We start from the raw sequence: 56,673 nt of genomic DNA on the forward strand, positions 1-56,673 counted from the left end.
GCCGCGCCTCACGCACGGCCAGGCCGACGCAGCACCACACCTGATACGCGCCGTCATCCCAGCCGCACACTCGGAAACGTACCTACAAGTGGATGACTTGTCTACACATCAAAACGACACACCCGCTTGGCACTTGGTAAGACAAGTGCCAGGTACGGTGACCAGGTGCCCACCCCGCACTACGGACAGCCCCGCTACCGGGCCATCGCCGACGAGTTACGAGAGCGCATCCAGAGCGGCGTAATTCCACCTGGCGCCCTACTGCCGACCGAAAGCACACTTTGCGCCGAGTTCAGGGCAAGCCGTGGCACCATTCGTCATGCACTCGCCGCCCTTCGCGAGGAAGGGTTAGCCGTCACCGATCACGGCAGGGGAACTTACGCATCCATACATGTCTGGGGATCTTCAGGGCAGTCTCGAACAGCGCTGCGGACGGTCCTAGCCGATTCACGTCTAGCCGCGCTCCTAGGGGTGACTCTCGGAGAGCAGGTTACCGAACAAGAGACCGCCATAGAGGAAAATGGACGCGTTTCGTCAGTCGTTCGAGTGTATCGAAAGCCTGTTCGAAGTGCGGACAAGCAGAGCAAATAATTCCAAGAGACACCCAACCGCAAACACAACCCATAAGCGCCTTAACTGAGCGCTAGAAAGATTGATTACCGGATGTTGCAAGACCACCTAAAGGCATGATATGCGCCAGCCTCCCCACCAACATCCGCCCGAGTGTTGCATTTCTCAATAACGCTCCACTAGACAGCCACCGCACCAAGCGCATCAACTACCGATTCCAGGAAGTCAAGGCTGTCACTGACAAGCTGATCGTTAATCGGGTAGCGCGTCGGAGGAATGGTGGGGTCCGTATCAGCCTCGTGAACTATCTTATTTCTGCGATCTACGATTAGCTTTAATCGCCGCTTCACGCTATCAGGCGACTCCCCGAGATGCTTGGCAACCTCCTGCCAAATCGGCACATCGCTAATCAGCTTGTAGACTTCCGCGATCTTGTCCGGATTCTGGAAGGATAGGTACCCATGCTGCTCGCGAATCTCAGCATCAAGCCAAGAAATGCCGGGCTGCGACAGAGCAATTCTGACTGAAGACATCCGGACGCGGAATCGCTCATAGCCCTTCGCCGGGGCATGCAATTCCTGCTCCGTCAACAACATTCTTGCACGCACCTCCTCGTGCACGAAGTGGTCAAGCGCACTGACGCCTTGCACGAGGGCTGACCGCAGCAAATCGTCCGTGTTAATTGCAGCAGTAAGCTGAGCCGAGAGCGCAATCGCCGTTGACACTAAATCTCGCGCATAGCTAAGGTTCTTTTTAAAGAGTGCCAGTTCGGCAGCCGGCATCCCTACTTGACACCCTCATCCTCAGTCATCGCGATGACTCGATTCGCAAATGCCTCGAAATCCGCATAGAATCGATCGCGAGACGCCTCGGTGTTCTCAAGCACGGCACCTCCGGATTTTAGTTGGGGTGCTGTCAGGGCGAAGATTGGCGTCAGGAATTCTTGAGATCGAGAAATTAGGCCATTAAAATCACCTATTGTTGCCAAGTTTAGGCTAGCGTCAACGCCTGCTGCCGCGTAAGTCTGGTCATCAAGAAGCATATGCTCGGCTGCCATCGCCGGCTTGAGTCTTTTCCCGACCGCTTCGCCTACCTCATCAATCCACTTTTGGAAGGCTTTTGCCGGCTTGCCGCTACGTGGGCGGAACTTCTGCACCACCGTTCCCAGAATCTTTAGTCTGGGCGGAGGAAAAGGGTAAGCTGCCTGCTGAAGCACTGGGAGCCGTGATGCTTGATCCGCCCACTTCTTCCAACGTGGCAGAACCCGAGCCAGAGAATCAATTGCCATTACAGAGAAGACATCCGGCGAGGTAGGAAGAATCAAGTAGTCGCTGGTGACTACCAAGTTTTGATTAATCGACCCAAGACCAGGGCTCATATCAATCAAAACATAGTCGGCAGAAATAGCGGAAGCCGTCTTGTCAATCAAAAACGAGAGACTTCCTGGAAGATTCTGAAGCGCTCCAATTGCGGCCGAAAGTTCTTGTGCCAGCCCGAGAGTGACCTCGAACTCTGATAGCCGAAGATCCCCTGCGAGCAAGTGCAATCCTGGGCGTCCCGCGACTTCTACGGTCTTCACCGCCTGAATTTCCTTCGGCTGCGCTTCGAAGGCAGGCACCAGACCAGAACGGAACGTGTTTTGTCCCTGCTTCTCGTAAAACTCCTCTAGTTCATCAGCGCCTTTGAAACCGAGAACCATCCCCGTCAAGTTGCACTGCGGGTCGGAATCCACCATCAGGACCCGATGTCCAAGGTTGGCCAACATCCAGCCAAGGTTAAAGACCGTAGTCGTCTTACTAACTCCACCCTTGTGGTTAAATAGGGCGATCTTCCGCAATCTGGTCTCCCTGGTCGTGGCAGTTTCGAAGGCAGCCTTACCAGCAGGGTACTGCCGAATAGCTCTGTATGGGATCAAGGCACCGCGCTCCGCGCGGTGCGGGACGGCAAGCCCGGCCGGCGGCAAGCCGCCCCGGCCGCCTACGGCGCCGGGGCGGTGAGCCACCGACAGCCGCCGGGACACCGCCTGACGAGGTGCGGTATCAGAATTGCCAGGCGACCAGGAAGCCTGAACCATCCACCGGGTGGACATCGTCGCTCAGTGGGTCCGCGTCTCCTGGACCAAGCAGTCACGCGGAGGCCACCACGCTGCCCGCCGCAACGCCCTACCTACTGCGTTCGCGCTGCCGCAGCACTCCGCGCCCCTCACCCACGAGGTCACGATGCACGAGCGCGACGAGTTCCAACCAGTCATCTCCCTGCGCAACGGTGCACCGTCCTGTGACGCCGTCCAACTCCGCTACGCCGAGGACCAGGTCCGCGTCGAGCTGATTCCGACGGCTTGGGGCATGCCCCGCCGACACCGCCGCCCGCCAGCCGTACGCCTCCCCCATGGCCAGTGGCTGCGTTGGCGGATCAACTACCGCTTCACCGACCACTGCACCGGAGACTGGCTCTACCGCCTTGACACGCTGAACATCGCCCACGGCCCGGTGCCTGTCGATGTCTTCCTGACCGAACCACACCAGAGCATCGATGAACGGGCCTACCTGCGCTGAACGCGGTCGATGCACGGCGGTACGGAAGCCGGCGGGGCTGCTCTGGTCGCGTGGTCGGGGCTTCCGGCTGCCGCGCCAGTCCAACCCCGGGACTGGCTTGCCACTGGCTCATCTCGTCGCGGCACGCAGCTCCACGGCCAGGACGTACCCGACCTCCCCCGCAGCCGCCGGCCCCTACCCGGAACCCCACGGGCCGGCCCGCATAGGCTCCACGATGGCGCAGCCGGCCCGGCCCGAAGCATGGTCAACTGAGCCCGCGCTCAGGGCGTCTCCAGGGCGTCAGGGCGTCGTCAGGGCGTCAAACGCCGGCCAAAGTTGACCAAGAACGACCATCGACACCCGGACACAGGACCAGCTCAGAGCCTTGATCGAGGCTCTGAGCTGGTGGGCGACGGACGAGTCGACCTGTACGCCGGATTCTGTGCGCGGCGCGTACCCCTTGCGGGGTTCGCACCGGCGGCGGCCATCCATCTCGGCCTGCCGTCGCCGACAGGCTCGTGCGGCCTACCCGCAGACATCGGGCGGGCCGCCCTCAAGCGTCTGCGCAGGTCGTCATCTTGCGGTGACGGCCCTACTTGGCCTTGCTCCGGGTGGGGTTTACCGAGCCACCCCGGTCACCCGGGGTGCTGGTGGGCTCTTACCCCACCGTTTCACCCTTACCGTCCCCGTTGGGGGTCGGCGGTCTGTTTTCTGTGGCACTGTCCCGCGGGTCGCCCCGGGTTGCCGTTAACAACCACCCTGCCCTGTGGAGTCCGGACGTTCCTCGGCGACGGGCCGCAGCCCGCCGACGCGACCGCCCGGTCGACTCGTCCGTCGCACGCTCATCCTAACGACACCGGGTCGCCGCCTATTGCGCCGGCAGGACCGCACGCCGGGTCGTTTCGGGGGTACGCATAATGGGCCGATGACGACGCTGCCGCCGTTTCCCGAGCCTACGGTCCCGGCCGAGGGGCGGGCCGAGGTGTTCCTGCGCTATCTCGACTATTTCCGGGAGAGCGTGCTGGCCAAGGTGTCGGCGCTGCCCGAGGCGGAGGCGCGGGCGAGCCGGTTGCCGTCGGGCTGGACTCCGGTGGAGTTGCTGCGGCACCTGCGCTTCGTCGAGTTGCGCTGGATCGAGTGGGGCTTCCAGGGGCAACCGGTGCCGGAGCCGTGGGGCGACTGGCGCGACGGTCGCTGGCACGTACCCCCGGAGCTGAGTGTGGCGGAGCTGGCGGACGAGCTGCGCGCACAGGGCACCCACACCCGCAGCGTGGTGCAGAGCGCCGACCTGGCCACCGTCGGCGCCCCCGGCCCCCGCTGGAACGGCGCAGACCCGGCCTCCCTGGAGCGGGTGCTGTTCCACCTGGTCCAGGAGTACGCCCGCCACCTGGGCCACCTGGACATCGTCACCGAACTAGCCAACGGCCCCCTCGGCGAGTAGCACCCCCACCACCCGTACCCCCTGTGGTTGATCAAGAGGTTTGGTGGTGATTCACCGGCGAACGGTGACCCAAAGCTCTTGATCAACCGCGCGGGCCGGCCCCGGGCCGGGCCTACGGGAGGTAGGGGGTTTCGTTGATGGAGCGGACGGCTATGCCGCCGTCGGGCCAGCGGTCGAGGATGGAGATGCCGGCGGCGTCGAGGAAGAGGCGGTGCAGGAAGGCGTCGGTGGCGGCGAGCGCGTCGCGCAGCATCAGCTTGATCGGCGAGACGTGCGAGACCACCACCACGGTCTGACCGGGGTACGCGGCGAGCAGCCGCTCCACCACCCGCGTGCAGCGTCGGGCGACCTCGTCGAAGGACTCGCCGTCGGGTGGGGCGATCCGGGGCGAGGCGAGCCAGGCGTCGAGTTCACCGCCCCACTGTTCGCGTACCTCGGCGAAGGTCCGGCCCTCCCAGGCACCGAAGTCGCACTCGATCAGCTCGTCGTCGCGGCGTACCGGGATGTCGCCGACGGCGGCGGCGATGGCCTCGGCGGTCGCCGTACACCGGGACAGCGGTGAGCTGACCACGGCGGCGGTGTCGGGGGCGAGCGCGGCGACCCGGGCGGCGGTGGCCCGCACCTGGTCCTTGCCCTTCGCGGAGAGCGGGATGTCGCCGCGTCCGGAGTAGCGGCCCTGTTCGGTGTACTCGGTCTCGCCGTGCCGGACCAGGATCAGCCGGGTGGCGGTGAAGCTGGGGCGCGGCTCCCAGGAGACCGGGGCGCTGCTCGGATCGGTGCCGGGCGACTCGTCGGCGCGGGCGGCGACCTGGGTCGCGCCGCCGCCGGCCGGTTCCGGGCCGCCGAGGCGGCGCGGTGACTCGACGGTACGCGGTGGCGTGACGACCGGTGTGGCGGTGCCCGACGTGGCGGCGGCGTCCATCGCGGCGTTGGCCAGCCGGTCGGCGTGCGTGTTGCGGTCCCGGGGGATCCAGGTGAAGCGGACCGCGTCGAATCGGCTGACGATCTGGGCGGCCTGGGCGGCGAGCGGACGCAGCCCGGGGTGCTTGATCTGCCAGCGGCCGGACATCTGCTCGACGACCAGCTTGGAGTCCATCCGGATCTCGACCTCGCTGGCGCCCAGTTCGGCGGCGGCGGTCAGACCGGCGATCATGCCCTGGTACTCGGCGACGTTGTTGGTGGCGGTGCCGATCGACTCGCTGCGTTCGGCCAGCACCTCGCCGGTCGCCTGGTCACGGACGACCGCGCCGTAGCCGGCCGGGCCGGGGTTGCCCCGGGAGCCCCCGTCGGCCTCGACCAGCACGGTACGCGGCGCCACCGGCTACAGCCCGGACTCGTTGGTGCGGACCATGATCCGGCGACAGTCCTCGCAGCGGACCACCTCGTCGGGATCGGTCTTGCGGATCCGGGCCAGGTCGGCACCGGAGAGGTCCAGGCGGCACCCGCCGCAGCGGCCGGCGGTCAGCAGCGCGGCGCCCAGGCCGGTGTCGGCACGGATCTTGTCGTAGAGCTGCACCAGGTCGCCGGGGAGGTCACCGGCGAGCGGCTGCCGGGCGGAGCGCTTGAACTCCTCCTCGCGGCCGATCTCGGCCAGGGCCTCGTCGCGGCGCTGCTCGGTGGCGGCCCGCCGCTCGCGCACCTCGGTCAGCCGCTGCTCCACCCCGTCGAGCGTCGACTGGGCGGTCTCCCGCTGCTCCATCAACTCCAGCTCGGCGTCCTCCAGGTCGCTCTGCCGGCGGTTCAACGAGACCAGCTCGTGCTGGAGCGCCTCCAGCTCACGGGCCGGACCGCCACCGGCGGCGAGGCGGTCCTCGTCCTTCTTCTTGCGGGCGCGTACCTGGTCGACGTCCTTCTCCAGCCGGGCGATGTCCCGGTCCAGGTCGTCCACGGCCACCTGGGCGCGGACCCGCTCGTCCTCCAGCGACGACAGCTCGCGGGCGAGAGCCTCCAGTTCGGCGCGCTCGGGCAGCGCCCGGCGGCGGTGGGCGAGCTTGGCGAGAGCGGTGTCGATCGCCTGGAGGTCGAGCAGGCGGCGCTGGACCTGGGGGTCAGCCTTCACGGTCGGGGCTCCTTGTCGTCCGCTGCGGATCGCTCCGGGGCGGCGGGTGAGGCGGCGTGCACGGTCCACGGGTCGGTGTCCAGGTCGGACACCAGGGTCTCGACGCCCGGCAGCGTGGCGCGCAACCCGGTGGCCACATCGTCGAGCCAGGGCCGTTCGGTGGCCCAGTGGGTGGCGTCGAGCAGCGCCGGTCCACCGGTGGCGAGGTGTTCGCCGGTCGGGTGGTGACGCAGGTCTGCGGTGAGGTACGCGTCCACCCCGGCGGCGGTCGCGTCGGCCAGGAAACTGTCCCCCGCACCGCCGCAGACTGCCAGCGTACGCACCATGCGGTCCGGATCGCCCGCGGCGCGTACGCCGATGGCGGTGGTGGGCAGCACGGCGGCGGCGTGCCGGGCCAACTCGGCCAGGGTCAGTGGCTGCGGCAGCTCGCCGATGCGCCCGGCACCCCGGCCCTCACCGGCGGCGGGCGTGCCCGGCCGGGACGGTTGCAGCGGACGCAGGTCGGTCAGGCCGAGCCGGTGGGCGAGGGCGTCGGAGACCCCGGGTACGGCGACGTCGGCGTTGGTGTGGGCGACGTAGAGCGCGACGTCGGCCTTGATCAGTTGGTGGATGATGCGACCCTTGTACGTCGTCGGCGCCACCGACGAGACGCCCCGCAGCAGCAGCGGGTGGTGCGCGATGATCATGTCGGCGTGGGCGGCGAGGGCCTCGGCGACGGTCTCGGGGACCACGTCGACGACGCAGAGGATCCGGCGGACCGGGGCACCGGGCTCGCCGAGCACCAGCCCGACCTTGTCCCACTCCTCGGCCCAGGTGGGCGGATAGCGCCGCTCCAGCTCGGCCACGACGTCGGCGACGGTCGGCACGGCTGCGGTTGTGCTCACGGCGCGCCAGCTTACCGGCGTCGGTGCCACTCCGGGACGTCACCCGGGCCGTGGCGGTGGCCACGGCCCGGGCTGCGGATTGCGGCATCCGGTGTCGGGGTGATTGCAGGGGACCCCTGTACTACCGGAGGCGTTAATAAGGTGCCCTTCCTTTCACGTCACCCGGTCCGGCAGAGCTGGTCGCGCAGGGCGGTCAGCGGCAGGGCCCAGGGGAAGGCGTGCTGGTGGCGTTCTCCGGTCCCGGGCGGGTGCAGGGGGAAGACGTCGTCGCCGAAGAGCACGGTCACCCCCCACTCCGCCAGGCGGGCGATCCCGGTCTGGAAGGCCGGATGGGCGGCCATCGCCGCGTTGGTGTACGGCACGGCGACCAGCGGTACGCCCCGTCCCTGCGCCTCCACCAGCAACCCGAGGGCGAGGGTGTCGGCGATGCCGGCCACCCATTTGTTCACCGTGTTGACGGTGGCCGGGCAGACGATGATGGCGTCGGCCGACGGCAGGACGTCCGGGTCCCCCGGGTTCTTGTAGTGCGTACGCACCGGGTGGCCGGTCGTGCGGGCTAGCGCGGTGCGGTCGACGAACTTGGCGCCGTCCGGCGTGGTGATCACGCAGACGTCCCAGCCGTCCTGTTGGGCCAGCTCGACGAGCCGGCCCACGTCTCGGGCCAACGGCGAACCGCAGGCGATGATGTAGAGCACCTCTTGGTGCCCGTCGTGGCGGTGCGAACCGGTCATGCCGGCTCCGAGTTCATACTCCTACTCCCATGTGCTCAGCCAACTCCGCGATCGGAGAAGGCGGCGCACCCCGTGTGCGACGCAGGACCTCGGACATGACCTCGTGGGCGATCGGGCGGCAGCGGATCTCCGACGGCGCCAGCCGGTCGCCGCGCAGCAGCATCTCCCCGGCGTTGGCCATGTCGCCGATCTGGGAGTAGGCGCGGGCCTGGTCGAGCAGGTGGTGGGCGCGACGTTCGGGCAGCATGGCGTCGAACGGCAGGTTGACGATCCGGGTGCGGTGGATCTCCACGGCCCGCCCGCCGTCGCCCAGTTCGACGGCGGCCGCCGCGCGGTGCAGTTCGACGTTGGTCGGCCCGAACGACGTCCAGTAGTGGTTCTGGTCACTGCCGAGTTCGCGGGCGGCGTCGCGGGCGCCGTCGAGCAGGTCCGCGACGGTGGAGGTGTCGCCGGTACGCGCGGCGGCCATCGCGCCCTGCAACAGCAGCATCCCGTAGACCGAGAGCCGGTCGGCTCTGCTGTCGTTGCCGCCGCCCGGTGCGATCCGGTCGGCGATGCGGACGTTCAGTTCCAGCGCGGAGCGGGGGCGTCCCATGGCGAGCAGGGCGTTGCAGACACGGGTGGTGGCGATCCCGGCGAGCAGTTGGTCGTCGGCGCGCTGGGCGACCGCGATGGAGCGGTCGGCGGCCAGCCAGGACAGGTCACACTCCCCCAGCTTGCGCAGCACCGAGGAGGCGATCTGGTAGACCTGCCCGAGCAGGTTCGCGGCGCGTCGGGCCTGTTCACCGCCGTACGCGGCGTCGGCCGCCTGGGCGTCGCGCAGCAGCTTGGGCAGCGCCCGGGTCAGCATGCCGTACCGGCCGTACTGGTAGGTGAGCCAGGCGTGGGTGACGGCCTTGCCCATGTCGACCAGTGGCGGCGGTTCCGGCTTCGCGTCGAAGTAGGCGCTGATCGAGTCGTACCGCTCCAGGGCGGCCCGGATCTCCTCGACCTCGACCTGGTCGATGCAGTTCATGGTGTCGGTGCGCCGCTCCGGGTCCTTGCCGAGCAGCAGCTGCACGTCGATCTGGAGGATGTCGGCGATCTCGTAGAGCACCGAGAACTTGTCCAGCCGCCGTACGCCGCGCTCGATCTTGTCGACCCAGCTCTTGGACTTACCCAGTCGGTCGGCGAAGACCTGTTGCGACATCTTGCGTCGCCCGCGCCAGTAGGCCACCCGCCGCCCGATGGGCAGTTCGTCCATGTCCCCGGTCCTCCCCTTGCTGCTGGAGCCCTGGCCAGGAGCCGGGGGCTGATCCGCAGGTGCGGCCATCCGTCCGTACGTCAGGTTTCCGCTGGTCGCACTGCTTGTGCGTCAGCCGTACGGCCGATCCTCGTACTTTCGTGCAAGTTGCATAGGCCACTTTGTCAAACAAACGATCGCAGGCCACGGCAGTGACGCTGTTCGACGTATGTGCTGGTGCCGGTCGGTTCCGGCGAGGGGAGATGGCACCAATGTGGGGGAATGTCGCACCGAGCGTGGCACGTCTGTCGCCGTTGGAGCGGGTGCGGCTGCGCCGCGTCGCGGTGCGGTACGCGCTGCACGGCTGGGAGGTGACCCCCGGCGCCTGCCTCGCGCGCAGCCGCTTCGTCTGCGGCCGGGCCGGGTGCCCGACGGTCGGCTGCCACCCCGCGCTGGAGGACTGGGAGCACGCGGCCAGCGCCGACCCGGCCCGGGTGGCCACCTGGTGGCGGTCCCGCCCGCACGGCATCCTGCTGCCCACCGGCCGCGCGTTCGACGTGCTGGAGGTCGCCGCCCACCTGGGCCGACGGATGCTCGACGCGATCCGGTCGCACCCGGTCGGCCCCGGCGTACGCGGACCGGTGCTGGTCACCCCGACCGGTCGCTGGATGTTCCTGGTCCGCCCCGGTGATCCGCTCCGCCCCGAGCTGGAGCACTGCTTCCACGTGGTGCGGCACGGTCCCGGCTCGTGGGTGCCGGCACCGCCCACCCGGCTGCCCGAGGGGCCGGTGCGCTGGGCGGTCGCGCCGGAGCAGGCCCGCTGGCAGCTCCCCGACTCGTACCTGGTGCAGAACACCCTGGTCGCCGAGTTGCGGGCCAGCGGCGTCACGCTGACCCCCGCGCTGGTCCCCGGCCACCTGCCGCTGCCCCGACGCGGTCGCTGAGCCACCGCTGCGGCTCCGACGCGGTCGCAGAGCCGACCGCTGCTGCCCCGACGCGGTCGCTGAGCCGGGCCGGGGAGTCCGTGCGGTACCCGACAGCGACGCCCGACGGGCGGTGCTCGTTGAGCATCACGACGGCGCGCCCGCGCCGGGAGCGGGGATCCGATGTCCACCGACCACACGGAGCAGCACCAGGGCGGGGCCGAACCGCCTCGCCGGCACCGGCCCGGACGACGCTGGGCGGCCACCCGACCACCGGGTTCACGCCCCGGACGTCCCCGGCCGCTCGGCTCCCGACCGGCGATCCTGCACCGGCCGGCCCGCTGGCCCTGATCGTCTGCCGCACCGGTCAGTCGGCCAGCGGCAGGTCGGTGGAGCGCAGGCAGCGGGCGTCCTCGGTGACCACCGCGTGCCGGTGCCCCGGCAGCCGGTCCACCCAGCCGATGCCGGTCACGCCCATGGCCAGGGCGGCAGTCGAGTACGCGTCGGCCAGCCCCAGGTCGTGTCCGACCACGGTCACCGACCGCAGGCCCTTCGCCGGTGCGCCCCGCCGGGGGTCACGCACGTGGTGGCCGCGCTCGTAGACCCCCGAGGTGGCCACCGCCAGGTCGGTGCCGGTCAGCACCAGGCAGACCGCCGACGGGTCCCACGGATGCCGCACCCCGATCCGCCACGGTCGTCCGGTCGACGAGTGGCCGCGTACCCGCACGTCCCCACCGGCGTTCACGCAGTGGTTGACGGCACCGGCGGCGAGCAGCCGGTCCGAGGCCACCTGGGCGGCCCAGCCCTTGACGTACCCGGACGGGTCGAGCCCGCCGGTGGCGTACGCGTCGAAGAACCCATCGGTGTCGCCCCACAGGTCGGCGCAGCGTTCCAGCACCCGGCGCAGGTCCGCCGACGCCTCGGAGAGCAGCAGCTCACCCCGGTCGAAGCGGCACACCTCGCTGTCCGGGAGGTACGTGCTGAATCGCGCGTCCACCTCGCGCAGCCAGCCGAACACCTCGTCGGCGAGGTGGGTCAGCTCGGCGGCGGGCAGGTCGTCGGCGATGTCCAGGCTGATCGGCGTACCCATGACGTGTTCGACCCGGCGCAGGCCGGGGCGGGTCGCGGTGCCGGCCGCCATCAGCGGGCCCGGTCGATCGCGGCCTGCAGGGACTGCCGGTAGGACTGGCTCGTCGCGGTCGCCCCGGAGACGGTGTCCAGGTCGGCGCTCTGCCGCGCGACGACCAGCCCCGCGACGCCGCTGTACCGGCTGTCGACGAGGTCGCTGCGCTGCTCGGACTGGGCGGTCCGCTCCGGCAGTTCCAGCGCGACCGCGTCGGTGATGCGGCTGCCGGTGAGAGTGATGCGCACCTGCACGTTGCCGTACTCGTTGCCGACCACCGGGCCGGTGACGGTCCGGGTGGCGGGCCGGGGCGCGGCGGTGGTGGTGCGGGGTGCCGAGGGGGTCCGGGGTGCCTCGGACGAGTCCGTGCGGCGCGCCGGGGCCTCGGTGCTGCGCGCGGGTTTCGGTGACCGGGTGGCGCGGGGTTCGCGGCTCGCCGACGGCGACTCCTCGGTGTCCACCGGCGGCGTCGGCCCGTCCGTCGTCGGTGCCGTGCCGGGGGGTGGCTCCTGGGCGACCTGACCGGTGCCCGGGGCGGCCTTGAGCACCACCATCGCGGTGGTGCTGGCGGCCAGGCCGGTGATCGCGAACAGCGCGCGACGCATCGGGGCGGTACTCCTCTGCTAGAGCTCGAAGGTGCCGACGTGGATCTGCCGGCGGGGCACGCCGATCCGGCGCAGCAGCCGTCGGCTCTGCTCGACCAGGCCCGGCGGGCCGCAGAGGTAGACGTCGCGCCGGGCCACGTCCGGCACGAGCCGGCGCAACCCGTCCGGCGACATCACCTGGCGTGGGCCGGGGTCGTTCCGGGAGCCGACGACATACCAGATCCGTACGCCCCGGGCCTGCGCCAGCCAGTCCAGCTCCCGGTGCAGCAGCACGTCGGCCGGGGTACGGGCCCGGTAGATCAGCGCCGCGCCGGGCGGCAACTCCTCCAGCATCGCCCGCAGCGGGGTGATGCCGCTGCCACCGGCGATCAGCAGCGCGCGGTCGCGGACCCGGTGCGCGGCGGTGAAGGTGCCCGACGGTCCCACCGCCCAGACCCGTACGCCGGGTTCGAGGTCGCGCAGGTCCCCGGTGTACGCGCCGACCACCTTGACGGTGAGCCGCAGCCAGCGGCCGTTGGCGGCGGCGGAGACCGAGAACGGGTGCGACTGCCACCAGCAGCCCCGGGTCAGGAAACGCCAACGGAAGAACTGGCCGCCGAGCAGGGCCAGCCGGTCCAGCCGCACGCCGGTCAGATAGATCGAGACGGTGTCCGGGCTCTCCGCCACCACGTCGGCGACCCGCAGCCGGTGCCGCAGGTTGACCGTCAGCGGCCCGACCAGCCGCCCCCACACCAGGGCGGCGACCACCAGTCCGTAGCAGACGATCCAGCCGGTGCGGACCGGGCCGGGACGGAACAACTGGGTGCCGTTGCTGAACTGGTGCGCGAAGCCGAGCAGCAGGACCGCGTACCCGGCCAGGTGGGTGGCGTGCCACAGCTCGTAGGGCAACGCCCGGCGTACCGCCCGGACGCTGGTCAACCCGACCAGCACCAGCAGACCGGCGGCGGCGAACGCGGAGACCAAGTCCTGGTATTCGCGCAGCATCACCCCGGCCTGGTCCCACGGCGAGCGGCCGGTCAGGCCGCCGTAGCCGACCAGGATGAAGGCGGTGTGCGCGAGCACCGCGACCAGCAGGGTGACCCCGAGGTCCCGGTGCCACGCCGCGATCCGCTCGCCGCCGACCACCCGTTCCAGCACCGGCAACCGGCTCATCATCAGCACCTGCACGAGCAGCAGGTAACCGGCGAGCAGGCCGGTGATCTGGCCGGCGGCGGTGGTCGTCGCGGTGGCGTCGGTGAGCGAGCCGGCCGGGGTGTCGAGCCACCAGGGCAGCACGCTGGCGACCAGGCCGACCAGGAACAACCCGGTCAGCAACCGCCGGCCGGCGGGCCCGCGCCGGGCCGCCACGGGCAGCGGAGGAGGCGCGGGCGGACGACCGTCGGCGTGGGTCCGCGACCCGGACCGACGGTCGGCGTACGCGTGGTGGGTCACGCGTACAGCTTCATCGGGGCGTACTTCATCCGGGGGAAGATCTTGTCCACCTCCGCGTTGGTGAGCCCGAACCGGCCCTGGGCCACCGAGCCGTAGACGTTGAACATGTTGTTGTACTCGGGGACGTCTCCGGAGTCGAGGGCGTTCAATCCGTTCCAGGTGCCGAGCAGCGGACCGGCGAGTGTGCGGCCGGACAGGATGGTCACCACGCCGCCGTGGCCGTGGTCGGTGCCGCCGCTGTTGGAGGCGACCCGCCGCCCGAACTCGCTGGACACCATGACGGTCACGTCGTCGGCGGCGGCACCGAGGTCGGTGAAGAACGCGGCCAGCGCGGCGGCCAGTTCGTTGAGCCGCCGATAGAGCTGCCCGCCCTCGCCGGTGCCCTGGTTCTCGTGGGTGTCGTACCCGCCCATGCCGACGGTGGCCACCCGGACGTTCGCGCCGCCCTTGATGAGCTGCGCGAGCTGCTGGAAGGCGAAGCCGACGCCCCGGTACTCCACCCCCTCGGCCGGCCGGTAGGGCTCGGCGGAGAGCCGGCGCGCGGTGGACAGCGCGCCCAGCCCGGAGCGCACCGCCTCCTCGACCGGGTGGTTGATGCCGGTGAACAGGCCCCGGATCGCCTTCTCGGTGGCCTCCCGGTATCGCTCGTCACCGGCGAGGCGCAACGAGCCGACACTGTTGAGCGAGATGGCGCCGTTGTTGCCGACCAGCGACCGGGGCAGCGTGCTGCCGACACCGACGCTGCGGAACGCGGTGCCCTTGCCGAGCGCGTCGACCAGGCTGTCCAGCCAGCCCCGGCCGCCGGTCTCACCGGGCAGTCCGCCGAGGTTGCAGGCGTCGGCGGCCTGGAAGTGGCTGCGGGACAGGCGCTCGTCGGAGACGCCCGGGACGAAACCGAGCTTCCCGGCGCGCAACCACGGCTCCAGCGGCCGGAACGCGCTGGTCAGCTTGAAGCCCCGGCCGAGCGCCAACGAGTCGTCGGGCAGCAGCAGGTCCGGGCGGGCCCGGTCGAGCACCGGATCGTCGTTCGGCGCGACCAGGCTGAGCCCGTCCAGGCCGCCGTAGAGGAAGACGTGCACCAGCGTGCCGGTCTTGGTGGCCGCGAAGGACGCCGAGGTGGTGACGAACTGGGCGGTGGCCAGGGCGGTGGCGGTGGCGGCGGCACCGGCGACGAAGGTCCGCCGGGTCACCCCGCGCCCGTCCTGCTGGGCCTCCTCCAACTCCTCCAGCCGCCGGTAGCGGTCCGCCTCGGCGGCGTTCTCGGCGGCCACCACGTCGGCCTCGGCCCGCAGCAGGGCCTCGGCCGGGTTGTCGGCGAGTCGCCGCACGTCGGGGCATTCCGGGTGCAGGTGGTACGAGTACACGGGCTCCTCCATCGGGGCCTCAGCGGAGGTGGTGCTGGGGGGAGGCGAGGATCGCCCGCGCGACGGCGGTGATCGCCCCGTCGAAGTTCGCGTCGACCCTCGTGCCGGCGGAGACCCCGGCCACGTCGAGGATCAGCGCCCGTTCCCGGTCGGACAGCTTCTGCCGGACCAGCCGTCGGGCCAGCGCGTCCACGTACGCCCCGGCGGTGGCGGGCGGGTCGGTCACCAGCTTCTCCGGCCGGGTGTAGGTGAACACGGTACGGTTGGCGGCGAGCAGTTCGTTCGCCTCGTTCCAGCCGTTGACCATCGTGCCCGCCGACGTCCAGGCCACGTAGACGTCCGGGTAGCCGTCCGGGGTGGGCTGACCCATCGGGTGGTGGCCCAGCTCGCGCAGCTTGTCGGAGATCTGCCGCAGACCTCGCGCGTACGGGGTGCGGCGGTTGTCGCCGTTGTCGTGGCGCGGTGCCGCGTCCGGGGAGACGCCGAGGGTGCGGTAGGTGGCGACCAGGTACTCCAGTGGGCGGCGCACCTTCTGCCCCACCGCCGCCCAGAACTCCGAGGAGCTGAAGAGCGTCATCAGCACCGGCTTGATCTGGCCCTTGTTCGCGCTGTACGTCTTGGCCAGCCGGTCCACCAGGGACTTCGGCGGGGTGTCCGAGACGAACCGGACGGCCAGGTTCTGTGCCACGTACTTCGCGGTGGACGGGTGCAACGCGATGTGGGTGAGGTACGCGTCGATCGCCGCCTCGGCCCGCTTCGGGTCCGCCGAGTCGTTGGCGTGCCGGAAACCAAGGATCTTGACCTTGCCGACGTAGTGGCGGTCGGGACGGAAGACGTACGCGCCGTCCTGGACGCCCCGGCCGGTCTGGAGCAGCGCGGCCTGGCGGACGTCGGCCTCGGTGTAGCCGCCGTCGACACCGACCGAGTACAGCTCCAGGTTCTCCCGGGCCAGGTTCTCGTTGACCGCGTCCGCCCGGGAGTCCACCTGGTTGAGATAGAGCAGCAGGGCCGGGTGCCGGTTGGCGGCCAGCAGCATCTGCGGGTAGCTGCCCAGCGCGTGCTTGCGGACCACGTCCCGGTCGAACGAGTTGCGGTACACCTCGCCGCCGTCGAACTCGGCCGCGACGTGCAGGAAGTCGTTCCAGAAGTCGACCATCACCTCGAAGAGCTGGCGGTCCGACCAGATCTGCCGGGCGACGGTGGCGTCCACCATCTCCCGCTCCGGTTGGGCGCCCCGCTCGTTGAGCTGGTCCCGCTGCTCGCGCAGTTCCTTGACGGAGAGGTTCAGGGTGGGCAGTTCGGCGAGCTTGAGTTCCGCCCGGGTCGGGGCGATTTTCTCCGGCTCCAACTGCCAGCGCACCCAGCCGTCGATGCCGCGCTGCTTGATCTCGGCGAGCACGGCGGCGGTCGGTCCGAAGGTCAGCCGGCGGGCCAGGTGCACCGCCGGGTCCTTGCTGAGCACCGTCTTGACGGTCACCTTGGTCTCCGCCGCGGCCTGCGCCGGGCCGGAGTGGACCCGACCACCCTTGGGGGCGTTCTTCTTGAGCACCTCACCGGCGCGGGAGCCCATGTAGCTCTCGTTCTGCTCGGTGTAGGTGCGGACCGTACTCGGCCGCTGCCCGCTGGGACGTGCCGGCGTACCGTCGGTCGTGGTGGTCCCGGTGGCGTCGCCGGCCACCGCTGCGCCGCCGCCGAAGAGGCCACGCACCTGCGGCGTCATCGCCAGGGCCGCGCCACCGGCGACCACGGCGGCGGTACCGCCCAGCGCCGCGAGCGCCCGACGGCGACCGACGCGGCGACCGCCGTCGTCGTCACCGTCCAGATCGGGCGGTCCGCCCACCGGCATCGGCGGTACCCCGTGCCCGTCCGGCCCGATCCACTGCGGGCGGCCGTCGTGCGGGTAGGGCTCGACCGGGTGCGGCTGAGGTCGGGGGTACGGGGTGGCCTGGTGTGGGTTGGGCGGGTGTGGGTGTGGGGTGGTCTGGTGTGGGTGTGGTCGAGAGTGCGGGTGGGGCTGCCGGGAACGGGGGTACGGACGGGGGTCCTGTCCGCGCTCGTCGCGGCGGGGTGGCACATGCTGGTCGGCCATACACCGTTCCCGTTTCTACCCAGCGTCGCGCTCACGGCCGAGCGGGGGTGGTGAGGTGCGACGACTGCTGCCGGAGGGGGTTGCCCCGGCAAGGTAGTCAGCGGCATCTGACCCGACAAGACGGGCCGTCCCGCCCGCCCGGGGCGACTTAAGGCAACGCTCAACGCGAGCGGAGGTCGCCTACCGCACCGGTCACCCGGGTACGCACCACGCGAGCAGCGCGGACGACACGAGCCGCCTACCGTAGGTGACAATCCCACCCGCCCGGTCGACGGCGGACCGGTTCGACCCCACAGGCAGATTTAAGGCGTGCGTAAGGCAGTGCTCAGGCGTCCGGTCGCGCTCCCGCCGCCGTCCGGCCCTGCTGCTGGCGCTCTCCGGCCGCGCTGGCGGCGCTGTCCGGCCGCACTCCCGGTCGGTGCGGACGGGCGACCGGCCAAAGTAGGACCAGCAGGAGAGCGTGAGCCGTCGCCGCAGGGGTAATCCGCCGCGCCGTTGCTGAACGCGTGAGGGGAAGGCACATGCTCAGCAAAGAGGACCAGCGCCGTTTCGAGCAGATCACCCGCAATCTCCGGGAGAGCGATCCGGCGTTCTTCGCCCGGCTCGACAACCGATCCCGGATGCGACGCGGCCGGATGCTGCTGTTGATGACCATCGTGTTGTGGGCGGCCCTGCCGGCCACGACCGTACTCGCCGGCCGGCTGGCCGGGGCGGTGTACGCCGTCCTGCTGGTCGTCAACACCGCCCTGATGTGGCGGTACCGCCACCGCTGGGTCTGACCACCGGTCCACTCACTCGCCGAGCTGCCGGTACGCCTGGCGCAGACGCTCGGCCAGACCCGGTCCGCCGATCGCCGGCGCGGGCGCTCCGAGCTGCCGCAACAGCAGGTCGGGGCGGCTCGCCAGGCTCGGTGGGCGGTCCGGCAGCGGCACCGGTGGCAACCAGAACCGGTCGACCGTCTCGGCGAGCGGCGGAGCCGGCAGGTCGGTGAGGACACGTGCCGCACCGGCCGCCGGAAGAGCCACGTCGCCGCCGGACGACCGGTCGGCAGCACCGTCCGGCGACGACGGACCGGGTGCTGTCGGGTCGCCTGCTCGTGGGGCGGCGCCGGTCGCCACGGCCGGATCACCGACGTGGACGTTCGGGGTGCCGTGCACCTCGCGCCCGCTCGGTGGACTGCGCAGCTCCCGCCCGTTCGGGGTGCCGCGCAGCTCGCGTAGTCGGGCGAGCAGGTCGGACCGGCTGCGGCCCCGCCAGTGCAGCAGGGCGAACGGATCCGCGTCGAACGCCTCGGCCAGCAGATAGAACGTGGCCGCGAGGTGTTTGCAGGGCACCGCCGCGTCCGGGCAGGAGCAGTGCTGCTCGAGGTCGGTCACCGTGGCGGGGAACAGCGGTGCGCCGAGCGTGGCGAGCAGTTCCTCCAACTCGGCCGGCAGGTCACCGGCGAGCAGCCGGGCGCTGAAGAACGCCTGGGCGGCCAGCTCCGTCTCGATCCGTGTCCAGAGGTCGGCCGGGAACGGTGGCAACGCGACCCGGACCTGGTACGGCCGGGGTCGTGAACCCTGCACCACCGCGTCCACGCGTCCGGGGTGGACGTCGAGGCGTACCACCTGGCCGGCGCGCGCGTACGCCCGGCCCCGGGTCAGCCGGGTGCCGAGCGCGAACGACTCCAGCACCTCCACGAACCGCCGCGACCACCAGGACACCCCGATGGCACCCCGGGTGCTGCGGGCACGCAGCCCGCCGTCGACCCGGCGCGGCGGACCGTACTCGGCGAACCGGCCCTCGGTCACTCGGCCACCGCCCCGGCCTCCAGCGCGAACAGCTCCCGCAACTGGGTGGTGGAGAGCTCGGTGATCCACTGCTCGCCGGTGCCGACGACCGACGCGGCCAGGCCGCGCTTCTCGGCGATCAGCGCGGCGACCTTCTCCTCCACCGTGCCGGCGCAGACGAACTTACGGACCTGGACCCGGCGGCGCTGCCCGATCCGGAACGCCCGGTCGGTGGCCTGGTCCTCCACCGCCGGATTCCACCACCGGTCGACGTGCACCACGTGGTTGGCGGCGGTCAGCGTCAGTCCCGTCCCACCGGCCTTGAGGGAGAGCACGAACAGCGCGGGCCCGTCGTCGGACTGGAAGCGGGCCACCATCTCGTCCCGGTCGGCCTTGCCGACCCCGCCGTGCAGGAACAGCACCTCCCGGCCGAACCGGGCCGCCAGGTGGCCGCGCAGCATCCCGCCGAACTCGGCGTACTGGGTGAACAGCAGCGCCTTCTCCCCCGCCGCCAGGACCTCGTCGAGGATCTCCGTCAACCGGGCCAGCTTGCCGGAGCGTCCGTCCAACGGGGAACCGTCGCGCAGCAACTGCGCCGGATGGTTGCAGACCTGCTTGAGCCGGGTCATCGTGGCCAGCACCAGCCCCCGCCGCTCGATGCCCTCGGAGGACTCGATCCGGGCCAGCATGTCGTCGACCACCACCCGATAGAGCGCCGCCTGCTCGGCGGTGAGGTTGCAGACGACCTCCATCTCCAGCTTCTCCGGCAGGTCCGAGATGATCGAGGCGTCGGTCTTGAGTCGGCGCAGCACGAACGGGCCGGTGATCCGGCGCAGCCGCTCGGCGGTGTCGGCGTCGCCGTGCCGCTCGATCGGCTCGGCGAACCGCTTCCGGAAGGTCGCGGCCGGGCCGAGCAGCCCCGGATTGGCGAACTGCATGATGGACCAGAGGTCGGCCAGCCGGTTCTCCACCGGCGTACCGGTGACCGCCAGCCGGTGCCGGGCGGGCAGCAACCGCACCGCCTCGGCCTGCCGGGTGGCGGCGTTCTTGATCGCCTGCGCCTCGTCCAGCACCACCCGGTGCCAGTCCACCCCGGCCAGGTCCACCGCGTCCCGCGCCGCCACCGAGTACGTGGTGAGCACCAGGTCGGCCTCCTGCGCGGCGGCACCGACGTCGTCGCCCCGGGCCCGCTGCGCGCCGTGGTGCACGTGGACGCGCAGCTCCGGGGCGAACCGGGCGGCCTCCCGCTGCCAGTTGCCGACCAGCGACATCGGACAGACCAGCAGCGTCGGCCCGGACCCGGCCGGATCACCGGCCAGCAGCGCCAGCAACTGCACCGTCTTGCCCAGCCCCATGTCGTCGGCGAGCACCCCGCCCAGCCCGAGCGACTGGAGGAACGCCAGCCAGGCCAGCCCCCGCCGCTGGTACGGCCGCAGCGTGCCGTGGAACGACGGCGGCGGGTCCAGTGGCGTGAGCCGACGCTCCACCGACCCGGCGAGCAGGTCACCCAACGCCCCGTCGGCGGTCACCTCCAGCACCGGCAGGGCGTCCGGTTGCGTACCGTCGGCGAGCCCCAGCCGCAGCAGGTCGGCGACGGTCAGTTCGCCGGTGGACCGCAACAGGCGCAGACCGGCGGCGAGCCGCTTCGGATCCAGCTCGACCCACTGGCCGCGCAACCGCACCAGCGGCGTCTTCACCTCGGCCAGCCGGGCCAACTCCTCCTCGGTCAGCGGCTGGTCCCCGAGCGCCACCTCCCAGCGGTAGTCCACCAGGGCGTCCAACCCGACCCGGTCGGTCGGGCCGCTGACCGTGCCGGGCGCGGCCCGCGACCCGGCCCGCAGGCGGGCGCCCAGCCGCGACGCCGGGCGCTGCCACCAGGACGGCAGCAGCACCGTGAAACCGGCGGCGTGCAGCATCGGCGCGCCCTCGCGCAGGAACCGGTGCGCCCCGTCGGCGTCCAGTTCCAGCGCCTCCGGGGTGGCGGTCCGCAACGCCGTGTCCAGCTCCGGCCAGAGGCGGCTGGCCCGGCCCAGCTCGGCCAGCATCGTCTCCTGCGGATGCGCCCCGGCGACGGTGCCGCCCTCGCCGCGCCACACCTGACCGGCGTCGACGTGCAGACCCGACTCGTCGGCCGCCCGCAGACCGAACTCCACCCGCCACCTGCCCGGGTCCCCCACCGCCGCGTCCAGGTCGAGCGGCACCACCGTCACCGGGCCAGGCACCTCCTCGGTCGACGGCTCCACCAGCCGGAAGCTCGCCCGTACCGCCCCGCCCGCCGCGTCCCGCTGCCAGGCGTCCAGCTCGGACCGGAGAACGTCCAGCGCTGCCGCGTCGGCCGTGAACTCGCGGTGCGGCCCGGTCAGCGCGCCGAGCCAGGACGCCACCGCCGCGCCGGGGCGTACGCCTCGGGCCAGTGCGGTCTCCGGCAGGGCCGCGCGCACCGCCGCATCGGTCAGCACATCCAGCGCGTCCCCCACCACCCCACCCGGATGTAAGGCCGGATGTAAGGAAGGGCCCCCTGATAACGCCTCCGGTAGAGCAGGGGACCCCTCTTCACTTCCACGCCGGGTGGTGCGCGCCGATCCGCCCGGCCGGCGTGCGGTGCGACGGACGGCGCTGCCGGGCGCCGGAAGGGCGGGCAGGTCCGCCTCGACCACCGCGCGGGCGACCGGCGGCAGCGCCAACGCCAACGACCGCGCCCAGGCCGCGTCGGTACCGGTCAGCAGCGGACGCCACACCGCACGCGCGGGTACGCCGTCCTCCGGTCGCCCGCCACCGACCGCCGTCGACCCGGTCCGGGCGGTGGACCGTCGTCGGGTCTGCTGGGGCTGGTGGGCCTGGTCGGGCTGGTCGGGCTGGTGGGCTTGCCGGTGCTGGTGCGGCATCCGGTGGGCCTGGCTGTTCGGGTGGAGGGCCTGCGGGGCGGCGGACGTCGGGGCGGCGAGGCCGGGCAGGACCCGGCCCCGACCGGCCAGGTCGACGGCGAAGGCGGCCACCTCGGCCAGGTGTCGCAGGGCGGCACCCGGTACGGCGGACACGCGGTCGATGCCGCGCAGCAGCGCCAGCGTGGCGTCCGGGCCGTACGCGAGGACCGGCACCCGCCATCCGGCCAGGGCGACCCGGCCCCGGGGCGGTGCCACGACGGTGGTCCGGACCAGTTCCGGCGAGTCCATCGGCGAGCCGCCCCGGGTGGGCAGGCTCAACAGCACCGTGCCGAGGTCGGCCGGCTCGGCGGCCTCGCCCATGACGGTGGTCAACGCGGCGTGGTCGGCGGCGAACGGGTGCGGCCGGTCGCGGGGTGCCCGCCCCGGTCGGCGCGGCGCCTCCGGCTCTCGGGTGCTGTCCTCGGCCCAGACGGCGAAGCCGCGACCGGGCAGCCACACCCCGTGCACGACCAGCACGCACGCCCCCTCGCCGAGTAAGGAGGGGTCCCCTGCTAACGCCTCCGGTAGAGCAAGGGTCCCCTGCTAACAACCGGGACAGCTTAGGCGCCACCCGACGTCTACCGTCGACGCCATGTACGACCTTCTGGTGATCGGTGGACTCGGTGTCGACGTACGGGTGCGGGTGCCCGGATTGCCGCTGCCGGTGGTCGACTCGGTCACCGTCGACCCGATCGACCTGCGGATCGGCAACACGGGTGCCGGGGTGCTGCTCGCCGCCCACGCGCTCGGGCTGCGGGTGGCGGTGATCGACACGATCGGTGCCGACCCGGCCGGGGACGTGGTGCGCGCCGCGCTGGCCCGGACCGGCGTACACGCCACGCTGGCCGAGGACCCCGCCGGCACCCGCCGCTCGGTGAACCTGGTCGACCCCGCCGGACACCGGATGGCGCTGTACGACCCCCGCGACTCGGACGGTCCCGCGCCCTTCCCGACCGAGCGGGTGGCGGCACTGGTCGAGGACGCCACCCACGTCCACCTGTCGATCATGGGTTGGGTCCGGGACCTGCTGCCCGACCTCGCCGACGTACTCGCCGAGGGGGTGAGCAGCTCCACCGACCTGCACGACTGGGACGGGCGCAACCCCTATCACCGGCCCTTCGCCGAGATCGCCGAGCTGGTCCTGGTCAGCGGCGCGGCGCTGGGCGACCGGGCGGCGGGGACAGCCGCCACGTTCGCGCCGGGCCCGGTGCTGGTGACGCGGGGCGCGGACGGCGCGGAGTTGCACCTCGGCGGCCGCGTGCACCGGGTGCCGGCCGCAGTGCCGCCCGGCCCGGTGGTCGACACCAACGGTGCCGGGGACGCCTTCGCCGCCGGGGTCGTCGCGGCCCGCTCACGCGGCGCGACCTGGGCAGAGGCCGCCGGGTACGCGGCCGGGGTGGCCGCCGCCGCCTGCACCCACGACGGCATGGAGTACCCGCCGGGGCTGCTTCCCCTCCCCTGACGACCGCCCCTCGGCGCCCGTCAACGTGCGCCGGTCAACGTGCGCCCGTTCGAGAACGCCGGTATGAGAACGCCGGTCAGAGTGCGCCGGTGGTGCCGTCGGTGAGTTCCCGGAGGATGTCGGCGTGCCCGACATGCCGGGCGGTCTCCTCGATCATGTGCACCAGGATCCAGCGCAGCGACACCTCACCGAGCTGCGGTTGCGGCACCACGTGGTCCAGGTCGAAGCGGGCGGCGATCTCCCGCGACCGGTCACAGGTCCGCTCGTAGTCGGCGGCCAGGCTCTCCACCGTGTCGCCCTCGTCCAGGGTGAAGCTGGCCAGCGCCGCCTCCTCCGAGGTGGGGAACACCTCGCCCGGCGCCGGGTCGAGCAGGATGTGGAACCAGTTGCGTTCGATCTCGGTGAGGTGTCTGACCAGCCCGGCGATCGTGGTGGCCGAGGGCAGCAGCCGACGGGCCGCGTCGGGGTCGGAGAGGCCCCGCAGCTTGCGCAGCAGCACCGCCCGGTGGAAGTCGAGGAACGATTCGAGGACGTCCCGTTCGCCGGCCACCCGGTTGACGACCGGACCGAGCGTCGGGTCTATCGCGATCTCCGCCATGAGGGGAGATTAGTCCCGTTCCGACCCGCCGACTGTCCCGCACGCCCCGGGCTGTCCGCTGCGCGGGCGGCTATCCGCTGCGCGGCGACGGCGGGCGGGGCAGGATGGGCGCATGGCATCCTCGGTTGAGATCCCGCTGGTAGGTGGCGAGGCGGACGGACAGCAGGTCACCGTCGAGCTGGACCCCAACGGCCGTCCCCCGCTGACCCACCACCACCTGGGCTCGGCCGGCCTGGCCGGAGCGGACATCTACGAACTGGAGTCGGTCGACGCCAAGAGTCAGCAGTGGCGCTACTGCTGGCGAGGCCCGGCCGTCTGACCCACCCGGCACACGACGCGGCCCGCCCACCGGACGGTCAGGCGCCGACCTCGACCAGGGACCGGGCGCGCAGGCTCTCCAGCACCGCCCGGGTGACCCGCGAGGTGCCCCGGGCCTCCTCACAGACCTGGGCGACCCGCTGCGCGGTGGTCTCCCGCCGCTGGTCACGTTCGTCCCAGAGCTGGTCGACCTCGGCCAGCAGCGGCCCCTCCACCTCCCGCTCCACGCCGCGCAGCGCCGGCACCCCGAGTCGCTGGGCCAGGTCGAAGACCTTTCCGGCGTACGGCAGGGGCAGGAACGGCGTACCCATCATCGCGGCGAAGATCAGGAAGTGCAGTCGCATGCCGACGGCGAGGTCGAAGTGGCGCATCAGCCCGAGGACCTGTTGCGGCGAGTAGGTGCCGTGCAGGATGCGTCCACGTTCGGCGGCGGTCATGTGCGAGAGCACGCCGTGCGAGTGCCGGATGTCGTCGCGCTCCATCGGGACGAAGAGCACGTGCGCGTCGATCCGGTGCACCAGGAAGTCGCCGATCTGGGCCAGCAGCCGGTGGTACCCGTCGACGTCGAGCCGTTCGGCGGCGCGGCCGGGCTCCCGTACGCTCATCCCGACCAGCCGCTTGCCCGCCGGCACGCCCTCCTCGCGCAGCAGTGCCGCCGGGAAGTCCTCCGGTTCCAGCAGGAACGCCGGGTCGGCGGTGACCGTGATCGGGTTGAGCAGGCCGGCCTCCTCCAGCACCATCCGCGACTCCTGGTCGCGGACGGTGACCTGGGTGGCGCCGGCCAGCGTCTCCCGGACCATGCCGGTGTCCACCATCTCGCTGAGCGGGCCCACCCCCACCGCGTACGTCAGCAGTGGCAGGCCGCGTTCCTGGGCGACCCGCACCACGCGGAGGTAGCGGCGGGCCTCCTTGTCGTAGAGGATGCCGCCGCCGCCCAGGATCAGCAGGTCGAGCTGGGAGAGCACGAGGGCGGAGTCGGTCCGGCTGACCCCCTCCCACGGCACCGCCTCGACATCCGGATGCGCCAACGCGGTGTGCGCCGGGTTCCGTGAGAAGACGATGATCCGGGCGTTCGGCTCCTGTTCGCGCAGGTCGGCCAGCAGGCCGGTGAGGATGGCCTCGTCACCGAGGTTGCGCCCACCGTACGAGCCGAGCACACCGATGGTCAGTCCGGCACGCGTCATCCGTCGCTCCTCCCCAGGTGCGTCCGCATCGACGTCTTCCCGCTGCGCCGACGAACAGTCCTCGCGTACCCGGGGCGTCCGGTGGCGGTCGGCGGTCAGGAGGGCTCGGCGGTCAACCGGGACACCAGGGCGACGACCACGTCGTCGGGGTCGAACCCGGCGTCGATCGAGGGGGTGAGCAGGTCGAGCAGGAGCCCGTCCACGGCGTAGCGCAGCAGGGTCACCTCGAACGCGCCACCGGGCAGGCCGGCGGCCAGTTGGTGCGCGACGTCGTCGCGGTAGCCCCGGCGCAGGGTCGCACCGAGGATCCGGGCCAGGTCGGGACGGCGGGTCGCCTCCAGGCGCAGCTCGATCAGGGCGCGGGTGAGTTCCGGCTGCCGGGTGGTCCGTTCGACGATGTACCGGACGTAGTCGGTGAGCAGGGCCGTGGAGGGTTCCCGGGCGGCCAGTCCGGCCAGCACCGTCTCGTCGGGGGCGAACCGCTCGAAGCAGTACGTCTTCGCCCGCTCGCTGCCGCCGTCCGACGACCCGGCGGTGGAGATCGTCTCCGGTGACCCGGTCGCCTTCGTCCGCGACCTCAAGCAACGGTCCGGCGGCGACATCTGGCTCTGCGGCGGCGGCCAGCTCGCCGGCCAACTGCTGCCGGAGGTGGACGAACTGGTGGTCAAGGTCAATCCGATCGTCGTCGGCAGCGGCATCCCGCTCGCCGACCGCTCGTTCGACCTGCAGCACTTCAGCCTGGTCGACGCCACCCCCATCGGCGCGGGCGTGATCATGCTGCACTACACGCGGTGAAGGACGTGCCGGATGGACCGGCACGGTGCCGGCGGCGCGATCAGGCTGAAGTACTCAGACCGGGGTGTTCAGGGTGTGGGTGAGGAAGGGGAGGACCACCGCCGGCAGGGCGGGCGAGTCCACGATGTCGTAGTGGGTGAGCCCGGGCAGGACCGCCAGGCGGGCGTCCGGCCGGTCGGCACCGTCCCAACCGGCGTCCCGGTGTCCGCCGCCGAGCAGGCCGAAGAACTCGACCATGTGCGCGGGACGGATCGAGTCGGCGTCGGCGAAGACCAGCAGGGTGGGGGTGGTCAGCGCGGCCACCTCCGCCGACCAGTCGTACTCGCGGCGCAACAGCTCGCCGGTCCTGGCCCAGAGCTTCGGCCAGTCGTCGGGGCGGGGCGCGACCTGTCGATAGAGCTCGTACGCCGGGATGCCCGTCATCCGCTCGCCGGCCGCCTCGTCGGGCTCCGGCATCCCGGCGAGCACCTCGGGGAACCAGCCCTGACGTCGGCACGGCGCGGAGACCACCACCAGTCGGCGAAGCAGGTGCCGGTGCTGGACCGCCAGCCGCAGGCCGACCCCGCCTCCGAGGGAGAAGCCCAGCACGTCGACCGGACCCAGACCCAGGTGACCGATGAACGCGGCCACGTCGTCGGCCATCGACTCGTACCGCATCGGACGGTCGACGTCGGCGGTGCGTCCGTGACCCGGCAGGTCGACACTGATCACCTGGCGGCGCTGCGCCAGCGCGGGCCGGATCGCGGCGAAGGTCTCGACCGCGCCGAACCCGCCGTGCAGCAGCACCAGCGGCCGACCGGAGCCGTGTATCTCGTACCAGAACCGCACGTCGGCGACCTCGGCGTAGCCCACTCGCGCCCCTCCCCGTCCGCGTCGGCACCGACCCGACGACGACGGTACGCGGCACCCGTCCGGCTCGGCTCCGTTTGCCGGAGACCGCACCCCCATCGTCACGCGCGGCCCACGAAAGACGCGCCCGTGTCCGCATCCGGGCTGCCGTACGGCGGGCGCTCGGCTGATGCTCGGGACCTGACCGACAGCACGTCGGGCCCTTTCGAGCTGAAAGCGTCCACGGATCGCGGTGAGCGGCCCCGGCCTCCGGCGCTCCGTGCCGAGGATCTGCGATAGCGCAAACGGTTCAGCTCGAAAGGCGCCGAAGTAGGAACCAAGAAGGTCGCCGCCGACGCGCATTTTCGCACCCGAACCGCACGTCGGCGACCTCGACGTATCCCACGGCGACGTCACCGCCACGACCGCCGATGCAGAGACGGCCCGGAGAACGATGCGGAGACGGCCCGGAGAACTGATCTCCGGGCCGTTGTTCGATCTGGTGGGCGCGGCAGGTTTCGAACCTGCGACCCCTCGCTTGTAAGGCGAGTGCTCTCCCGCTGAGCTACGCGCCCGGAACGCCGTACGGCGAGCCGGCGGTTGGCAAGCCTACCCTGCCGCCCACCGGCCCTACCGGACGGTTACCACCGTTCGGGACGGGTCAGGCGCCGGCCTCGGCCAGGGCCTTGCGCCACCCGTGCTGGTCACGCGGTTCGCCCGGCATGTTCATCTCGGCGAACCGGACCACGCCGTTCTTGTCGATGACGAAGGTGCCCCGGTTGGCGATGCCGGCGACCTCGTTGAAGACGCCGTACGCCTGGGCGACGGCACCGTGCGGCCAGAAGTCCGACAGCAGCGGGAACTGGAAGCCCTCGCGGTCCGCCCAGACCTTGTGGGCGTACACCGAGTCGACGCTGACGGTGAGTACCTGGACGTCGTCGCTGACGTACTCGTCGAGGTTGTCCCGCACCTCGCACAGCTCGCCCTGGCAGATGCCGGTGAAGGCCAGCGGGTAGAAGACCAGCAGGACGGAGCGCCGGCCACGGAAGTCGGCGAGCCGGACCTCCTGGTTGTTCTGGTCCTTCAGCACGAAGTCCGGCGCCTCGGCGCCAACCTCGATCGGCATGCGAGCTCCTTCGGGAGTCAGGTCGGGTCGGCCTCAGCCTGTCACACCGCTGAGCAGGGTCACTTCTTGCCCTTGGCACCTCGGCGCAGCACGAGACGGGCCCCGCTCCAGTCCTTGCCGGCGTTGATGGTGGAGGTCTGTTGGAGGCCTGCGGTGGGTGCGGACTCGGAGACCTCACTCGGTTCCACGTGCCCGTCACGGCCGGCCTTGGGCGTCAACAGCCACACGACCCCGTTGTCGGCCAGGGGGCCGAGGGCGTCCACGAGAAGTTCGAAAAGATCACCGTCGCCGTCCCGGTACCACACCAGCACCGCGTCGACCACCTCATCGGTGTCCTCGTCGACCAGGTCACCACAACGGTCGGTCAGGGCGTCCCGGAGATCGGAGTCGACGTCCTCGTCGTACCCCATCTCCATGACGACCATCCCCGGCTCGATGCCGAACCGGTCCGCCAGGCTGCGTACCCCGTCGGCAGCCTGACCAGCGGTCGCGCTCACTGTCGCGTGCCTCCTCATCTCGTGGCGAGTTCGCGGCGTCCCCTCGAACGCCGTCAGGCAAAGTCCACACAGTTGTGCCCTCCGGCGCAAGTGGCGCACCGGGTGGAACGAAATTTACCGTGCCAGCAGCGTACGGGCACCCTGGGTGATGGCCTCCTCGGACACCAGGACCTGACGGGCAGCCGGACCTAACGGCACAAATGAGTCAACTGCGGCCACTCGTCGTGCCGCACCGACATAACCGGCGTCCACCAGCGCGGCGATCACTCCCTCACCCACCCCGCCGGAGCGTCGGGTCTCGTCCACCACCAGCACCCGGCCGGTCGCGGTGGCCTCCCGGATGAGATCGGCCACAGGTAGCGGGGCCAGCCAACGCAGGTCCACCACGCGGGTGCCGACGCCCTCGTCGGCAAGCGCCGACGCGGCCCGCAGCGACATCCGGACGCCGTTACCGAACGTGATGATCGTGACGTCCTCGGCCGAGCCGACGCCGTACACGCGGGCCCGCCCGACCGGCACGTGTGCGCCCGCCCAGGCGCCCGGCTCGGCGTACCCGGCCAGCCACTCCCCGTCGCCGTCGGTGTAGAGGTCGCGCGTGTGGTAGAGCCCGATCGGCTCCAGGAACACACAGACGCTGCCGTCCACCGCCGCGCTCGCCAGGCAGGTCCGTAGCATCGCCGCCGCGTCGTCCGGTCGCGCGGGTACGGCGATCACCAGCCCGGGTACGTCCCGCAGCACCGCCACCGAGTTGTCGTTGTGGAAGTGCCCGCCGAAGCCCTCCTGGTACGCCAACCCGGCCACCCGCACCACCATCGGGTTCCGCATCGCGCCCTGCGAGAAGAACCCCATGGTGGCCGCCTCGCCGCGCAACTGGTCCTCGGCGTTGTGCAGGTACGCCAGGTACTGGATCTCCGGCACCGGCAGCATCCCGGCCAGCCCGGCACCGAGCCCCAGGCCGAGGATCGAGGTCTCGTCGAGCAGGGTGTCGAAGACCCGGGCGACACCGAACCGGTCCCGCAGTCCCTTGGTGACCCCGTACACCCCACCCTTGGCGGCGACGTCCTCGCCGAAGACGGCCATCTGCGGATGGTCGAGCAGCCCGTCGGTGAGCGCGGCGTTGATGCTCTGCGCCAGCGTCAGCGGGCCGACCAGCTCCGGCGGCTTGCCGCCGAACGCCTCGACCCGTGCGCCCGCGTCCGGCCCGGCCGCCCGGTCGCCCGCCTCGGCCACCGCACGGGCCACCCGCAACGGTCGGCGGGGCGCCAGCGGGGCGACCACCTCGGCCGGGCTGGACAGCTTCGGCTCGTCGAGCACCCCCTCGGCCAGCCGGCGGACCCGCCAGCCGATCTCGTCGTAGCGCTCCAGCAGCTCCGCACCGCTGGCCAGGCCCGCCTCGACCAACCGTCGCGCGGTGGCCGCCACCGGATCCCGGTCCAGGTCGGCCCGGATCTCCCCGGCCGTCCGGTACGCGCTCTCGGCGTCCGCGCCTGCGTGCCCCATCAACCGCACCGTGGTGAGGTGGAGTACGGCCGGGCGCCGGTGGCGGCGGACCCAGGCCGCCGCCTCGACCGCCACCTCGTACGTCTCGACCAGGTCGGTGCCGTCGGCGGCGAAGTACCGCACCCCCGGCTTCGACCGCAGCGCCGTCGTCACCCAGCCCTGCGGCGACCGGAGGCTCAGGCCCAGGCCGTTGTCCTCGCATACGAACAGCACCGGGATGCGCAGACCGGTGTGGTCGTACCAGCCGGCGGTGTTGAAGGCGGCGGTGGCGCTGGCGTGGTTGATCGAGGCGTCCCCGAACGAGCAGACCACGATCGCGTCCGGTGCCCACGTCGTCGCGACGGGCGTCTCGCCCGGCCAGGTCGGCTCCGGTCGCGTGTCCAGCCGGCGCAGCCGCTCCACCGCGAGGCCCATGCCCACCGCCCGGGGCAGGTGCGAGGCGATCGTGGAGGTGGTCGGCACCACGGCGAGGTCGGCCCGACCGAAGACCTTGTGCCGGCCTCCGGCGATCGGCTCCTCGCGCGAGGCCACCATGCCCCGCAGCACGTCCCGGGCCGCGTCCGCGTACACCGGGTCGACCGCCCGCCGCTCGTCGCCCGCGGCCTCCGCTTTCCCGGCCGGGCGCTCGTCGTCGTCCAGCGGATCAGCGGCCCGGGGGCCCTCCTCGGCGTGCCCGACCCTGCCGACCGGCGGCGCGTCCTCGGCCGGGTCGAGGTCGACCTCCGTCGCCTGCCCGGCGGGCGCGGACGTGTCGGTGCTGGGGCCGCCGTGGTCGCCGGCCGGCTCCGCGTCGGGGTCCCGGCCGGTGTCGGGCTCCCCGCTGCGGGCGGCCTGAGCGGCCCGCACGCAGTAGAACGCGCCGGAGCGGTAGTGCAGCAGGGCCGGGTCGGTGGGGCGTAGCGCCGCGGCGACCCCGGCGTTGCCCTCGTGCCCGGCCGAACCGATCGTGTAGTAGCCCTCGCCGAAGCCGCGGAGCCAGCGTCCGGCGAGGTCGAGTTGGCGGCTGGTGACCTGTGCGTCGAAGAGGTCCAACAGCTCTGCGCCGGTCAGCGTGGCACCGTCGGCCACCGGCTGTGCCGGGTCGGCGCGGCGCCCCGGCGCGGCGAGGGCGGCCAGGGCCTCCCGGAACCGGTCGTCGAGATCCTGCGGGGTGGTCACGTCCGACAGCATTACCGACCGAGGCACGCCTCGCCCACCTGAGCACGTTTCACGCACCTGGGACGGCGCGGCGCCCGACTACGTCCCGAGCCGCTCCGGGCAACCGCCGTCGGAGACCTTCCAGACGAGTTCGCCGAGCGCCGCCAACTCCTCCGTGCTGAGTCCGGCCAGCAGTCGTGAGTCGGACAGCACCCCGTGGACCCGGTCCCGCATCCGCCGGCCCGCCTCGGTCACCACCAGGGTCCGCTGCCGCCGGTCGTCCGGGTCGGCACGACGCTCCACCAGCCCGGCCCGCTCCAGCTTGTCGACCAGCGCGGTCACGTTGGACCGGTCGCAGCGCAACTGCCCGGCCAGCTCACGGGCGGGCAGCGGGTGGTCCGGGTCCAGTTCGTAGAGCGCGCGGGCGACCGCCGGGGTCAGCCCCAGTGCGGCGATCTCGCTGTCCTGGTGGTGCCGAAGGGCGGCGGCCACGTGCATGATCCGCCGGACCGTGTCGCCGGCCACCCGGGACCGGTCGGCCCCACCCGGGCCGACCAGGGTGGCGGGTGGTCGCGGCATGGTCGACATTCTACGATCCGGCCACGTTCGGGCAGTTCCGCCGTTACGTCGGCGGCGCGCCGCCGGGACGGTCGCCTCGCGGTGGCCGGCCGGGCGGGTGTGGTGGTCAGCCGGGCAGGAAGGAGAAGCGGACCTGCCGGCTGGAGTTGTCCCCGTTGGTGTCGACCAGGCAGACCGACTGCCAGGTGCCCAGGGCGAGCCGGCCGCCGAGCACGGGCAGCGTCGCGTACGGGGCGACGAAGGCGGGCAGCACGTGGTCGCGGCCGTGTCCGGGCGAACCGTGCCGGTGCTGCCAGCGGTCGTCGGTGGGCAGCAGCGCGTCCAGCGCGGTGAGCAGGTCGTCGTCGGAGCCGGCGCCGGTCTCGATGATGGCCACCCCGGCGGTGGCGTGCGGCACGAACACGTGCAGCAGCCCGTCGCCCTGCCCGGCGAGGAACTGCTCGGCCTCGGCGGTGATGTCCCGGACGGTCGGCCGGGAACCGGTCCGGATGCTGATCACCTCACTACGCATACCCCCCATTCTGCCCGGTTACGAAACCTTGTACCGGCGCGCTCGGCGGCGTTTCCTGGCAAGATCGTCTACTACCCGTCCGGGCCTGCGCGGCGACGCGAAGTTACTGTTCGGTACGTGTGTCGCGCGTCGCCCTTGGGCCGGGTGGACGTGACGGCGAGTGCCGCGACGGGGCAGGATGGCGCTAGAGACCTATCCCACACACAACCGAGGGAACGCCTGTGGCTACGGAACGCAAGCGCCCGGTGATCACGGCCGGACTGCCGAGCCAGCTTCCGGATACCGACCCTGAAGAGACCAGCGAATGGGTCGAGTCGCTCGACGGTGTCATCGATGATCGTGGCACCAAGCGGGCGCGATACGTGATGCTGCGCCTGTTGGAGCGCGCCCGTGAGCGCCAGGTCGGCGTACCGTCGCTGACCACCACCGACTACCTCAACACGATCCCGCCGGAGCGCGAACCCTGGTTCCCGGGTGACGAGCACATCGAGCGCCGGATCCGGGCGTACGTGCGGTGGAACGCGGCGATGCTGGTGCACCGTGCGCAGCGTCCCGAGATCGGCGTCGGCGGACACATCTCCACCTTCGCGAGCTCGGCCTCGCTCTACGAGGTGGGCTTCAACCACTTCTTCCGGGGCAAGAACCACCCGGGTGGCGGCGATCACATCTTCTACCAGGGGCACGCCTCCCCCGGCATGTACGCCCGGGCGTTCCTGGAGGGTCGGCTCAGCGAGAACCAGCTCGACGGCTTCCGGCAGGAGCTGTCGCACCCCGGCGGCGGGCTCCCGTCGTACCCGCACCCCCGGCTGATGCCGGACTTCTGGGAGTTCCCCACCGTCTCGATGGGGCTGGGCGGGCTGAACGCCATCTACCAGGCCCGGTTCAACCGCTACCTCCAGCACCGGGGCATCAAGGACACCTCCGACCAGAACGTCTGGGCCTTCCTCGGCGACGGCGAGATGGACGAGCCGGAGACCCTGGGCGCGATCGGCGTGGCCGCCCGGGAGGAGCTGGACAACCTCACCTTCGTGATCAACTGCAACCTCCAGCGCCTGGACGGTCCGGTCCGCGGCAACGGCAAGGTGATGCAGGAGCTGGAGGCGTTCTTCCGGGGCGCCGGTTGGAACGTCATCAAGGTGGTCTGGGGCCGGGAGTGGGACCCGCTGCTCGCCGCCGACACCGACGGCGCGCTGGTCAACCTGATGAACACCACGCCGGACGGCGACTACCAGACCTACAAGGCGGAGTCCGGGGCGTACGTCCGGGAGCACTTCTTCGGTCGGGACGCGCGGACCCGCAAGATGGTCGACGGCCTGAGCGACGACGAGATCTGGAACCTCAAGCGCGGCGGGCACGACTACCGCAAGCTCTACGCGGCCTACAAGGCGGCGACGGAGCACACCGGGCAGCCGACGGTGATCCTGGCCAAGACGATCAAGGGCTGGACGCTCGGCCAGCACTTCGAGGGCCGCAACGCCACGCACCAGATGAAGAAGCTGACGCTGGACGACCTGAAGACGTTCCGCGACCGGCTCTACCTGGACATCCCGGACTCGGCGCTGGAGGACAACCCGTACCTGCCGCCGTACTACCGGCCGGACGAGAAGTCCGACGAGATGCAGTACCTGCACGAGCGGCGCAAGAACCTCGGTGGCTACCTGCCGAGCCGGCGGACCGAGGCCAAGCCCCTGGCCATCCCCGGCAGCGAGCGCTTCGCCGACGTGAAGCGGGGCTCGGGCAAGCAGAAGGTGGCCACCACGATGGCCTTCGTCCGGCTGCTCAAGGACCTGATGAAGGACAAGCAGTTCGGCAGGCGCTGGGTGCCGATCATCCCGGACGAGGCACGGACCTTCGGCCTGGACTCGATCTTCCCGACCGCCAAGATCTATTCGCCGCACGGTCAGCGGTACACCTCGGTCGACCGGGAGCTGTTCCTGTCGTACAAGGAGTCGACCGCCGGTCAGATCCTGCACGAGGGCATCAACGAGGCCGGCTCGGTCGCCTCGTTCACCGCCGCCGGTTCGTCGTACGCCACGCACGACGAACCGATGATCCCGATGTACATCTTCTACTCGATGTTCGGGTTCCAGCGCACCGGTGACGGTTTCTGGGCGGCGGCCGACCAGATGGCCCGTGGTTTCGTGCTCGGCGCCACCGCCGGTCGCACCACGCTCAACGGCGAGGGCCTCCAGCACGAGGACGGCCACTCGCTGCTGCTCGCGGCCACGAACCCGGCCGTCGTCGCGTACGACCCGGCGTTCGCGTTCGAGATCGCGCACATCGTGGAGAACGGCCTGCACCGGATGTACGGCGAGGAGCAGGAGAACGTCTTCTACTACCTCACCATCTACAACGAGCCGATCCACCAGCCGGCCGAGCCGGAGGGCGTCGACGCCGAGGGCATCGTCAAGGGCATCTACCGGTACGCGGCGGCCCCGTCGGTGGAGGGTGACGCCCCCCGGGCGAACGTGCTCGCCTCCGGCACCGGCATGCAGTGGGCGCTCAAGGCGCAGCAGCTGCTCGCCCAGGACTGGGGGGTGGCCGCCGACGTCTGGTCGGTGACCTCCTGGACCGAGCTGCGGCGGGACGCGGTCGAGTGTGAGGCGTACAACCTCCTGCACCCGGGCGCGGAGCAGCGGGTGCCGTACATCCAGCAGAAGCTGGCCGACGCCGACGGGCCGAAGGTCGCGGTCAGCGACTGGATGCGCGCGGTGCCGGACCTGATCTCCCGCTGGGTGCCCGGTGACTGGACCTCCCTGGGCACCGACGGCTTCGGCCTGTCGGACACCCGGCACGCGCTGCGCCGGCACTTCCGCGTCGACGCCGAGTCGATCGCGGTCGCCACGCTGCGGCAGCTCGCGCTGCGCGGCGTCGTACCGGCGCACGTACCGGCCGAGGCAGCCAAGAAGTACGCCATCGACGACGTGAACGCCGCCCCGGTCGGCGAGACCGGCGGCGACAGCTAGTACCGCACGCACTGAGAGAGGGCCCGGCGCATCGCGCCGGGCCCTCTCTCACGCTGGGGTCGGGGGAAAGGAAGGGCCCCCTGCTAACGCCTCGTGCATAGCAAGGGTCCCTTCCTAACACGCATGCGCGCACCCGCTCCACGAGCGCCGAGAACGGCGGCGACGCCGCCCCGGTATGACACAGGCGATATCAGGAGGCGACTTCCCCCCGTAACATCGCCGATCCACAATCATCGATAGGTATCCGACCTCCGCACGGGCACCACGCCGGCCCGGTGGACTCCTGTCGCGCCGTCCTCCGCCGGCTCGGACGCCGTCCGCCCCCGCGCGACGAGAGGGAGCACAGATGCGAATCGTCCGGATCGGCCTGGCCCTGGCCGTCGGCGCCCTGGTGGTGTCGACGCTGGGGCCGGGCTCGCCCTCGGTGGCACACGACCCCGCCACACCCGCCGGGCGGGCGTCGGCGCAGGAGTTCATGGCGCAACGGGAACCGACCCAGCAGGCGGCTGCCCTCGCGGCGACGGCCTGCACGAACGGTCAGGCGGCCGGCTACCCCTGCCGCAACGTGGACCTGCTGTCGTTCATGCCGCTGTCCGGCATCGGCGGCAGCCAGGCGAACGACATCTGGGGTTGGACCGACCCGCAGACCCGCAAGGAGTACGCGCTGGTCGGCCGCCGCAACGGCACCTCGTTCGTGGACATCTCGGACCCGACCGCGCCGGTGTACCTCGGCAACCTGCCCGCGTACCAGAACCGCACCGCCGTCTGGCGGGACATCAAGGTCTACCGTGACCACGCCTACGTGGTGGCGGACGTCTCCGGGCACGGCATGCAGGTCTTCGACCTGACGCGGCTGCGCGGCGTCACCACGCCGCAGACCTGGACGACGAACGCGCAGTACAACCAGTTCGGCAACTCGCACAACATCGCCATCAACGAGCAGACCGGCTTCGCGTACGCGGTCGGCACCAACACCTGCAGCGGCGGCCTGCACATGGTCGACATCCGGACCCCGAAGTCCCCGACGTCGGCCGGCTGCGTCAGCAACGACGGATACACCCACGACACCCAGTGCGTGGTCTACCGGGGTCCCGACACCGCCTACAGCGGGCGGGAGATCTGTGTCAGCTCCAACGAGGACACCGTCACCGTGGTCGACGTGACCACCAAGTCCGCCCCTCGACAGCTGGCCCGCATCGGGTACACCGGTCGGGCGTACACCCACCAGGGCTGGTTCACCGAGGACCAGCGCTACTTCCTGCTCGACGACGAGTTGGACGAGTCCCGTCGCGGGGTGAACACGCAGACCTACATCTGGGACCTGGCCGACCTGGACGCCCCTCGACACATCGGCACCTACAGCGCGCCCTCCGGCGTCGCCGCCACCGACCACAACCAGTACGTCAAGGGCAAGTACAGCTACCAGGCCAACTATCGGGCCGGGTTGCGCATCCTGGACCTGACCAACGTGGCCGCCGGCCGCGCCACCGAGGCCGGGTACTTCGACGTCTACCCGTCCAGCAACAGTTCCTCGATGAACGGCGCCTGGAGCACCTACCCGTACTTCCCGAGCGGTGTCGTCGTGGTCAGCGGCATCGAACAGGGGCTGTTCGTGTTGCAGCCCCGGCTGCCGTGACGACGACCAGTCAGGGGCCGGCGGCGAAAGCCGTCGGCTCCGTCGCCGTGCCGCCCACCCGGGAGTACGCGACCGGTCCCCCCGTTCCGGAACCGACGTCGGGTCCGCCGACGCGCTACGCGGCCATCGCGCTGGTGCTCGCGCTGACCCTGACGGTCGGCTTCTTCGCCGGGCGGGCCGGCGGCCCGAGCGGCACTCCGGCCCGGTCGTCCGGTGCCGTGCCGGGCGGGCACGCGGGCCACGGTCCGGGCGGGCTGGAGGTCTCCCGTGACGGCTGGTCTCTGGCGCTGCACACGCCGGACCTGACCGCCGGCGAGCCGGGTGAGCTGGCCTTCCAGATCAGCGACCAGACCGGGGCCGCACTGACCGAGTTCCAGGAGAACCACGAGCGCCGGATGCACCTGATCCTGGTCGGCCGTGACCTCTCCGGGTATCAGCACCTGCATCCGGAGATGTCGCCCGACGGCACCTGGCGGGTGCGGGTCACCCCGTCGGCACCCGGCCCGTTGCGGGTGATCGCCGACTTCTGGCCGCTCGGCGCCCAGGCGGGGGTCACCCTCGGGACGGACCTGCCGGTTCCCGGCCGGTACGCGGCACGGCCACTCGATCCGCCCGAGGAGACGGTCCTGGTCGACGACTACACGGTCACCCTGGACGGCGGCCTGCGGGCCGGCGAATCCCACCAGGTGCTCGTCTGGCTCGGTCGCCTCGGGCAGCCGGTCAACGACCTGCAACCGCACCTGGGCGCGTACGGGCACCTGGTCGCGTTGCGCCAGGGCGATCTGGCGTACCTGCACGTCCATCCGGCGGCGGCGAGTCAGGCCAGTTCGGTGGTGGCGTTCGGCATCACGGTGCCGTCGACGGGCACCTATCGCCTCTTCTTCGAGTTCCGGCACCTCGACGAGGTACGCGTCGCGGCCTTCACCGTCGTCGTGTAGGGCGATCACCGGCGGCGTCGAAAACGGTGGCGGCCCGGGTGCACCTGGTCGGGACACCGGGGCCGCCACCGCATCGCGGGTGACGCCAGGAGGTGGTCGGTCAGCCGACGGCGGCCAGGTCGGTCAGCCGAGCCAGCGAGTCCTCCAGGTCGGCGCCGACCCTGCGCAGGCCGAGCCGGAGAAGCGCGGCCTTGACCGGGCCGGCCGGCCAGCGTACGACGATGAGCCGCACGACCGTCCCACCCTCGTCCTCGTCCGGGGTGAGCTGGACGTATATCTCGGTGCGCGCCTCCGCTCGGGCACCGGCGCCCTTGGCCCGTTCCCGCCAGCCGATCAGGGTCGGTTCCTGGTAGGCGATCACTTCGGCCTCATGTGCGGCACCGCGCCCGGCCTGGACCAGTTGCCGTCTGCCGAAGCCCTCGCCCGAGAGGACCTCGGCCGCACGGACGCCGGCCAGCCAGGCCGGCAACTGCTCAGCGCGCTGTACCACGTCCCAGACCGCGTTCACCGGTGCCGTCACGTGCGCGCTGCGTTCCACGAGGATCATTTCCGTCTTCCTCCAGTGAGGACATCCCACAATATTCGGAACTGTATGCGCAAAAACGGACGTATGTGGACGGGTTAACAAAGACACGCCGAAAGGTATTGCCATCGACGCATCGACACCCTATGGCGCAGCGCTCCCACGACCCCTAGAGTTCCGAACACGTTTCGCGTTTCGCCGGGAGGGCGCATGCAGACCGCTCCGATGCCCGACTTCCCCACCGGATTCCGCTGGGGCGTCTCCACCTCCGCCTACCAGATCGAGGGCGCCGCCGACGCGGACGGTCGCGGACCCTCCATCTGGGACACCTTCGCCCACTCCCCCGGGCGCATCCTCGACGGCAGCACCGGCGACGTGGCCTGCGACCACTACCACCGCTATGCCGAGGACGTCGCGCTGATGGCCGGGCTCGGGGTGACCGCGTACCGCTTCTCGGTGGCCTGGCCCCGCGTGCTGCCCGCCGGCACCGGCCGGGTCAACGCCGCCGGGCTCGACTTCTACGAGCGGCTGGTGGACGAGTTGCTCGGCCACGGCATCGACCCGGTCGCCACGCTGTTCCACTGGGACCTGCCCCAGCCGCTCCAGGACGCCGGCGGCTGGCTGCACCGCGACACCGCGCACCGGTTCGCCGAGTACGCCGACGTGCTGGCCACCCGCCTCGGCGACCGGGTCAAGCTCTGGATCACCCTCAACGAGCCGTTCATCCACATGAGCCTCGGCCACGGCACCGGCGAGCACGCCCCCGGCAAGGCGCTGCTCTTCGACGCCTTCCCGGTCGCCCACCACCAACTGCTCGGGCACGGTCTCGCGGTCGCCGCGCTGCGCGCCCGCAGCAACAGTCCGGTCGCCATCGCCAACAACTATTCGCCGGTACGCGTGCTCGGCGACGACCCCGCCGACGCCGCCGCCGGGTACGCCTACGACGCGTTGCACAACCGGCTCTTCACCGACCCGCTGCTCGGCCGCGGCTACCCGACCGAGCTGGGCTTCGACACCAGCGTGGTCCGCGACGGCGACCTCGACGTCATCGCCGCCCCGCTCGACGTGCTCGGGGTCAACTACTACAACCCCAGCGGCGTACGCGCCCCCGAGGAGGGCTCGCCGCTGCCGTTCACGCTGGTGCCGCTCACCGGGTACCCGCGTACCGCCTTCGACTGGCCGGTGGCACCGGACGGGCTCCGGGACCTGCTCGGCTGGCTGCACCGGCAGTACGGGTCGGACCTGCCCCCGATCCAGATCACCGAGAGCGGCTGCGCGTACGACGACACCCCGGACGCCGAGGGCCGGGTGCCGGACCCGGACCGGATCGCCTACCTGGACGGCCACCTGCGCGCGGTGCACGCGGCGATGGCCGACGGGGTCGACGTGACCGGGTACTTCGTCTGGTCCCTGCTGGACAACTGGGAGTGGGCCGAGGGCTTCACCAAGCGCTTCGGCCTGGTGCACGTCGACTTCGCCACCGGAGCGCGTACGCCCAAGTCCTCGTACTCCTGGCTGCGCGAGGTCATCGCGGCGGCCCGGCGGGAACCTCCGCGGTGACCACCGTCGACCCGACGCCGGCCTCGCTGCCGGCGGCGCTGGCGGAACCGACCGTGTCGGTGCGGCGCGGCTGGATCGCGCTGCTCTTCGCCGCGAACCTCGGCGTCTGGATGGCGTTCTTCACCCCGATCCAGGTGCTGCTGCCGCAGCAGCTCGGACAGATCGCGCCGACGAACAAGGAGACCATGCTGGCGGTGGTCACCGGGATCGGCGCGCTCGCCGCGGTGATCGTCAACCCACTGGTCGGGGCACTGTCGGACCGGACCTGCCTGCGGATCGGCGGTCGGGAGTTCGGCCGCCGGCACGTCTGGACCCTCGGCGGCGCGGTGCTCGGCGCGCTGTCGCTGGCACTGCTCGCCCAGGCGCAGACCGTGCTCGGCGTGGTCGTCGGCTGGGTCGCCGCGCAGACCTGCTTCAACGCGATGCTGGCCAGCCTGACCGCCGCCGTACCGGACCGGGTCCCGGTCGCCCAGCGCGGCGGCGTCTCCGGCTGGGTCGGCATCCCGCAGGCGCTCGGGCTGGTGCTCGGCGTCGTCCTGGTCACCGCCGTGGTCACCGGCAACGCCGCCGGCTACCTGGCGATCGCCGCCGCGGTGCTGCTGTTCGCGCTGCCGTTCGCGCTGCGCACCACCGACGACCCGTTGCCGCGTACGCACCGACCCCCGCTGCGGGGACTGCTGGCCGGCATGTGGGTGTCGCCGCGCCGGTACCCGGACTTCGGCTGGGCCTGGATCACCCGGTTCCTGGTGCAGCTCGGCAACGCCTTCGGCACCCTCTACCTGCTGTACTTCCTCACCGACGAGGTCCGGGTGGCCGACCCCGAGGGCGGCCTGCTGGTGCTGATCCTGCTCTACACCGCCGGGCTGATGGCCACCACGGTGGTCGCCGGGCGACTGTCGGACCGCACGGGCAAACGCAAGATCTTCGTCATCGTCGCCGGGATGGTGATCGCGGTCGCGGCCCTGCTGCTGGCCGTCGCCCCCACCTGGCCGATGGCGATCGTCGCCGCGCTGCTGCTCGGTGCCGGTTACGGGGTGTACCTGTCGGTGGACGCCGCCCTGATCACGCAGGTCCTGCCGAGGGCCACCGACCGGGCCAAGGACCTCGGCGTGATCAACATCGCCAACTCCGCCCCGCAGGTGCTCGGGCCGGCCGTCTCCGCCCCGATCGTGGTGTACCTGGGCGGCTACCCCGCCCTGTACGCCACCACCGCCGCGGTGACCGTCCTCGGCAGCATCCTGGTGCTGAAGATCCGTTCCGTCCCCTGACCCGCTGTGACGTAAGGAGGGGTCCCCTGTACGACACCAGGCGACAGCAGGGGACCCCTCCTTACATCTGTACGCTGGGGGCCGTGACAGTACGTGTGCGATTCGCCCCCTCCCCGACCGGTATGTTCCACGTCGGCGGTGCCCGATCGGCGTTGCAGAACTGGATCTTCGCCAAGCAGCAGGGCGGGGTGTTCGTGCTGCGTATCGAGGACACCGACGCCGCACGCAACAAGCCGGAGTGGACCGAGGGCATCCTGTCGGCGCTGGACTGGATCGGCATCGAGCGGGGCAGCTACGAGGGCCCGTGGTTCCAGTCCTCGTACGCCGACGAGCACCGGGCCGCCGCCGGACGGCTCCACGACTCGGGCCGCGCGTACTACTGCGACTGCACCCGGGAGGCCGTGCAGGCCCGGACCGGTAACCAGTACACCGGTTACGACGGGTACTGCCGGGACCGGGGACTGCCGCCCGGCGAGGGCCGTGCGCTGCGCTTCCGGACGCCCGACGAGGGCACGACGGTGGTCGTCGACCTGATCCGGGGCGAGCCGACCTTCGAGAACAAGCTCATCGAGGACTTCGTGATCGCCCGGGGCGACGGCTCGCCCGTCTTCCTGCTGGCCAACGTCGTGGACGACATGACGATGGGCATCACCCACGTGATCCGGGCCGAGGAGCACCTGCCCAACACCCCGAAGCAGCAGCTGCTCTGGGACGCGCTCGGGGTGAAGCCGCCGATCTGGGCGCACGTGCCGGTGGTGGTCAACGAGAAGCGGCAGAAGCTGTCCAAGCGACGGGACAAGGTCGCGCTGGAGGCGTACCGGGACGAGGGTTACCTCGCCGCCGCGATGCGCAACTACCTGATGCTGCTCGGCTGGGCGCCCTCCAACGACCGGGAGATCGTGCCCTGGTCGGTGATCGAGGACGAGTTCCGGCTCGACGAGGTGAACCCGTCGCCGGCCTTCTTCGACGAGAAGAAGCTGCGGGCGTTCAACGGCGAGTACATCCGGGCGTTGTCGGTCGAGGAGTTCGTCGAGGTCTGCGGGCCGTGGCTGACCGGTACCGGCAGCATCCCGCCGCCGCCGTGGCAGCCCGACGAGTTCGATGCGGCCACGTTCGCGGCGGTGGCGCCGCTGGCCCAGACCCGTATCGCGGTACTCAGCGAGATCGTGCCGAACGTCGACTTCCTCTTCCTCGCCTCCCCGCTGATCGACGAGGCGGCCTGGGCCAAGGCGATGAAGGAGGGCTCGGGCGAGCTGCTGGACGACGCCATCGCCGCCTTCGCGGCGGTGACCTCGTGGGACGCGGCGACGCTGAAGACCACCATGGAGGAGGTCGGCGCGGCGCGCGGTCTCAAGCTCGGCAAGGCCCAGGCACCGGTACGCGTCGCGGTCACCGGCCGGACGGTCGGGTTGCCGCTGTTCGAGTCGTTGGAGGTGCTCGGCGCCGAGCGCACCCTGACCCGGCTCCGCGCCGCCCGCGCCCGCCTGTTCTAGGGCTGCCGTGTGTAAGGAGGGGTCCCCTGCTAACGCCTCGTGCATAGCAGGGGACCCCTCCTTACATCCGTGCCGGCTGGCGGGCGGCGCGGTGGTGCGCCGGGAGCGTCCACGTCGGCAGGAGCAACGACACACCGAGCGCGACACCGAGCGCCACGCCGAACACCACTGCCCAGGACCACATCGTACGCGCTACCCTGCCCCCCATCACCGCCAGCGCACAGGTAAGATCCGCCCCGCGTGTGCACGGCTGATCATCGGCCGATTCGCGATCACAGATAGTTCCAATTAGTGTTTCACCAGCTGCAACCAATCGTCGTTCCGCGGAGTCTTTGAAGTGGGTACCCGTCCTGTGGGGCATGGTCACCGACGTCGGCCCTCCAACGCGTGACCCCTGCAGCACAGCCGACCATCGACGGGGCGAGGAGGCGGCATGGTCCGACGGATGAGGCGACTGGCCGCGATAGCGGTCGGTGGAGTCGCTGCGGTGGTGTTGTCGCTGGCCTTCGTCGAGCCGGTCAAGGCCGCGCCGAAGGCGCCGCCGGCCGGTGTCGACATCACCGGACACGGGCTGGCCGAGCCGTTGCGGCTGCGCCACGACGCCAACCCGGAGCAGGTCGCCGCCGTCATCGACCAGGTGAGCCGTTCCCTGGCACCGGCGCGCGCGCCCGAGAAGGCCGACCTCGGTCCGAAGTACACCGTGGTGGTGCTGGCCGGTGACACTCCGAAGCAGACCTACGACCTCTATCCGAAGGCGGTCGGTGGGCCGCGCGTCTACCGGCCGGCAAAGCAGCCGGACGCCCGCAAGACCACGGCGGCCTGGTTCCTCGGACGGATCAGCATGTCGGAGACGCTGCGCACCGTCGGGGTGCCGCTGGAGCGGACGTACGAGGCGGTCAGCGGCGGGGTCGGCGGAGGCGAGCGGATCATCCCGGAGGACGCGCTCAACCCCGCTCAGGACATCAACGAGGCCTTCAGCGAGCTGCGCCGCCTGCTCCTGCTGAACGTCGCGGTGATGCTGGTGATCACCCTCGGGCTGGCCGGTATCGCGCTGCTGGTCCGCCGCCGGACCCGCTGAGCCTCAGCACCAGCGCCGCCGGACCTGCGGCACCTCGCGACACCAGCGCGGCCGGACCCGCCGAACCTCAGCGACCAGCACCGCCGGGCCTCCACGCCACGCGACGCCGCAACCGCTCCTCAGCACCAGCGGCGTGGGGGGCGTTCCCGGCGTACCGCCCGCAGTGCCGGTCGGACCGGGCCGTGCCGATGGCCGCCGGCCCAGCCGGGCAGGTCGCTGCGGCAGCCGCCGGTGACCGGCTCCGGGACCACGGCCTCGCCCGTACGCTGACGCGGCACCACGGGGTCGACGGGGCGCGGGCGCACCGGAGCGGAGTCCTCCTCGGGACGCTCGGCCGACCGTCCCGGCGCGGCTTCGCCCGGGTGGGCCAGACCGATGAGCCGGCGGTGGTGTTTGGCGGGGAACGGCTGCTCGTGCGACCCCGGTCGGCAAGGCTCTCCCTGGGCGCAGCCGTGCTCAGCCTCCCCGTGCGCCATCGGTGTCTCCTCACGCTCGCCCTCACCCGCCGGTGCCCACCCGACGTGCCTCGTTACCGTACTGGCCGGCTCCGACGGTCCGTGCAGCGCGTACCGGGTGGGTGCTCCCGGGACTGCCGACGCCTGCCGGCGAGGTCCAGCTCAGGACATGTCAGGCTAGGCGGGTGAGCGAGTCGGTCGGGACGGACCTGTCGGCCACGCTGCGCCGGATCGAGCGGGCAGCAGGTGCGTTGGCCACGGCGAGTGTGGCGCGGATGGACGACACCCTGCCCTGGTTCCGGGACCTGCCCGCCGACCAGCGGTCCTGGGTGATGGTGGTGGCGCAGGCCGGCGCGCGGTCCCTGGTGCAGTGGCTGCGCTCCGACGGCGGCCCCCACGAGGGCACCCAGGAGGTCTCCGACGAGGTGTTCGCCACCGCGCCGCAGGCGCTGGCCCGGTCGATCACCCTCCAGCAGACCGTCGCCCTGATCAAGGTCACCATCGACGTGGTCGAGGAGCAGGTCGACGACCTGGCCGCGCCGGGCGAGGCGGCGCAGTTGCGCGAGGCGGTGCTGCGCTACTCCCGGGAGATCGCCTTCGCCGCGGCCCGGGTGTACGCCCGGGCGGCCGAGTCGCGTGGTTCCTGGGACGCCCGCCTCCAGGCTCTGCTGGTCGACGCGCTGCTGCGAGGTGACTCGCCGGACGTACTGGCCAGCCGGGCCGCCGCGCTCGGCTGGACGGACGCGCCGCCGGTCGCGGTGGCGGTCGGCCCCTCCCCCGGCGGTGAGGTCGCCGCCGTGCTGCACACGGTCTACCGGCAGGCCCGGCGGGTCGGGGTCGAGGTGATCGGCGGGGTGCACGGGGACCGACTGGTGATCGTGCTCGGCGGGGCGGCGGATCCGGTGGCGGCCACCGCCGAACTGTTGTCCGCCTTCGGTGACGGTCCGGTGGTCGTCGGCCCCTCGGTACCGAGCCTGGACGAGGCCACCGAGTCGGCCCGGGCCGCGTTGGCCGGGTACCGGGCGGCTCCGGCGTGGCCGGCCGCGCCCCGACCGGTCCACGCCGGTGACCTGCTGCCCGAGCGCGCCCTGGCGGCTGACGCGGAGGCCCGCCGGCGGCTGCGGCACGACGTGTACGCGGTGCTGGTGCGCGCCGGCGGCGAGCTGCTGGAGACGCTGGACGCCTTCTTCGCCGCAGGCGGCACGCTGGAGAGCGCGGCACGGGCGCTGTACGTGCACCCGAACACGGTGCGTTATCGCTTGCGGCGGATCTCCGACGTCACCGGTTTCAGCCCGTTGTCGCCCCGGGACGCCTTCGCGCTGCGGGTGGCGCTGACCGTCGGCCGACTGGACCCGGTGGTGCCGACCCCGACATTGGCCCCACCGACCGGTAAAAGATCACAGGTTGGCGATGACCAGCACCAATCTTTGTAGGATCTCTCCAAAGGTCCTAGTGCGGTTTGGTACCGGTCCGCACAGCGCAACCGGTGGGTATCCGGGAGAGTCATAGACGTGCTCGCCGTACTCTGCCCCGGCCAGGGTTCTCAGAAACCCGGCTTCCTGACTCCCTGGCTCGACCTGCCCGGCGCCGAGGCGCGGCTGCGTCACTGGTCCGCGCTGGCCGGCGTCGATCTGGTGCACCTGGGCACCGACGCCGACGCCGAGGAGATCCGGGACACCGCCCGTACCCAGCCGCTGCTGGTCGCCGCCGCCCTGCTCGCCGCCGAGCACCTGCCGTTGCAGGACGTGGCGCTGACCGCCGGGCACAGCGTCGGTGAACTCGGCGCGGCGGCGTTGGCCGGCGCGCTGCCGGCGGACGCCGCGATCTCCCTCGCCGGGGTACGCGGCCGGGAGATGGCCGCCGCGTGCGCGCTGGAGCCGACCGGCATGGCCGCGGTCCTCGGCGGCGACCCGGACGAGGTGCTCGCCGCGGTCGAGGGGCACGGGCTGCACGCCGCGAACCGCAACGGCGCCGGGCAGGTGGTCGCCGCCGGTGCGATCGACGGCCTGGAGAAGTTGGCCGCCGAGCCGCCGGCTCAGGCGCGGGTCATCCGGCTCCAGGTGGCGGGCGCCTTCCACACCCCGTACATGGCTCCCGCAGAGGCGGCGCTCGCCACGGTGGCGGCCGACGTCACCACCGGCGACCCGACGCGGATCCTGCTCTCCAACCTCGACGGCACCGCCGTCCGGGACGGCGCGGAGATGCTCCAGCGGCTGGTCCGCCAGGTCACCTCCCCGGTCCGCTGGGACCTGTGCATGGCCACCCTCGCCGACCTCGGGGTGACCGGTGTGATCGAGCTGCCGCCCGCAGGCACGCTCTCCGGCCTGGTCAAGCGCGAGCTCAAAGGCCCCGGCCTGCCGGAGATCGTGACCCTGAACACCCCGGACAAGCTGCCCGCCGCCCACGACCTGATCGCCCGCGTCGCCGGAGGTCAGGCGTGAGCGCCGTCCACCTCAGTCCGTCCGAGTCTCGTGCCGAGATCGACCGTAGGAAGGGCTCGTCATGAGCGGCAGTCGCATCGTGTCCATGGGGCACTACCAGCCGTCCCGGGTGGTGACCAACGACGAGATCGCCCAGCTGGTGGAGACCAACGACGCGTGGATCCGGGACCGGGTCGGTATCGCCAGCCGGCGGATCGCCGGTGACGAGACGGTCGCCGACATGGCCGCCGCCGCCGCCGACAAGGCGCTGGCCAACTCCGGGCTGACCGCCGCCGACATCGACCTGGTCGTGGTGGCCACGTGCACCTCGATCGACCGCAGCCCGAACGTGGCCTGCCGGGTCGCGGCCAAGCTGGGCATCGACGCCCCGGGGGCGTTCGACCTCAACACCGCCTGCTCCGGATTCGCGTACGCGCTGGGCACCGTGGACCACGCGGTCCGCGCCGGTGCCAGCCGCAACGCCATCGTGATCGGCGCGGAGAAGCTGTCCGACTTCATGGACTGGAACGACCGCTCCACCTGCATCATCTTCGGTGACGGGGCGGGCGCCGCGGTGGTCAGCGCCACGCCCGAGGGCGAGCCGGCCGGTATCGGCCCGGTGGTCTGGGGCTCGGTGCCGGAGCGCGGCGACGCGGTACGCATCGAGGGCTGGCGCCCGTACATCGCGCAGGAGGGTCAGACGGTGTTCCGCTGGGCCACCACCGCCCTGGCGCCGCTGGCGTTGCAGGCGTGCGAGCGGGCCGGGGTCGACCCGTCGGAGCTGGCCGCGTTCGTCCCGCACCAGGCCAACACCCGGATCATCGACGGCATCGCGAAGCGGCTGAAGATCCCGCAGGCGATCGTCGCGAAGGACCTGATCGAGTCCGGCAACACCTCGGCGGCCAGCATCCCGCTGGCCCTGTCGAAGCTGGTGGAGCGCCGCGAGGTGCCCTCCGGCGCGCCGGTGCTGCTGTTCGGTTTCGGCGGTGGCCTGACCTATGCAGGTCAGGTCGTCCGCTGCCCCTGATACCTCCTCGGCGCGCAGGCGCAGAGGTGTGACGGACGGCGTCGCCGACCGTCGAGAAATCCCGATGAGAGGAATCCACCGCAATGACCCGTGACGAGATCACCGCCGGCCTCGCCGAGATCCTCGAAGAGGTTGCCGGGGTGAACCCGGACGACGTGGCCGAGGGGAAGTCCTTCACCGACGACCTGGACGTCGACTCGCTCTCCATGGTGGAGGTCGTGGTCGCGGCCGAGGAGAAGTTCGGCGTCAAGATCCCGGACAACGAGGTCCAGAACCTCAAGACCGTCGGGGACGCCGTGAGCTACATCGAGGCGCAGTCCTGATCATGAGTCGTCCTGACGTCGTCGTCACCGGGCTCGGCGCGACCACCCCGCTGGGCGGGGACGTCGCGTCGACCTGGGACGCCATGCTCGCCGGCCGCTCCGGGGTGAGTGCGCTCACCCAGGAGTGGGCCGGTCAGTTGCCGGTCCGGATCGCCGCCCAACTGGCGGTCGATCCTTCCACCGTCCTGGACCGGGTGAAGCTGCGCCGGCTGGACCGCTCCGAGGCGATCGCGTTGATCGCCGCCCACCAGGCCTGGGCCGACGCCGGCCTGGTCGACGCCGGAGCGGACCCGGAACGGATCGGGGTCAGCATCGGCTCCGGCATCGGTGGCGCGGTCACCCTGCTCAACCAGGACGACATCCTGGAGGCGTCCGGCCCCCGGCGGGTCTCCCCGCACACCGTGCCCATGCTGATGCCCAACGGTCCCGCCGCGTGGGTGGGTCTGGAACTCGGCGCCCAGGCCGGCGTGCACTCGGTGGCCAGCGCCTGCGCGACCGGCGCGGAGGCGATCGCGCTGGGTCTGGACATGATCCGGTCCGGTCGGGCCGACGTGGTGGTGGCCGGTGGCACCGAAGCGGTGATCCACGCGCTGCCGATCGCCGGTTTCGCCTCGATGCGGGCCATGTCGACCCGCAACGACGAGCCCGAGCGGGCCTCCCGGCCGTGGGACAAGGGCCGGGACGGCTTCGTCCTCGGCGAGGGTGCCGGCATCGTGGTGCTGGAGCGCGCCGAGCACGCCGCCGCCCGGGGCGCCCGGGTGTACGCGCGGCTTGCTGGCGCCGGTATCACCTCCGACGGCTACGACATCGTCCAGCCGCACCCGGAGGGCGCCGGCGCGATCCGGGCCATCGCGAAGGCGATCGCCGACGCGGACGTGGACCGGGCCGACATCAGCCACGTCAACGCGCACGCCACGTCCACCCCGGTGGGCGACATCGCCGAGATCAAGGCACTGCACGCGGCACTGGGTGACCACCCGGTGCTGACCGCCACCAAGTCGATGTCCGGGCACCTGCTCGGCGCGGCCGGCGCGTTGGAGTCGATCGCCACCATCCTGTCGATCCGCGACAGCGTGATCCCGCCGACGATCAACCTGGACGACCCGGACGACGGCCTCGACCTCGACGTGGCCGCCGGCAAGGCTCGCCACATGGACGTCCCCGCCGCGCTGAACAACTCGTTCGGTTTCGGCGGTCACAACGTGGCACTCGTCTTCACCCGGGCCTGAGCCGCCCCGGGCGGCGCAGGCCGCGACAGCACCGCCTCGGCCCCGCCGACGCACCACGCGTCGGCGGGGTCGAGGCGTCTTCCGACCCGGTCGGCCCCGGCCGGTCGTCGCCGGTCAGCCGCAGGTGGTGGCGGGCAGTCCGGAGACCTTCACCGGGGACCGTCCGCGCGGCGCGGCCTTGCCGGCCAGGACGTCGGCGAGCGCCGTCATCGAGGCCCGGCTCGACGAGTACGTGGCCAGCAGCGTCGGCGAACTCGCCCCCGCAAGCACGTACGGGGTGTCCATGGCGACGGTGACGGCGGCACCGGAGCGCAGGTCACCGGCCCCGTCGCCGTACCCGACGAGGTGCACGACCGTGCCGCCGCTCGCCACCACCTGCACCCCGGCCGCGGTGAGCGCCTCGGTCAGCGCGGTGCGGGTGTGCGCCCGCCCGCCGGAGGAGGTGACGGTGACCGGGCCCTTCACCCCGCTGGTGTCGCACCGGCCCTTGAACACGGTCACCGCACCGGCGGCCAGGGCATCAGCGGCCTCGCGGTGCGCCGGGGCGCCCAGCGTGGACATCTCCGGCACCGGCTTGTCGGCCAGGGTGAACTTCATGGTCAGTACGCGGGTGGCCGCCTCCACCAGGCGGGCCCGGGGCAGCGAACCGTCCCGCAGCGCCGTCAGCAGCCCGTCGTACGCCTGACCGACGTGCGGCGGCATGAGGATCAGGTCGTTGCCGGCCTTGAGGGCGCGTACCGCCGCCTCACCCGGCCCCCAGCGGCGGGCCGGCGGCATGTTCATGCCGTCGGTGATGACCACGCCCTGGAACCCGAGTTCGCCGCGCAGCACGTCGGTGAGCAGTGTGCGGGAGAAGGTGGCGGCCACTCCCGGATCGACCTCCGCCACGTCGAGGTGGGCGGACATCACGGCCAGGGCGCCCGCCTCGATGCCGGCGGTGAACGGGGGCCACGCCTCGGCGGCGAGCTTCTTGCGTGACTGCGTGAGCACCGGCAGGTCCTCGTGCGAGTCGACGGCGCTGTGCCCGTGCCCGGGGAAGTGCTTGACGGTGGCCGCCACGCCGGAGGCCTGCAACCCCCGGACCGCACCGCCGACCTGTCCGGCGGCACGGCTCGGGTCCGCGCCGAACGACCGGGACCCGATCACCGTGCTCCGCTTCACCAGGACGTCGGCGACCGGCGCGAAGTCGAGGTTGATCCCCATGGCGGCCAGCTCGGTGCCGGCGGCCCGCCAGGCGGCCTCGGTCAACGCCGGATCGTCGGCCGCACCTGCGGCGAGCGCGCTGGGCAGCATGGTCACCCCGTCGGTGATCCGGGTGACCACGCCGTACTCCTGGTCGGTGCCGATCAGGAACGGTGCCGTGCCGGCGGGCAGCTTGCCGGCGGCCTCGCGCAGGCCGGTGGTGAGCTGGCGGACCTGCTTCGGGTTGTCGACGTTGGTGGTCGCCTGGTTGCTCTGGGTGGGATCGTCGGCGCTGAAGCCGACCAGGATCAGGCCACCGAGCCGGTACTTCTCGATCATCTCGGCCGGGGTGTCCACGCCGCCGAGGTTGCGGTTGCCGGCGGCCGAGCCGGCCGAGACCTCGGTGGCCTGGTCACCGTAGGCGTACGGCATCAACACCTGCCCCACCAGGTCCTCGTCGGCGAGTTCGGCGACCAGCGCGGCGGCCCGGGTGGCCGGGCCGTCGGGCGGTGCGCTCGACGGCGGTGCCGGTTCGCTGGCCGGGGCCGACGACGGGGCGGCCCCCGGTCGCTGCCCGGCTCCCGAACAGCCGGTGGCGAGTAACGCGGTCACGGCGACGAACGCGGCGACGACGCGCCGAGGGGTAGTCGACACGCGGCCCATCCCACCAGCTCACCGCGTATCGGGGCAACTCGACCGTCAGCCAGTGGACGGACGTGCCGGTACGCCGCCGGAGGTGGCGGGCCTCGGGTCCGCTCGCTCAGCCGACGCGGGTGAGCAGGGTCACCGGCGCACCGTCCCCGGCGTAGCGGTACGGCTCCAACTCGGCGTCCCAGGCGGTGCCGAGCGCCTTGTCCAGCGCGTGCGCGAGCGCCTCCGGTCCCCGGGCGGCGGCCATCAGGCTGCGCAGCCGGTCCTCGCCGAGCTGGATGTCACCGGCGGCACCGACCGTGGCCCGGAACAGGCCGCGCCCCGGCACGTACATGAAACGTTCGCCGTCGGCACCTGGGCTGGGTTCTTCGGTCACCTCGAAACGGATCATGGGCCACTGCCGGAGGGCAGCAGCCAGCTCGGCGCCCGTTCCCGGGCGACCGGACCACCCGCACTCGGCCCGGCGGACGCCGGGATCGACGGGTTGAGCCGTCCATTGCAGATTGACCGGCGCGGCAAGGACGCGCGCGATCGCCCACTCGACGTGTGAACACACGGCGAGCGGGGTCGAATGGACGTATACGACGCCACGCGTTGGCACGGTGACCTCCCGGAGAGCGAGGTGCGTCTTCCCCTACGACCTCGACCCGGACCGGGTGCTTTGCTGGAACACATGATGACTCCTGTGACGGATGGTGCGCCAGCGAATCGGGAAATCCGCCGGTCGGAATACCCGGACAGGTGACTGCGGTTCCACCTCGTGACGCCGCGACGACCAGCCGGAATCGTGGCTCGTGTACAGTTCCATCGGCGGCCTGTGCCGCGTACAGCCTCTGCGGGTCACCCGTTCGGTGCTCCCGCACCAGCCCCCGGACGTTTCCCGTCCTCCGTACGTCTTGCAAGGAGTACCTCCGTGGCGAGCAACACCTCTAAGACCGCGCGCGCGTCAGTCCGGGCCGGCCAGGCTGGCCAGGGTGGCGCACTCAGCGTGCTGGGCGAGTTCAAGTACCTCATCCCGCTCAACGGCGGCAAGCACGCCTACGTGCGGAACCTGACCAACGGCAAGACCGCGCACCTGCGCACCGACTCCGAGGCCTTCGTCGAGGAGATCCGGGTGCTGGCCGCCGCCGGGCACGCCACCAAGATCCGGGCGGAGATCAACGGCCTCAACGCCGCCCACCCGGGCGACGGCTGGGACGCCACCGAGAAGCGCCTGGTCGAGGCCGGCGTCTTCGAGGGCTGAGCCCCGCACCACACCTCGCACCACCACGAACGCCCGCCGGGCCCACCCGGCGGGCGTTCGCGCGTCCCCACCCGCCCCACCCCGCCCGGCAGGCCGCCCCGCCTCGCCTCGCCCCCGCCTCGCCCTGCCCCCGCCTCGCCCCGCCGATCATGGAGTCATGGCGGCAACGAAACACCTCATATCAGCCCAAAACTCCAACCACAAGTCCATGATCGCGCGGGACAGGGCCGGGCGCGGGACAGGAGCGGGCGCGGGACAGGGCCGGGAGCGCGGGACAGGGCACGCGCAGTCAAGGAGTGGCGGGCAGGAGGGAGACCTCGCCGGTGGTGAGGGTGTAGAGCGCCCCGGTCACCGCGATCCGGCCGGAGGCCACGGCCGGGGCCAGGAGCGGGTCGGCGCGCAGGGTCGTCACGGTGCGCCGGACGTGCAGGCGCACAGCCAGTGGCTGCACCTGCGGGTCGTCCAGCCCCACCTCGGTCACGGCGGGCGCGATCCGGTCGATCAGGTGGGCCAGCGCACCGGGCGGGCGACGGCCGGTACGCAGCGTGTCGACCGTCGCGGCCACCGCGCCGCAGCGTTCGTGGCCGAGCACCATCACCAGGGGTACGCCCAGCACGTCCACGACGTATTCGATCGAGCCGAGGACCGCGCGGTCGAGTACGTGGCCGCCGGTGCGGATGACGCAGATCGAGCCGAAGGTCTGGTCGAAGATCGCCTCCAGTGGCACCCGTGAGTCGATGCATCCGAGCAGGACGGCGTACGGCTGCTGGTCGCCGGAGGCGCTCGCGGCGGCGGCGGTGACGTCGTGTCCGTGCACCGGTTGGCCGCTGACGAAGCGCCGGTTGCCGGCGAGCAGGTCGGCCAGGGCGGCCCGGGGGGTCCCGCCGGCCGCCCGGTCGTCCGGTCGGGGGTCGGCCGTCCGTGGCATCGCCATGGTCTCAGGGTGACCGCATCGTCCCGTCGACGTACCCGGTTCCGGGATCTTCTCAGCACCCCGATTCGCGTGGTCTGATGACGGGTAGCCGGTGTTACCACCGGGTATTCCCGGTGTTACGCATCCGCGTGTGCCTGGGGAGGTGGCGATGCCAGATCCGGTCGAGGTACGACTGGGCGACGACGTACGCCTGCACGTGGACATCGACGGACCGGCGGATGCCGAGGTCACGGCGGTGTTGCTGCACGGCTGGACGCTGGACGGGCGGAGCTGGCACCGGCAGGTGGCGGCGCTGCGCGCGGCGCACCGGTCGGTGCGGGTGGTCAGCTACGACGCGCGCGGCCACGGTCGGTCGAGTTGCATGACGCTGCCCACGGCGACGCTGGCGCAGCTCGGCGACGACCTCGCCGCCGTGCTGGACACGGTGGCGCCGACCGGGCGGGTGGTGCTGGCGGGGCACTCCATGGGCGGCATGACGATCATGGAGTACGCGCACCGGCACCCGGGGCACTTCGCCCGCCGGGTGGCCGGCCTGGTCTTCGTCTCGACCACCGCCGAGGGGCACACGCACACCGTCTACGGGTTGTCGCCCCGGATCGCCCGGATCATCCGGCTGGCCGAGACCACCGGCGCCGGGGTGCTCGCCCGCTGCGGGGCCTGGCGTCCGCCCCGGGCCCTGCTGCGCGCGCTGCAGCCCAGCATCCGCTGGATGCTCTTCGGGGACCGCTGCGACCCGACTGACATCCGCCTGGTCACCTCGGCGGTGGCGCGCGCCTCGCTGCGCTCGATCGGCGGCTTCCGGGCCTCCTTCGGCGCCCAGCACCGGCTGGAGACGCTGGCCGCGCTGGCGGACCTGCCGGCAGCGGCGCTGGTCGGCGACCGGGACCGGCTCACCCCGCCGCCGTGCGCGGAGTCGATCGCCGCCGCGCTGCCGGCCACCGAGCTGACCGTCTGCCCCGGCGCCGGGCACATGTTGATGATGGAGCGTCCCGAGGAGGTGACCGGCGCCCTCTCCGGCGTCCTGGGTCAGGTGCTCGCCGACGCCGGACGCACTGGTGGCCGCTCCGCCGCCGGCCGTACCCGCCGCCGCTAGTGCGGTGTCCAGGAACGTTGGCGGTGTCGCGGCGAGGTCCAGGCGGCGGTCCGGCAAGGCGGAGTCGGGCCTGGATACCGGTGTTGTATCCAGGCCCGACTCCAACGCCGCCGGTCGTCGTCTGGACCCGGCGCGGCCCGGTGAACGTTTCTGGACACCGCACTGGAGATCGCACCCGGACACGGTGCCTCCGCGCGCCCGCGAGGTGGGGCGTAATCTCGTGCGGTTGGCCGGGCCGGCGTGACGAGGAGAACGAAGCGGTGGACCAGAGCACCCTGGACCGGGAGATCGCCGTCGAGCAGCGGCATCTCGACCGGGTGTACGCACGACTGGCCGAGCTGCGACGCGCGGCGGTCCGCGCCGAGCGGGACGGCTACCGGCTGGCCCGGGTCGGCAACTTCGGCGCCCTGGTCGAGCGGGACGCGATGGTGTTCCACGCCGCGCAGCGCCGCCACGTGCTCGACGCCGAGTACGAGGGGCTCGTCTTCGGCCGTCTCGACCTGCGCGACGGGCAGGTGTTCCACGTCGGGCGGCTCGGTATCCGCGACGAGGACGCCGCCACGCTGGTGGTCGACTGGCGTGCCCCGGCCGCCGCCCCCTTCTACCAGGCCACCCCGGCCGAGCCGCTCGGCGTGGTACGCCGCCGGACGATCCAGTCCAGCCGGGAGCGGGTCACCCGGATCGAGGACGACCTGCTCGACCCGGACGCCGCACCGGCGGAGATGGCGGTGGTGGGCGACGGCGCGCTGCTGGCCAACCTGTCCCGGGCCACCGGCCGGGGGATGCGCGACATCGTGGCGACCATCCAGCGCGAGCAGGACGAGGCGATCCGCTCCCCCGGTTCCGGGGTCACGCTGGTCTCCGGCGGGCCGGGCACCGGCAAGACGGCGGTGGCGCTGCACCGCGCCGCGTACCTGCTCTACTCCGACCGCAGCCGGTATGCCGGCGGCGGCATCCTGGTGGTCGGCCCCTCCTCGGTCTTCGTCGAGTACATCGCCTCGGTCCTGCCGTCCCTCGGCGAGGAGACCGCCACGCTGCACTCGCTGGGCACGCTCTTTCCCGGGCTGGTCGCCACCCGCACCGACCCGGTCGACGTGGCGGCGGTCAAGGGGTCGCTGCGGATGCGCCGGTTGCTGGAACGGGCGGCCCGGGACGGCGTACCCGACTCCCCGCCCGAGCTGCGGCTGCTCTACCGGGGGCAGTTGCTGCGGCTGGAGCGGGCCGAGCTGGACGCCATCCGGGAACGGGCGTTGGCCCGGGGCGCGCGGCGTAACGAGGTACGCCGGGCCGGCTTCGACGACGTCCTGGCGGCGCTCTGGGCACAGGCCCGCCGGTTGGGTGTCGCCCGGTTGCCCGAGCAGCGGGCCTTCGAGGACGAGTTGATCGACCGGACGGACTTCCGGGACTTCCTCAAGGCGTGGTGGCCCCGGCTGCATCCCCGGCACGTGCTCGGCTGGCTGGCCGATCCGGAACGGCTGCGCCGGTACGCCGCCGGGCTGCTGTCCCGCGCCGAGATCCGGCTGCTGGAGCAGGCGTACCGGGGGCTGGCCGCCGAGGGTCCGACGGTGGCCGACGCGGCGCTGCTCGACGAGCTGGACGCGTTGCTCGGCAAGCCGGTGCGTCCGGCCCGCCAGAAGCGCGACCCGTTCCAGCTCGCCGGTGGGGTTCGTGAGCTGAGCACGTACGCCGACCGGCAGCGGGCTGCCCGCCAGGCGGCGCGGGAGCGGCCGGAGGACTACCGCGACTACGCGCACGTGGTGGTGGACGAGTCGCAGGACGTGTCACCGATGCAGTGGCGCATGATCGGCCGGCGCGGTCGGCTGGCCTCGTGGACGGTGGTGGGCGACCCGGCGCAGACCGCGTGGACGGGTGATCCGCAGGAGCTGTCCCGGGCCCGGGACCAGGCGTTGGGTCGTCGTCGGCGGCACCGGTTCACGCTCACCACGAACTACCGCAACTCGGCGGAGATCTTCGCGGTGGCAGCGGCCGAGATCCGCCGGGCGTACCCGGACCTGTCCCTGCCCACCGCCGTGCGGACCACCGGGGTCGACCCGGTGGATCTGGTGGTGCCGGCGGCCGAGTTGGCGGCCGGCGTGACGTCCGCCGCGAGCGCGCTGCTCGGCGAGGTCGAGGGCACCGTCGGGGTGATCACGCCGGTGCCGCGTCGGGACGAGGTCGCGGCCTGGCTGGGTGGGCTCGGCGGCGAGCGTCTCCAGGTGGTGACCAGCCTGGAGGCCAAGGGCATGGAGTACGACGGCGTGGTGCTGGTCGCCCCCGGCGAGATCCGTGCCGATCCCGGCTCCGGTGTCCGTACGCTCTACGTCGCCCTGTCCCGGGCCACCCAGCGGCTGACCACTATCGAACCGACAGGCTGAGCCCGGAGGCCACCGACCTCGCTTGGCGAAAAAGCAACAAACATACCTTATGTCTGGTTTACTCGTGATCAG

The 56,673-nt window shown here is 71.8% G+C and carries 50 protein-coding genes, 1 tRNA gene, 1 other RNA gene and 2 pseudogenes; 23 read left to right on the forward strand and 31 right to left on the reverse strand.

Annotated features, from left to right (window positions below; all coding sequences use genetic code 11):
* The first annotated feature begins 165 nt into the window (after positions 1 to 165).
* Positions 166 to 591, forward strand: coding sequence for a GntR family transcriptional regulator (locus HUT12_RS25225; RefSeq protein ID WP_217706048.1), 426 nt, complete (start codon positions 166 to 168; stop codon positions 589 to 591).
* A gap of 158 nt (positions 592 to 749) precedes the next feature.
* Here HUT12_RS25225 and HUT12_RS25230 read toward each other — a convergent pair whose 3' ends face one another.
* Together HUT12_RS25230 and HUT12_RS25235 are read right to left on the reverse strand one after the other, a co-directional pair.
* Positions 750 to 1,352, reverse strand: a complete 603-nt coding sequence (locus HUT12_RS25230; RefSeq protein WP_176094972.1) for a HEPN domain-containing protein — start codon at positions 1,350 to 1,352, stop codon at positions 750 to 752.
* Between the two features lie 2 nt (positions 1,353 to 1,354).
* On the reverse strand, positions 1,355 to 2,659 hold the full coding sequence (locus HUT12_RS25235; protein ID WP_368660294.1) for a ParA family protein: 1,305 nt from the start codon (positions 2,657 to 2,659) through the stop codon (positions 1,355 to 1,357).
* Between HUT12_RS25235 and HUT12_RS25240 the strand changes: the two genes are divergently transcribed.
* A complete protein-coding gene (locus HUT12_RS25240; protein ID WP_176094973.1) occupies positions 2,652 to 3,125 on the forward strand; it encodes a hypothetical protein in 474 nt (157 codons plus the stop codon). The genes HUT12_RS25235 and HUT12_RS25240 overlap by 8 nt on opposite strands.
* 392 nt (positions 3,126 to 3,517) lie before the next feature.
* Here HUT12_RS25240 and rnpB read toward each other — a convergent pair.
* Positions 3,518 to 3,934, reverse strand: an RNA gene (rnpB, locus tag HUT12_RS25245) — RNase P RNA component class A.
* 95 nt (positions 3,935 to 4,029) lie between these two features.
* Between rnpB and HUT12_RS25250 the strand changes: the two genes are divergently transcribed.
* Positions 4,030 to 4,545: a DUF664 domain-containing protein gene (locus tag HUT12_RS25250; RefSeq protein WP_176094974.1), complete on the forward strand. Its 516-nt coding sequence runs from the start codon at positions 4,030 to 4,032 to the stop codon at positions 4,543 to 4,545.
* A 112-nt stretch (positions 4,546 to 4,657) separates the two neighbouring features.
* Here the strand turns inward: HUT12_RS25250 and HUT12_RS25255 are convergent, their stop codons facing one another.
* From HUT12_RS25255 to HUT12_RS25275, 5 genes are all read right to left on the reverse strand, one after another.
* A complete protein-coding gene (locus tag HUT12_RS25255) occupies positions 4,658 to 5,863 on the reverse strand; it encodes a bifunctional RNase H/acid phosphatase (protein WP_176094975.1) in 1,206 nt (401 codons plus the stop codon).
* Positions 5,864 to 5,866: 3 nt separating this feature from the next.
* On the reverse strand, positions 5,867 to 6,604 hold the full coding sequence (locus HUT12_RS25260) for a zinc ribbon domain-containing protein (RefSeq protein WP_131057826.1): 738 nt from the start codon (positions 6,602 to 6,604) through the stop codon (positions 5,867 to 5,869).
* Entirely contained in the window at positions 6,601 to 7,488 is an 888-nt protein-coding gene (locus tag HUT12_RS25265; RefSeq protein WP_176094976.1) for a Nif3-like dinuclear metal center hexameric protein, read from the reverse strand. The genes HUT12_RS25260 and HUT12_RS25265 overlap by 4 nt, the downstream gene beginning before the upstream one ends.
* Positions 7,489 to 7,646: 158 nt before the next feature.
* Positions 7,647 to 8,219 (reverse strand): flavoprotein, encoded by a 573-nt coding sequence (locus HUT12_RS25270; RefSeq protein WP_131054465.1) that lies wholly within the window; start codon positions 8,217 to 8,219, stop codon positions 7,647 to 7,649.
* A 13-nt stretch (positions 8,220 to 8,232) separates the two neighbouring features.
* A complete protein-coding gene (locus HUT12_RS25275; protein ID WP_131054466.1) occupies positions 8,233 to 9,462 on the reverse strand; it encodes a helix-turn-helix domain-containing protein in 1,230 nt (409 codons plus the stop codon).
* Between the two features lie 251 nt (positions 9,463 to 9,713).
* Between HUT12_RS25275 and HUT12_RS25280 the strand changes: the two genes are divergently transcribed.
* The gene (locus tag HUT12_RS25280) at positions 9,714 to 10,385 is read left to right on the forward strand and encodes a bifunctional DNA primase/polymerase (RefSeq protein ID WP_131054467.1); all 672 of its coding nucleotides are present in this window, start codon (positions 9,714 to 9,716) and stop codon (positions 10,383 to 10,385) included.
* A gap of 346 nt (positions 10,386 to 10,731) precedes the next feature.
* Here HUT12_RS25280 and HUT12_RS25285 read toward each other — a convergent pair whose 3' ends face one another.
* From HUT12_RS25285 to HUT12_RS25305, 5 genes are read right to left on the reverse strand one after another with little or no spacing between them, the layout of a single operon-like run.
* Positions 10,732 to 11,454 (reverse strand): FAD:protein FMN transferase, encoded by a 723-nt coding sequence (locus tag HUT12_RS25285; RefSeq protein WP_131054471.1) that lies wholly within the window; start codon positions 11,452 to 11,454, stop codon positions 10,732 to 10,734.
* 50 nt (positions 11,455 to 11,504) lie between these two features.
* Entirely contained in the window at positions 11,505 to 12,092 is a 588-nt protein-coding gene (locus tag HUT12_RS25290; protein WP_176094977.1) for an FMN-binding protein, read from the reverse strand.
* 18 nt (positions 12,093 to 12,110) lie between these two features.
* Positions 12,111 to 13,523: a ferric reductase-like transmembrane domain-containing protein gene (locus tag HUT12_RS25295; protein WP_176094978.1), complete on the reverse strand. Its 1,413-nt coding sequence runs from the start codon at positions 13,521 to 13,523 to the stop codon at positions 12,111 to 12,113.
* A complete protein-coding gene (locus HUT12_RS25300) occupies positions 13,520 to 14,899 on the reverse strand; it encodes a DUF1501 domain-containing protein (RefSeq protein WP_176094979.1) in 1,380 nt (459 codons plus the stop codon). The genes HUT12_RS25295 and HUT12_RS25300 overlap by 4 nt, the downstream gene beginning before the upstream one ends.
* A 7-nt stretch (positions 14,900 to 14,906) precedes the next feature.
* A complete protein-coding gene (locus HUT12_RS25305) occupies positions 14,907 to 16,733 on the reverse strand; it encodes a DUF1800 domain-containing protein (RefSeq protein ID WP_254876952.1) in 1,827 nt (608 codons plus the stop codon).
* Positions 16,734 to 17,497: 764 nt separating this feature from the next.
* Between HUT12_RS25305 and HUT12_RS25310 the strand changes: the two genes are divergently transcribed.
* Positions 17,498 to 17,755 carry a DUF3040 domain-containing protein gene (locus HUT12_RS25310; RefSeq protein WP_131056949.1) on the forward strand — a complete coding sequence of 86 codons (258 nt, stop codon included), beginning with the start codon at positions 17,498 to 17,500 and terminating at the stop codon, positions 17,753 to 17,755.
* 12 nt (positions 17,756 to 17,767) lie between these two features.
* On the opposite strand, the gene HUT12_RS25315 is transcribed toward HUT12_RS25310, so the two are convergent.
* Positions 17,768 to 18,769, reverse strand: coding sequence for an SWIM zinc finger family protein (locus HUT12_RS25315; RefSeq protein WP_176094981.1), 1,002 nt, complete (start codon positions 18,767 to 18,769; stop codon positions 17,768 to 17,770).
* Positions 18,766 to 22,149: an SNF2-related protein gene (locus tag HUT12_RS25320; protein ID WP_176094982.1), complete on the reverse strand. Its 3,384-nt coding sequence runs from the start codon at positions 22,147 to 22,149 to the stop codon at positions 18,766 to 18,768. The genes HUT12_RS25315 and HUT12_RS25320 overlap by 4 nt, the downstream gene beginning before the upstream one ends.
* 115 nt (positions 22,150 to 22,264) lie before the next feature.
* Between HUT12_RS25320 and HUT12_RS25325 the strand changes: the two genes are divergently transcribed.
* On the forward strand, positions 22,265 to 23,134 hold the full coding sequence (locus HUT12_RS25325) for a carbohydrate kinase family protein (protein ID WP_176094983.1): 870 nt from the start codon (positions 22,265 to 22,267) through the stop codon (positions 23,132 to 23,134).
* Between the two features lie 76 nt (positions 23,135 to 23,210).
* Here the strand turns inward: HUT12_RS25325 and HUT12_RS25330 are convergent, their stop codons facing one another.
* A complete protein-coding gene (locus tag HUT12_RS25330) occupies positions 23,211 to 23,732 on the reverse strand; it encodes a DinB family protein (protein ID WP_131055324.1) in 522 nt (173 codons plus the stop codon).
* A 112-nt stretch (positions 23,733 to 23,844) separates the two neighbouring features.
* On the opposite strand from HUT12_RS25330, the gene HUT12_RS25335 reads away from it, so the two are divergent.
* The gene (locus tag HUT12_RS25335) at positions 23,845 to 24,051 is read left to right on the forward strand and encodes a hypothetical protein (RefSeq protein ID WP_131055323.1); all 207 of its coding nucleotides are present in this window, start codon (positions 23,845 to 23,847) and stop codon (positions 24,049 to 24,051) included.
* A 37-nt stretch (positions 24,052 to 24,088) separates the two neighbouring features.
* Here the strand turns inward: HUT12_RS25335 and HUT12_RS25340 are convergent, their stop codons facing one another.
* Together HUT12_RS25340 and HUT12_RS25345 are read right to left on the reverse strand one after the other, a co-directional pair.
* Positions 24,089 to 25,234: a polysaccharide pyruvyl transferase family protein gene (locus HUT12_RS25340; protein ID WP_131055321.1), complete on the reverse strand. Its 1,146-nt coding sequence runs from the start codon at positions 25,232 to 25,234 to the stop codon at positions 24,089 to 24,091.
* 95 nt (positions 25,235 to 25,329) lie between these two features.
* Positions 25,330 to 25,695: a hypothetical protein gene (locus tag HUT12_RS25345; RefSeq protein ID WP_236145917.1), complete on the reverse strand. Its 366-nt coding sequence runs from the start codon at positions 25,693 to 25,695 to the stop codon at positions 25,330 to 25,332.
* Positions 25,696 to 25,720: 25 nt separating this feature from the next.
* Between HUT12_RS25345 and HUT12_RS25350 the strand changes: the two are divergent.
* Positions 25,721 to 26,029: pseudogene (locus tag HUT12_RS25350) on the forward strand (dihydrofolate reductase family protein); the annotation flags it as partial.
* Between the two features lie 54 nt (positions 26,030 to 26,083).
* Here HUT12_RS25350 and HUT12_RS25355 read toward each other — a convergent pair.
* The 7 genes from HUT12_RS25355 to HUT12_RS25385 all read right to left on the reverse strand — a co-directional run bounded on the left by HUT12_RS25355 (position 26,084) and on the right by HUT12_RS25385 (position 32,207).
* Positions 26,084 to 26,881 (reverse strand): alpha/beta fold hydrolase, encoded by a 798-nt coding sequence (locus HUT12_RS25355; protein WP_176094984.1) that lies wholly within the window; start codon positions 26,879 to 26,881, stop codon positions 26,084 to 26,086.
* Between the two features lie 476 nt (positions 26,882 to 27,357).
* Positions 27,358 to 27,432 (reverse strand) — tRNA-Val (locus HUT12_RS25360).
* 86 nt (positions 27,433 to 27,518) lie between these two features.
* On the reverse strand, positions 27,519 to 27,983 hold the full coding sequence (locus HUT12_RS25365; protein ID WP_131055314.1) for a peroxiredoxin: 465 nt from the start codon (positions 27,981 to 27,983) through the stop codon (positions 27,519 to 27,521).
* A gap of 59 nt (positions 27,984 to 28,042) precedes the next feature.
* The gene (locus tag HUT12_RS25370; protein WP_131055312.1) at positions 28,043 to 28,480 is read right to left on the reverse strand and encodes a DUF3052 domain-containing protein; all 438 of its coding nucleotides are present in this window, start codon (positions 28,478 to 28,480) and stop codon (positions 28,043 to 28,045) included.
* 114 nt (positions 28,481 to 28,594) lie between these two features.
* Entirely contained in the window at positions 28,595 to 31,150 is a 2,556-nt protein-coding gene (locus HUT12_RS25375; RefSeq protein ID WP_176095968.1) for a thiamine pyrophosphate-dependent enzyme, read from the reverse strand.
* 66 nt (positions 31,151 to 31,216) lie between these two features.
* A complete protein-coding gene (locus HUT12_RS25380) occupies positions 31,217 to 31,696 on the reverse strand; it encodes a MarR family winged helix-turn-helix transcriptional regulator (protein WP_131056628.1) in 480 nt (159 codons plus the stop codon).
* Between the two features lie 106 nt (positions 31,697 to 31,802).
* Positions 31,803 to 32,207 carry a YjbQ family protein gene (locus HUT12_RS25385; protein WP_162854388.1) on the reverse strand — a complete coding sequence of 135 codons (405 nt, stop codon included), beginning with the start codon at positions 32,205 to 32,207 and terminating at the stop codon, positions 31,803 to 31,805.
* Positions 32,208 to 32,428: 221 nt separating this feature from the next.
* On the opposite strand from HUT12_RS25385, the gene aceE reads away from it, so the two are divergent.
* The 3 genes from aceE to HUT12_RS25400 all read left to right on the forward strand — a co-directional run bounded on the left by aceE (position 32,429) and on the right by HUT12_RS25400 (position 37,747).
* Positions 32,429 to 35,173 (forward strand): pyruvate dehydrogenase (acetyl-transferring), homodimeric type, encoded by a 2,745-nt coding sequence (gene aceE, locus HUT12_RS25390; RefSeq protein ID WP_131056632.1) that lies wholly within the window; start codon positions 32,429 to 32,431, stop codon positions 35,171 to 35,173.
* 346 nt (positions 35,174 to 35,519) lie between these two features.
* On the forward strand, positions 35,520 to 36,809 hold the full coding sequence (locus HUT12_RS25395) for a choice-of-anchor B family protein (protein ID WP_131054673.1): 1,290 nt from the start codon (positions 35,520 to 35,522) through the stop codon (positions 36,807 to 36,809).
* Positions 36,806 to 37,747 carry a hypothetical protein gene (locus HUT12_RS25400; RefSeq protein ID WP_254876953.1) on the forward strand — a complete coding sequence of 314 codons (942 nt, stop codon included), beginning with the start codon at positions 36,806 to 36,808 and terminating at the stop codon, positions 37,745 to 37,747. The genes HUT12_RS25395 and HUT12_RS25400 overlap by 4 nt, the downstream gene beginning before the upstream one ends.
* Positions 37,748 to 37,847: 100 nt before the next feature.
* Here the strand turns inward: HUT12_RS25400 and HUT12_RS25405 are convergent, their stop codons facing one another.
* Positions 37,848 to 38,294, reverse strand: coding sequence for an SRPBCC family protein (locus HUT12_RS25405; RefSeq protein ID WP_131054674.1), 447 nt, complete (start codon positions 38,292 to 38,294; stop codon positions 37,848 to 37,850).
* 186 nt (positions 38,295 to 38,480) lie between these two features.
* On the opposite strand from HUT12_RS25405, the gene HUT12_RS25410 reads away from it, so the two are divergent.
* The 3 genes from HUT12_RS25410 to gltX all read left to right on the forward strand — a co-directional run bounded on the left by HUT12_RS25410 (position 38,481) and on the right by gltX (position 42,591).
* The gene (locus HUT12_RS25410; RefSeq protein ID WP_131054675.1) at positions 38,481 to 39,830 is read left to right on the forward strand and encodes a GH1 family beta-glucosidase; all 1,350 of its coding nucleotides are present in this window, start codon (positions 38,481 to 38,483) and stop codon (positions 39,828 to 39,830) included.
* Positions 39,827 to 41,098, forward strand: coding sequence for an MFS transporter (locus HUT12_RS25415; RefSeq protein ID WP_131054676.1), 1,272 nt, complete (start codon positions 39,827 to 39,829; stop codon positions 41,096 to 41,098). Before HUT12_RS25410 ends, HUT12_RS25415 begins: the two co-directional genes overlap by 4 nt.
* Positions 41,099 to 41,181: 83 nt before the next feature.
* Positions 41,182 to 42,591 carry a glutamate--tRNA ligase gene (gltX, locus tag HUT12_RS25420; RefSeq protein ID WP_131054677.1) on the forward strand — a complete coding sequence of 470 codons (1,410 nt, stop codon included), beginning with the start codon at positions 41,182 to 41,184 and terminating at the stop codon, positions 42,589 to 42,591.
* Positions 42,592 to 42,652: 61 nt separating this feature from the next.
* Here gltX and HUT12_RS33265 read toward each other — a convergent pair whose 3' ends face one another.
* Positions 42,653 to 42,775, reverse strand: a complete 123-nt coding sequence (locus tag HUT12_RS33265) for a hypothetical protein (RefSeq protein WP_303393503.1) — start codon at positions 42,773 to 42,775, stop codon at positions 42,653 to 42,655.
* A 249-nt stretch (positions 42,776 to 43,024) separates the two neighbouring features.
* Here HUT12_RS33265 and HUT12_RS25425 point away from each other — a divergent pair, with 249 nt between their 5' ends.
* Positions 43,025 to 43,669: a hypothetical protein gene (locus HUT12_RS25425; protein WP_131054678.1), complete on the forward strand. Its 645-nt coding sequence runs from the start codon at positions 43,025 to 43,027 to the stop codon at positions 43,667 to 43,669.
* 119 nt (positions 43,670 to 43,788) lie between these two features.
* On the opposite strand, the gene HUT12_RS25430 is transcribed toward HUT12_RS25425, so the two are convergent.
* On the reverse strand, positions 43,789 to 44,145 hold the full coding sequence (locus tag HUT12_RS25430) for a hypothetical protein (protein WP_176094985.1): 357 nt from the start codon (positions 44,143 to 44,145) through the stop codon (positions 43,789 to 43,791).
* 101 nt (positions 44,146 to 44,246) lie between these two features.
* Between HUT12_RS25430 and HUT12_RS25435 the strand changes: the two genes are divergently transcribed.
* From HUT12_RS25435 to fabF, 5 genes and pseudogenes are all read left to right on the forward strand, one after another.
* Positions 44,247 to 45,557, forward strand: coding sequence for a CdaR family transcriptional regulator (locus tag HUT12_RS25435; protein ID WP_303393504.1), 1,311 nt, complete (start codon positions 44,247 to 44,249; stop codon positions 45,555 to 45,557).
* 78 nt (positions 45,558 to 45,635) lie between these two features.
* Positions 45,636 to 46,553, forward strand: a pseudogene (locus HUT12_RS25440) (ACP S-malonyltransferase); the annotation flags it as partial.
* A 73-nt stretch (positions 46,554 to 46,626) separates the two neighbouring features.
* Positions 46,627 to 47,571: a beta-ketoacyl-ACP synthase III gene (locus HUT12_RS25445; RefSeq protein ID WP_131051840.1), complete on the forward strand. Its 945-nt coding sequence runs from the start codon at positions 46,627 to 46,629 to the stop codon at positions 47,569 to 47,571.
* A gap of 83 nt (positions 47,572 to 47,654) precedes the next feature.
* Entirely contained in the window at positions 47,655 to 47,894 is a 240-nt protein-coding gene (locus tag HUT12_RS25450; RefSeq protein ID WP_007072348.1) for an acyl carrier protein, read from the forward strand.
* A gap of 2 nt (positions 47,895 to 47,896) precedes the next feature.
* Positions 47,897 to 49,123: a beta-ketoacyl-ACP synthase II gene (gene fabF, locus HUT12_RS25455; RefSeq protein ID WP_131051841.1), complete on the forward strand. Its 1,227-nt coding sequence runs from the start codon at positions 47,897 to 47,899 to the stop codon at positions 49,121 to 49,123.
* A gap of 114 nt (positions 49,124 to 49,237) precedes the next feature.
* On the opposite strand, the gene HUT12_RS25460 is transcribed toward fabF, so the two are convergent.
* Both HUT12_RS25460 and HUT12_RS25465 read right to left on the reverse strand, forming a co-directional pair.
* On the reverse strand, positions 49,238 to 50,968 hold the full coding sequence (locus HUT12_RS25460; RefSeq protein WP_176094988.1) for a glycoside hydrolase family 3 protein: 1,731 nt from the start codon (positions 50,966 to 50,968) through the stop codon (positions 49,238 to 49,240).
* A gap of 97 nt (positions 50,969 to 51,065) precedes the next feature.
* Positions 51,066 to 51,557 (reverse strand): DUF3145 domain-containing protein, encoded by a 492-nt coding sequence (locus HUT12_RS25465; protein ID WP_131051843.1) that lies wholly within the window; start codon positions 51,555 to 51,557, stop codon positions 51,066 to 51,068.
* Between the two features lie 312 nt (positions 51,558 to 51,869).
* Between HUT12_RS25465 and HUT12_RS25470 the strand changes: the two genes are divergently transcribed.
* A complete protein-coding gene (locus HUT12_RS25470) occupies positions 51,870 to 52,199 on the forward strand; it encodes a hypothetical protein (RefSeq protein ID WP_117229745.1) in 330 nt (109 codons plus the stop codon).
* A 289-nt stretch (positions 52,200 to 52,488) separates the two neighbouring features.
* On the opposite strand, the gene HUT12_RS25475 is transcribed toward HUT12_RS25470, so the two are convergent.
* Positions 52,489 to 53,127 carry a carbonic anhydrase gene (locus HUT12_RS25475; RefSeq protein WP_176095971.1) on the reverse strand — a complete coding sequence of 213 codons (639 nt, stop codon included), beginning with the start codon at positions 53,125 to 53,127 and terminating at the stop codon, positions 52,489 to 52,491.
* 154 nt (positions 53,128 to 53,281) lie between these two features.
* Between HUT12_RS25475 and HUT12_RS25480 the strand changes: the two genes are divergently transcribed.
* Both HUT12_RS25480 and HUT12_RS25485 read left to right on the forward strand, forming a co-directional pair.
* Entirely contained in the window at positions 53,282 to 54,226 is a 945-nt protein-coding gene (locus HUT12_RS25480; RefSeq protein ID WP_176094989.1) for an alpha/beta fold hydrolase, read from the forward strand.
* A gap of 260 nt (positions 54,227 to 54,486) precedes the next feature.
* Positions 54,487 to 56,601 carry an AAA family ATPase gene (locus tag HUT12_RS25485; RefSeq protein WP_176094990.1) on the forward strand — a complete coding sequence of 705 codons (2,115 nt, stop codon included), beginning with the start codon at positions 54,487 to 54,489 and terminating at the stop codon, positions 56,599 to 56,601.
* The last annotated feature ends 72 nt before the right edge of the window (positions 56,602 to 56,673 follow it).

Source organism: Verrucosispora sp. NA02020 (genome assembly GCF_013364215.1).
In the GTDB taxonomy this organism is placed as follows: domain Bacteria; phylum Actinomycetota; class Actinomycetes; order Mycobacteriales; family Micromonosporaceae; genus Micromonospora.

Bases quoted from the DNA above. Each gene is read 5' to 3' on its own strand.
- HUT12_RS25305 (WP_254876952.1), bottom strand. From the start codon at position 16,733: ATGCCGGTGGGCGGACCGCCCGATCTGGACGGTGACGACGACGGCGGT.
- HUT12_RS25475 (WP_176095971.1), bottom strand. From the start codon at position 53,127: ATGCCACGGACGGCCGACCCCCGACCGGACGACCGGGCGGCCGGCGGG.
- HUT12_RS25480 (WP_176094989.1), top strand. From the start codon at position 53,282: ATGCCAGATCCGGTCGAGGTACGACTGGGCGACGACGTACGCCTGCAC.
- HUT12_RS25310 (WP_131056949.1), top strand. From the start codon at position 17,498: ATGCTCAGCAAAGAGGACCAGCGCCGTTTCGAGCAGATCACCCGCAAT.
- HUT12_RS25285 (WP_131054471.1), bottom strand. From the start codon at position 11,454: ATGGGTACGCCGATCAGCCTGGACATCGCCGACGACCTGCCCGCCGCC.
- HUT12_RS25425 (WP_131054678.1), top strand. From the start codon at position 43,025: ATGGTCCGACGGATGAGGCGACTGGCCGCGATAGCGGTCGGTGGAGTC.
- HUT12_RS33265 (WP_303393503.1), bottom strand. From the start codon at position 42,775: ATGTGGTCCTGGGCAGTGGTGTTCGGCGTGGCGCTCGGTGTCGCGCTC.
- HUT12_RS25375 (WP_176095968.1), bottom strand. From the start codon at position 31,150: ATGCTGTCGGACGTGACCACCCCGCAGGATCTCGACGACCGGTTCCGG.
- HUT12_RS25380 (WP_131056628.1), bottom strand. From the start codon at position 31,696: ATGCCGCGACCACCCGCCACCCTGGTCGGCCCGGGTGGGGCCGACCGG.
- HUT12_RS25275 (WP_131054466.1), bottom strand. From the start codon at position 9,462: ATGGACGAACTGCCCATCGGGCGGCGGGTGGCCTACTGGCGCGGGCGA.
- HUT12_RS25410 (WP_131054675.1), top strand. From the start codon at position 38,481: ATGCAGACCGCTCCGATGCCCGACTTCCCCACCGGATTCCGCTGGGGC.
- HUT12_RS25250 (WP_176094974.1), top strand. From the start codon at position 4,030: ATGACGACGCTGCCGCCGTTTCCCGAGCCTACGGTCCCGGCCGAGGGG.
- HUT12_RS25330 (WP_131055324.1), bottom strand. From the start codon at position 23,732: ATGGCGGAGATCGCGATAGACCCGACGCTCGGTCCGGTCGTCAACCGG.
- HUT12_RS25365 (WP_131055314.1), bottom strand. From the start codon at position 27,983: ATGCCGATCGAGGTTGGCGCCGAGGCGCCGGACTTCGTGCTGAAGGAC.
- HUT12_RS25325 (WP_176094983.1), top strand. From the start codon at position 22,265: ATGTACGACCTTCTGGTGATCGGTGGACTCGGTGTCGACGTACGGGTG.
- HUT12_RS25335 (WP_131055323.1), top strand. From the start codon at position 23,845: ATGGCATCCTCGGTTGAGATCCCGCTGGTAGGTGGCGAGGCGGACGGA.
- HUT12_RS25450 (WP_007072348.1), top strand. From the start codon at position 47,655: ATGACCCGTGACGAGATCACCGCCGGCCTCGCCGAGATCCTCGAAGAG.
- HUT12_RS25430 (WP_176094985.1), bottom strand. From the start codon at position 44,145: ATGGCGCACGGGGAGGCTGAGCACGGCTGCGCCCAGGGAGAGCCTTGC.
- HUT12_RS25395 (WP_131054673.1), top strand. From the start codon at position 35,520: ATGCGAATCGTCCGGATCGGCCTGGCCCTGGCCGTCGGCGCCCTGGTG.
- fabF (WP_131051841.1), top strand. From the start codon at position 47,897: ATGAGTCGTCCTGACGTCGTCGTCACCGGGCTCGGCGCGACCACCCCG.
- HUT12_RS25300 (WP_176094979.1), bottom strand. From the start codon at position 14,899: ATGGAGGAGCCCGTGTACTCGTACCACCTGCACCCGGAATGCCCCGAC.
- HUT12_RS25270 (WP_131054465.1), bottom strand. From the start codon at position 8,219: ATGACCGGTTCGCACCGCCACGACGGGCACCAAGAGGTGCTCTACATC.
- HUT12_RS25460 (WP_176094988.1), bottom strand. From the start codon at position 50,968: ATGGGCCGCGTGTCGACTACCCCTCGGCGCGTCGTCGCCGCGTTCGTC.
- HUT12_RS25230 (WP_176094972.1), bottom strand. From the start codon at position 1,352: ATGCCGGCTGCCGAACTGGCACTCTTTAAAAAGAACCTTAGCTATGCG.
- HUT12_RS25385 (WP_162854388.1), bottom strand. From the start codon at position 32,207: ATGCGTAGTGAGGTGATCAGCATCCGGACCGGTTCCCGGCCGACCGTC.
- HUT12_RS25235 (WP_368660294.1), bottom strand. From the start codon at position 2,659: ATGTCCACCCGGTGGATGGTTCAGGCTTCCTGGTCGCCTGGCAATTCT.
- HUT12_RS25290 (WP_176094977.1), bottom strand. From the start codon at position 12,092: ATGCGTCGCGCGCTGTTCGCGATCACCGGCCTGGCCGCCAGCACCACC.
- HUT12_RS25340 (WP_131055321.1), bottom strand. From the start codon at position 25,234: ATGACGCGTGCCGGACTGACCATCGGTGTGCTCGGCTCGTACGGTGGG.
- HUT12_RS25445 (WP_131051840.1), top strand. From the start codon at position 46,627: ATGAGCGGCAGTCGCATCGTGTCCATGGGGCACTACCAGCCGTCCCGG.
- HUT12_RS25405 (WP_131054674.1), bottom strand. From the start codon at position 38,294: ATGATCCTCGTGGAACGCAGCGCGCACGTGACGGCACCGGTGAACGCG.
- HUT12_RS25280 (WP_131054467.1), top strand. From the start codon at position 9,714: ATGTGGGGGAATGTCGCACCGAGCGTGGCACGTCTGTCGCCGTTGGAG.